This window comes from Rhizobium leguminosarum (assembly GCF_010668065.1).
Taxonomy (GTDB): Bacteria; Pseudomonadota; Alphaproteobacteria; order Rhizobiales; family Rhizobiaceae; genus Rhizobium; species Rhizobium leguminosarum_S.
The window spans coordinates 1-57,002 of record NZ_WUEN01000022.1 but is presented as its reverse complement, the minus strand read 5'-3'; the positions used below and the strand labels follow the sequence as shown (position 1 = coordinate 57,002).

Genomic DNA, 57,002 nt, shown 5'->3' with positions numbered 1-57,002 from the left:
TGCGCTTGCGCATCAGCGCAACACCATCAAGGTGCCCAGCGACATTCCGCTGGAGATTCTGGGGCCGCTCGGCTGCGGCTTCCAGACCGGCGCCGGTGCAATCCTGAAGGCGATGAAAGTTCCGGTCGGCGCCACTGTCGCCGTCTTCGGCGTCGGCGCGGTCGGTCTGGCCGCGATCATGGCCGCCAAGGTTGCCGACGCGGCGACGGTCATTGCCATCGACGTGAATGCGGAACGCCTGCAGCTCGCCAGGGAGCTTGGCGCGACCCACGCCGTCAACGCGGTCGCCCAGGCGGATGTATCCGCGGCGATCCGGAAGATCGAGCCGAGGGGCGTCGAGTTCGTCCTGGACACCAGCGGGCGCGCCGCCAATCTCGATGCTGGGGTTGGTGCCCTCGCGCCGATGGGACATTTCGGCTTCGTCGCCTTCAACGCCCATTCGGGCGCGATGGTGGACGCATCGCGTCTGACAGTCGGGCAGACGCTCCAGGGTATCATTCAAGGCGATGCCGTGTCGGCGCTGATGATCCCCGAACTGATCGGGCTTTACCGCACGGGCCGGTTCCCGTTCGACCGCCTGATCACCTTCTACGACTTCGCGGACATCAACCAGGCGTTCGAAGACGTCGCCGCCGGTCGCGTCATCAAGGCGGTCCTCCGGTTCGGCGCCACGGACGCCTGAGCGTTCCGCGCGACTCCCAATTCATCAGCAAAGGAAGCGGATCATGTGCAACAACCATCAGAAAGCCATCAATGCCAGCGATACGCCAGCATTCTTCGCGATCGACAATTACGGCTTTCCCGAGGCCGGTGAGCATCCAGCCGATCCCGCGAACTACTATCCAGCCTATTTCACCAGCGAGCGCTTCCAGAAGCTGGGCTACCATGTCGAGGAGCTGCGCGGCGGCTTCTACTGGGTCACCAGCGGCGGCTATGATGCGGCGTTCGTGGTGACGGACGACGGCGTGATCGCGATTGATGCCCCGCCCACGATCGGTGAGAACATGCTCGCAGCGATCGAGGGTGTCGCCGACAAACCGGTGACGCATGTCATCTACAGCCACTGGCACACCGATCACATCGGCGCCGCCTCCGTGTTCGGGCCAAACGTCGAGATCGTCGCTCACGAGATCACCAAGGAACTGCTCGAGCGCTTTCCCGATCCGAACCGTCCGATCCCGACGCTGACCTTCGACAAGGAACACACGCTGACGGTCGGCGGCGTGACCCTGGAGCTGTCGTACAAGGGCGAGAACCACTGCCCCGGCAACATCTTCATCTACGCGCCGGCGCAGAAGGTGCTGACCGTCATCGACATCATCAGCCCCGGCAGCGCCACCTTCATGCACTGCGATGCTTCGCAGAATATAACCGGCTGGTATCAGGCCCAGGAACAGCTCCTCGAGTTCGACTTCGACTTCCTCGTGGCCGGTCACCACATGAAGTACGGCACGCCTGAGACGGTCAAGGCATCGATTGAGTATTTCGCCGACGTTCTTGACGGCGCGCAAGCGGCCGTCGACCGGTTCTCGCGGTCGGATGCCCTGATCAGCATCTTGGACGGCGCCGGCTGGGACAAAGTGTTCGTCGGCACCGAGAACTGGATCAACTCGATGGCGAACTACGCCACCAAATATGTACTCGAGAAGCGCAGCAGCAACGGCCAGCTTTGGTCGGAGCGGCTCGCCGGCGTGACCACACAGACCAAGTATCACGCCTACACGGTGCTCGAATCGATCCGTCTTGAACGCCCGCGTCCCAACTATCGCCTGCGCGGCGAAAATGCTCCGCCATTCCTGACCTGATCCCCGGCGCGGTCTGTGCCCGCTGAAGCGAGGTCGCAGCGGACGCAAGCACGAGCAGCAGCTCTCTCTAGCAACACCAGTCCATTCACGGCGGTGGAGGGACTGTCATGTCATGCAGCTATCTAAGGACTTTAGATGACGACTTATTCTGCCAAGAATTGGATCAATGGCGCGTTCGTTTCGTCGGCGAGTGCGGCGCTCAGCGACGGCGACCCGCAGCGCTTCAGCTTGGTCGGCCGCCATGATGCCAGCCGCGACATAGTCGTCGAGCGTAAAGACGGCGACGGCGGGCTTTCGGATCGCGAAGGCTGGAACGGCGACCAACGGCGGCAGCTGCCCCTCGAACCGCTCTCCTGTTTCCGGCAACTCCGCTGAGACGCGCGGGCTGCCGGGATGAACCTCCGCGCCGACGTGGTGCGCGACGAGGCTAACGATGCGTTCGCCATCGGCCGGTGACAGCCGTTCACCCGTGTCGGAGAGTCCCTCGGAGAGGCGGTCGATCCAGAGCCGCCCATCGGGGTTGAGCATCACCTCGACGATCGTGGGATCTTCCAGAAATTGGGCGATCCCCGGCCCGAGGGCCGTGCGCAGCATGCGCGCGCCGTGAAGGATTGCCTCCGATTCTGGTAAGTGGCCGCCACGTCGGGATCGGGGATGAGTGGAAGAAATCAGTGCATTACAACAACCGAAATGTGGTCGTCGTACTGCGTACAAAGACAGGGAAACGGCGTGACCAGATTATTCTCAACTGAACTCGAGTTGCACCGCTTGTGCCGGTTCCGACTTCCACGGAAACCGGAAATCGACTTTTGCGTCCGTTCTGTCGGAATGCTGTAAGTCATCCGGCGGTTTGCTCGGAGAATGCGTTCAAGCCCGCAATGCCAAACCGCGGCGACTTTGGTCTTAGGTCTTCGTGGGTGACCTGCATCGGTCAGTCTGCCGCTCCTACCTCCAGACCAGTCCAGTATGCCGCAAACGTCCAAAGATCGGCCATCTCGTCGAGCACCTTCCCGATCGGCTTGCCCGCGCCGTGTCCGGCGCGGATCGAAAAGCCGAGCAGACCAGCACAGTCTTCGCGCTTCAGGTCGAAACCCAGCAATACGACAAAGGTGCCAGCAACGGCGACCACTTTCAGACCATCTCTCGATTGTGTTTTGCGCATAGCCGCTCCCCGAGCCTTGCGACCATCAATGCAAGCGATGGTAGAGTGTATTTGTGGAAAGGAGAAGACAGAACTCACTCTGCGAAAAATCGACAAGACTGCTACGTCTGGAATCGGGTGGCAGCGCGGCGGCCCCGGTCTGCAAAGGAAACTATTCTTGCGGCCGCTGAAAGTGCCATTACGGTAAGGGCAGTCTGATCGGCAGTCAGTCGTTGCCCCAATTTTCGCGGCCAAGTAACACCCGACTTCGGCTTATTTGTTCGTAGAGTTCACATTGAACAAATATCGAGTGGAGCTTCAGAAGCATGTGTCACATCAAGCCTCTTGCTGGGCCTGATAGACGGTCCGAACACTGGCGCGAAAGCCCAGGCTGCGGGCGAGAGAACTGTCGACGAGCAGGTACCAAGGGTTCGAAAGAGGCTCAGCGCTCGAGTCCATCCGTGCACCGAGCATGTCTGAAAGCTCATAGATGGACGCTGGCGCCTCGTCCGCAACGTTTACGACGCGCCGATCGAATGAGCCGTTCAGCGCCAGCTTCATCGCTGTGGCGATGTCACGATGGGGGATCGTGCTCATGCGTTGCGCCGGATGCCAGGAGCCGACATACTTGGGAAGAGATTCAAGATGTCCGTCGCCGTCGCCATACACGAATGGGAACCGGACCGAGAAATTCCGGTTCACCACGTCGTACTCGTCGATGCCCCAATGCGTTTCGCCGTGGTCGAACGCCAGGATCGTCTCGCCGACCGGCAGCCGCTGAAGCGGCGGCACGCCGACCTCAATCAGGAAGTGTCCACCAGGTTCGAGATGCGCGGCTGCGTTCCGGAAGCAGGCGAGCTGAGCGTCCTGCGATGTCAGGTTGTTTATCGTATTGAAAACCAGGTAGACGAGTGAGAACCGTCTCGCGACATCCGTCGTTACCATATCGCCGATCGCTACCGAGATCTCCGCGCCTCCTTCTTTAGCGCGAAGGCGAGACACCATCGGCCTCGAAAGCTCGATGCCCTCCACCTGCACCCCTTTCCGCGCGAGAGGAAGTGCGATACGTCCGGTTCCGATCGCGAATTCCAAGGCGCGCCCGCCTCCTGCGAGCTCGGCCAGGAGATCAACGGCCGGCTCGATCACCTCTGGCGCAGAGATGCCTTTATCATCATCGTAGGTCGCAGCGATCTTCTCGTCGAAAAGCCGGTCATCATGCATTCTGTCTGCCTCTTTGGTAACACTTGTTTCAAGACCGACGGCGCTATCGCGTTGACCGCGGCTTCGTGGACATCGCATTAATTCGTGAGCCGTCGCGAAAGGGATCAGCGAGGGCTTCCACCCATCCGCTCGGGGCATGGGATTCCCCGCAGGCAAGCGCATCCATGGCAGCGGCCGGTGATCTGTTTCGTCGCTCGCTGGCTGCGACGGTGCCAGTCCAAGCGAACTCGCGAATATCGCGACGCGCAATACCTATGTCCGCCAGATCACGATCCGATAGTCGGTGCAGTGCGTGTTCGGTCTCGCTCCGTTGCCACCAGCCCACAGCGACGGAGGTTCCGAACCTCAAAGCTGGTAGCTTCGTCAGACGGCCGCGGGCAAGGCGCTCCGGGATTTCGGCTATTTGGAATTCCAGTGTCATGACCTTCGTCCAAGTTGTGCTGAGTTAATGCCAACCTAGTGAATTGCCGTCAGACGTGTTATCGGCAGTCTGACAAATTATGTCTCTGAGCCGCCATGATTGCCCGCGACAACCTGATCAACGTTCATTTGCCAGAAGACGGGTTCGGAGATTATCCGCATACCGCTGTCGCTCAGGGCGGAGCAGAGCCCGCCGGGCGGTGCGTTAGAGCCTTTTTAAGAGGAATACTCTTCTCCATCAACGAGATGACGGCAGGCGCAAAGGGTCAGGGCCATGACGGTGAGGGTGGTGCCGGCAACTCCACTGCCGGGGAAGGCGCTGGCGTCGGTGACGATGAGGTTAGGCGCGTCCCAAACTTGTTGTAGCGATTGAGCACTGATGGATATCTCCGGAGTCTCTCCCATCCGCGCGCCGCCCGTCTCGTGGATGGCAGCGCCCATGCACATGGTCTTGCGGAACCATGTCCGAAACATGAAGCGGGTGGAGCCTGGGTCAGCTCTCAGTGCAATTCACCAATGAGGTCGCCTCCCTCAATGGAAATAGCCTCTACGGCAATGAGCACATTGCCCGGCCCGCAGGCAGGATCCGGTTCCGTAACTGCACGGGCTAACTGTCATTCACCAATGAACCCAACTTGCAGCGCTCAGCCCAATCTGCTGAATTCCACTGATAAGGGATTGCCCAGCGATTGCGGGGCCGGATCGCGGTCGTCCCGCCCGTGCTACCGGGCGCCATTTGCATTGCTAGAAGGCAAGACGCCTGTAAACGCTACAGTCCTTCGATAGTTGCTATAGCGGCTGAGCTTCCCGCTTGAAGAAATAATGAAAGACGAAATGCGCTGGTGAAACGACCGCAACTAATTCCCACCCGGCGTCACCAAGTTCGTTCATCTGCTGGTTATCGAGTGTCTTGTCGACTGTCAGGTATTCCCATTTCATGATGGACCTCGTTTATTGCTGTGACCGATTGCCTGGGACAGGAAAGTGCTTTTCAGGGCACCGCGGTCTGTGCTGTGTGGCTCTTCCAATAGGTGTCAATGATGTTGCGACAGTTCCGAATGACATGTTCGCCAACCTCCGGGTTTCCTCCCCGCAGCGTATCCGGATTGCCTCCGCAAAGGCGCACGAATGTTGCCTGCTGAACCGCGAACATGAAGTAGCCTTCACTGGTCGGTTCAAATTCCAAACCAGCGTCTTGAACGTTCCTCGTGACTTCGGCTGTCGCATCGGAGATGGCGCGCGACACCTTCTCAAGCATCGTCTGTTCGGCCGCTTGCTGGCTGGCTAGGAAGGAGCGCTCCTGCGGTGTGGGAATGGGGCAACTGTCGGTGTTCATTACATTCTCCTTGGGAGGCTGAGATTCTGATCGCATTAAGGCGGTCACAGGCTTTGGCCATGGGTCGGTCGTTGCTAAACGCGACTAGCCTTTGCATCGTAATGCAGCCGTGGTAGGCGCCAGGGTCATTCCAGGATGGCAGTGACACGGATCTCAATTCGCATCGCGGGGAGCCCAAGGGCTTCCACACCGGTCTGCGTCCAGATCGGAGCTCGATCGGGCATGTACTCACGGAAAAGACCGGCAATCGTTTCGTTCACGATCGGTGGAAAGCCTCCGACGTGATAAGAGTTGACATGGACGACATCCTTCCAGTCCGCGCCAGCCGTGGCCAAGGTTCGCCGGACATTCTCAAATGCTCTCTCGATCTCGGTCACGATTGACTCCGGAATTTCGAGTTCATCGTTCCATCCGCCCTGGCCGGAGATCTCGATGCGATCACCAATCTTGAGCGCTTGTGAAAAGTGCAAAAGCTCATGGAATTTCTGCCCGAACCCGGGCGTGACGAAAAGTTCAGGCTTTGCCATTGTGGTCTCCTATTGTGAGGAAGGTATAAGCATGGAGATGGCGCCCACCGAAATGGTGTGTTGCCGGTTAGTCCGGGCGATCGAAAAGGTGGGCACCATCGCTCCATCAGAATCTTGCACGAGCAAGTCAGGCGATTGCACCGCCGTCTGCGGTGAGAATAGCGCCCGTGATGACACTCGCGGCCGGGCTTGCGAGAAATACCACAGCGTTGGCAATCTCCCGCGGTTCGCCGTAGCGTCCCAAGGAGGTCAAGCTTTTCTGCAAGTCTGCAGCCGGGCCGTCCGCCGGGTTGCTTTCAGTATCGGTTGCTCCGGGTTGCACGAGATTGACGGTGATACCACTTGGACCAAGTTCACGCGAAAGACCGCGTGTGAAGGATGTGAGTGCTGCCTTGGACATTGCATAGGGTGTTATGCCGGGAAACGGTACCCGCTCGCCCAGAGCCGAGCCGATTGTGACGATGCGGCCGCCTTTGCCGAGATGCGGGATGACGGCTTTCGCGAACAGGACCGGAGCTCGTACATTGACATCCATCAAGGTCTGATACGCTGAGACATCCAAGTCGACGATCATGCCGTTGTGGCCAATCGCGGCGCTGTTCACAAGGATGTCCAGCCCGCCAAAAGCGGAGACGGCCTCGCTTACTGAGCTAGCAATTGCCTCGGGGTCGGCGCTGTCTGCTTGGATTGCAGCCACGCGACGCCCCATCTTTTCGATCGCTTCCGTTACCTTCGAGGCCTTTTCGGCGGAGCGTTGGTAGGTGAACGCGACATCCGCGCCGTTTTCTGCCAGCGCCAATGCGATCGCAGCACCAATGCCTCGCGACCCGCCAGTTACCAGTGCGCGTTTGCCTTCAAGATTGATCATGTATCTGTTCCTTTCCACTAGGATAGGTTGATGTGTTTCAAGTTATTTGCGAAGGACACCGTCGGATCCAACCGTACAAGCGAACACTATTTCGCGGGGATTGCTGGCATCCTGTAGGTGCCAGACGTGCAAAACTCCGTTGCTTGAACAGGAACACTTGGAATAGGTCGTAAAACCCGTACCTGTCTTCCCCGTGAAGCTTCGCGCTTGTCCGCTTTTCAGTGGCCACTTGAGCCAAGCCCGACGACGACAGTCGTATCGAGCTTAGACATGTCTGATCAGGAAGCTCCGAATGAACTGAGCGATCTCGTCTGCATGTGTTTCCAAGGCAAAATGGCCGGTATCGAGCAGATGGACCTCCGCGGGGGGGAGGTCACGCTTATAGGCCTCGGCACCCGCGGGTACGAATGCTGGATCATGTCTGCCCCAGACCGCCAGGAACGGTGGTTGGTGATCCCGAAAATACGCCTGAAACTCCGGATACCGGTCGATGTTTGTTCTGTAGTCGAGGATTAGATCCAGTTGAATGTCTTCAGCACCCGGCCGCGACATGAACGCGATATCAAGTTGATAACCATCGGGTGAAAGACGCTCCTTTGATGTCCCGGTGCGGTATTGCCAGTTCTCGATCACCTCAGGAGACAGAGATGCCCGACATGCCTCTCTGTTTTGAGCGGAGGGGTCACGCCAATATGCCTCCCACGCCGTCCATGCATCACTGAACCCTTCGATATAGGCGTTGCCATTCTGGCTGATGATGGCGGAGATTCGGTCCGGATTGGCCGTCGCCATCCTGAACCCGATCGGTGCACCATAGTCGAAAACGTAAAGTGCATAGCGGCTGAGGCCGAGTGCCTCTGTGAAGCCCGTCATGACAGCGGCGAGTTTATCGAATGTGTAAGGGAATTCTCCACGTGCAGGTGAACTCGTTCGACCGAACCCGGGAAGGTCTGGTGCGATGACGCGGTATCGATCTGCCAACAGCGGGATCAGATCACGGAACATGTGGCTGGATGACGGAAAACCGTGGAGCAGAAGAAGGACTGGTGCTTCCTTTGAACCGGCCTCTCTGTAGAAAACCTCGACGTCTTGTACCTTTTGCGTTTTGTAGCTTACGGCCATTTTAGAACTCCTTCTCAAAGGATTCGACAAACCAACAGTCACGAATGAAGGTAAAATACGACCGAACGGTCGGTTGTCAACCCCTTAGATTTCCTGTATCAAATGCGGAGAACCCTGGCTCGGAGAAGACGTATGAAAGTCATGAGAGAAACGATCGTATCGACTGCGAGGGAGTTGTTTCGATCAAAAGGTTATGCAGGCGCGTCGATGAATGACCTCGCGGATGCCGTGGGCCTGAAGAAATCATCGCTGTACGTCCGCTTCCCCAATAAGGAAGCGCTCGTTCCGGCGGTACTTGATCTCACTTTGCAAGAGACATTCGGTCAAAGAGACTCAGCCTCCGGGCAATGGGATGATGAATTCGTCGAGGTCATCGAATTTATCGCGACCACTCTCACTGATCGCGGCAGATGCGTAGGTCTGCATCTAGCCTACGGCACAAGTGACGAGACCCCGATTGCGAAGCATGCCGTTCGAGCATTTTTTCAAGCGCATCGCGATCATCTGTCCAGCATCTTGTCCCGCGCGATGCCTGTCGATGTAGCTCGAGACATTGCGACAGACACGTTAGCCCGTTTGGAAGGTGCCACGGCTTTTGTTGCGATATTCGGGGAGAAGGATGCCATGAAAAGGGCCGTTCGCCTTTCCATTGCTGAAGCCCAAAAGGCAGCCGCCGCGAATTAACTTTCTAGCCCATCCTAAGCAATGCCAGTCACGGTGATCCGCTACCTCATTGAGAATACCGGGCCGTCCAGCGAGAAGCTCATGGCAGCCCAGGAACTCTGACCTGCTACGCCAAGCACTAATCTCAATCTCTTGAGTTGGAGGAAATAATGCCTGTTTGTGCTTACGTCGAGATGACGGATGGCTTGCAGCCGCATGGAGCGGCGTGGGACCAATTTGCCCAGGCTCTTGCCAAGCGCCGGCCCGATATACTGGTGATGAATGAGATGCCCTTCGGCCAGTGGCTGGCTCGAAAGGAGGATTTCGCCATGGAGGACGCACGGCAAAGTGTTGAGATCCACGAAGCTGGAACTGCTGCTCTCGCCGCACTGAACATTCCGGCTGTTATAACAAGTCGCCCAATGCTGCTCGCCGACCGTCTTGTCAATGAGGCGATCGTCATCGAGAACGGCCAGGTCCGCCCCCTGCATACGAAGACATACCTTCCGCAGGAGCCCGGTTGGTCCGAGGTGTCCTGGTTCAGTCGAGGCGATGGGCGCTTCAACATCCAGAATATTTGCGGGCTAGGCGTAGGCGTCCTCTTGTGTACCGAACTCATGTTCAACGAACATGCCAGACAATATGGCCGATGCGGAGCCGATTTGATTGCCGTTCCTCGGGCGACCGGTTCTGCCCACGAAAGCTGGATAACTGCCGGCAAGATGGCCTCAATCGTCTCTGGGAGTTACGTCGTCAGTTCGAACAGGGTCGGGCATTCTACGGATGGCCCACGCTTCGGCGGAGGCGGCTTCGCCATCACCCCCGGGGGCGATCTGGCTGGGCGGACAGAAACCAGTTCTTCCATCATGCTAGTCGACATTGATGCGCAGGTTTCTGCCCGACAGCGGCAGGAATATCCCTGTTACGTGGACGACCTGCATGACCCTGGCGGCATCGGGGTCCCTGATATCGATATTTAATTGTCAAAAAACCCAGTCACTGTAGTTCTCTGCAGGACTGCTACTACGCTGCACTGCCGTACGGTCCTCCCGCTCTTGGGAGGACCTTGATCCTGCCTGTTCCTGCCAAAGACGTCTTCGTGTCAGGCTTTTCCCGGCCGGTTGATCGCCAGGAAATGGCGAATAACAGGCCTGTCGGGACCCGAGTGGTAGGCAAGTACCTTGGCCTGGAGGTCGGCATCGGCCTGCGAAACCCGTTTGTGCTGGCGCAGGTGCTTCGCCCAGGACTCGACCATGAACCATTCGACCATCTTTTGCGGATCGGCAGAATCCTCGGTCACGCCCCAGCCATAGGCGCCATCGCTCCTGCGAGAGGTGAGCAATCGCATGCAGGATCAGGATTGTTTTTTCGGCGTTGTTTTGCCGAAAACTGACCGAAGTTTCGTTCAGTTCGCCTAGCGATTACTTGCTGCCCGAAACCTATTACATCAAGTTAGTGATCGTTGCCGCGAGGCAGACCTACATTCAGACAGTGATTTCGGACCCGTCTGGGTTCGCTTTGATGGAATACTCGCCACCGTTTCTGAAACTGCGGACCGTTGCGAAAGTATCTTCCATAAACTGCACATAAGACAGCTTGCCGTTCTCACCGCGCGCCAGAACCGAAAAGGGCGACGTCACCGTTTTGCCCAAAACGTTTGATGTGTAGGTGAACGTGCCGAAGATCGCTGCTCCGTTCTTATTTTCGAAGCTGTCCTGAATTTCGAAGTTGTCTGTCGTCCAGTAACGGCCGACATCGATAAAAGTCTGAACCAGCCCTTCGGTGCCTTCGTTGGTACCGGCCCAAGGCATGATCCGCTTCAGCTCCGCGTGCTCATAGTTCAGCGAAACATAAATGAAATCGTCCGTCGTGAATTGTTTTACGAAATCCAGGTCAGTCGGGTTCGACAGGATCGACTGCAATACCCCCAACGGTGACTTGGGGGATGCAGGCTCGGCTTTAGACAACTTCTTAGCGTGCGCATTGATAGACATCGTATATTCCTCCTTCTAAGTGACTTTGGGAATTGAGGTGTCAGCGTTGCGCCAACCCCGGCTTGAGCGCGATGTGCTTGTGTTCGATGAAATCGTCCAGCGCGGCCAGACCGTTCAAGCGGCCAACGCCAGACTGCTTGAATCCGCCCTCCTCGGTACCGTCGTAGACCTTCGCCCAGTCATTGATCCACACCGAGCCCGCTTCGAGCGCCTGCGCGACGCGCAAGGATCGATCTACATCGCGTGTCCAGATGCTGGCTGACAGTCCGTACTCATTGTCGTTGGCAAGACGGATCGCTTCCGCCTCGTCAGAGAACCGCTGAATCGTCAGCACTGGGCCAAAAGTCTCCTCCTGTACGATAGCAAGACTGTTGTCGGAGACTTCCAGAAGGGCCGGGCGGAAGAAAGCGCCGTTTGCAAGGGGACCCACATTGATGGGTCCGCCCCGCTCGACGACCTTCGCGCCGGCTGCGATAGCGGCCTCGACCACACCATCGACCCGCGCAACGTTAGCGCGGTCGATCAGCGGGCCCATATCGCTGGAGGGGTCGGCGGCGGGGCCAACCTTGACGTTGCGCAATCTCTCCGCCAAGCCGTTGCGCACGGCCTCATATTTTCCATCCTGCACGAGCAAGCGGGACCCCGTCATGCAGAACTGACCGCTGAAGACAGTCAGCGCCTTTTCCAGTGCCGGCAAGGCGGCATCAAGGTCTGCATCGTCAAAGACGATCATCGGCGTCTTGCCGCCGAGCTCCATTCCGAAACGTTTGAGGTATCTCGCGCCGGCGCTGCTAATGGCTCGGCCGGTACGGGTAGATCCGGTGAAACTGACGACTGGAACCTCCGGTGAGTCCACGAGATAAGCGGAGCCCTCAGGACCGCTTTCGAAAAACAGATTGATCACGCCATTCGGAAGATCCTCTGCTTCCGCCATAATCTCGGCCATGACGCTTGCCGTCTGTGCGACTTGTGCCGGGAGTTTGATGACGGTGGTGCAACCAGCAGCGAGCGCTGGGGCGAGTGATCGGATCGTCAGAATAACCGGAGAGTTCCAAGGTGCAATGACCGCCGCGACTCCCATCGGTTGCCGAAGGATCACGGAGATGCTCCCGGGCTTTGGTGTCAATGCCCGTCCACCTTCGACCAGGGCAGTGGCTGCCGAGTAGCGGAGTTTGCTCGCAATCATGTCCAGCTCGAATGCAGCTTCAGCCTTTACCTTGCCGTTCTCCAACGACAGAATTTCGAGTAGTCTGTCGCGATTGCGTTCGAAGGCGCACGCTAGTTGGTCGAGCACACGAGCCCGTAATTCATGATCATGCGCCCACATTGTTTCGCGAAAGGCTTTAGAGGCTGCTGCCACCGCAAATTTCGCTGCCTCAAGGCCGTAGTCGGGGTAGTGGCCGATTACGTTATAAGTCGCTGGGTCTATTGACTGTTTCAACTGACCTTCTTGGCATTGAGATCCGCTGATCCAATTGAAGGCTTTGCGGCTCGGTATGTTGTCGAGGGGCATCGTCATATCTGTGGATCCTTCCACTTTCGAGTATCCGTCCGGAAAGGACGAGGCTAGAGCCGGTTACGTGATTGCCACTGCACCATTACCTGTTCGATTTTGCCGACAATTGTCCTGACTGCGGGTTGGCTAACGTTGGTGGCAATTGGCACAACCATGAGCGTTGCGCCCAGTACTCGCAGCGGCATTGGCCAATCCTGCATGCAGTCGCCTACAATCCAAACAATCAGAAGGACGCTTGGGTAGACGGCGAGCCACACCATCGCAGTCGTTTTCAGGCGTTCGAATATTACCTGCCGCAATCCTGTCATTGCTTGCTTGATCCTTTACCCGGCGCGTTGAATGATCAACGACGGGGGACGCGTGCATGAGTGTGAGACATGATTACTTCCTCCCAATGCTTAGCTCGACGTTCTAGTAGCGGTCTGCGCGAACAGTTGCTGTGTAGATATTGGAGAATCGCGGCTGTTGACGGAATGGGGGTCTTCGTCGCATCATACCGGACATAATGTCTTCAATCGTCTCAATAGAATCCCTTAGCGGCCTCGTCGCGTTTTCAGTCGCCGTCGAAACCGGAAGTTTTGCGGCTGCGGGAAGGAAGCTTGGTCTGTCTGCATCGGCCGTGGGAAAGGCGGTGGAGCGACTTGAGGCGCGTCTAGGCCTGCGATTGCTGAACCGTACGACCAGATCGCTAGCCGTGACCGGGGAAGGCGACATTCTATATCGATACGTCGCCCGCATATTGAAAGAACTGCATGACGCTGAGCAAGAGCTTCACTTGGTTCAAAAGGCACCCCGAGGCCGCATTAAGGTGAGTGTGCCCACAGTCTTAGGTCGCAAGATCATCATGCCGGCGCTCCTCGATTTTCGCATCCGCTTTCCAGATGTGACGACCGAGATCAGCCTCGATGACGTCAAGGTTGATATTATCAATGGTGGGTATGACGTGGTGCTGCGGCTAGGTGAGCTGGACGATTCGACGTTACGCGCACGGAGGATCGGACCACACACATTCATAACGTGCGCCTCGCCGGAATATCTCGCACACCGCGGCACCCCGCAAACTCCGTCAGATCTCAATAATCACTGCTGTGTTTTTTATCGTTTTCCAACCACCGGTCGGCCGGAAGTTTGGGCGTTCAAAAATTCACTCCAACCAACGCCAATCAAGCCTTCTGTCGTTTTAAATGACGGCGAGGCACTTGCATCCGCCGCACTGGGTGGCTTGGGGATTATTCAGGCGCCGAGCTATCTCGTAAGCGAAGACATTGCGGCGGGACGGCTTCAAGCTGTCCTCGCAGATTACACGGACGAACGTGGCAGCGTTTCGCTCGTCTGGCCCCCTATGTCGGCACGAGCGCCCAAAGTTCGCGCCTTCATTGATTTCATGGCCGAGCGCGTTTCCCAAAAGCTTTATTGAACCGGCACCCAAGATTTCTGTCCACTGCTATGGGACAGATTGCTGTTTGGGATCGGTCTCATGGGAAATGCTTTTTAATTCAAGCCACTTAACATCAGAAGCGCAGGAGCCGAAGGTCGTATCCGTTCAAGACCAGCGATGCGCATCGCGGCGCCAACGGGCAGAATGAGCGATTTCTGATAGAAGGCCGATTAACGTCGAGCCGGTTCCGTCCGCTGCGCGGCGCTCAAAGCGGGAAGCGGGCTTGGTCGCAATGGCCTTAGACTAGCCGAAGGTTTCCTGGACATGCATAAGGTCGGTGTATTCCCTTACGCTCGCAATCTTTCCATCGCGGATCTTGAACAGAATAAAGTATTCGTTCTCGTAGATCTTGCCGGACTTCGTGGTTGCCTGCGATCGCGCCTCAGCAGCGATGCTATCTCCTTCGCCGATCAGGTTGATGACTTTCATATCAAGACCGTTCGAATAGGCCGTAAACATGTTGCGGAACATGTTCGCAGCTTCCGTTTTCGTCTTTGTCCCGGCCGACGGAAACAGGTGCGGCTTTCCATTGACCCACCAAGTTGCGTCCTCTGTCATGCCGTCAATTAGACCATCAGCATTTGATGTCTTAAAGTGATTGCAAAACTCGCGCACGATGCGCTTGTTGTCTTCAACGCTCATATCGTTTTCACCATTGTTGTTGCGGCTGAATGCGCTTCGCGTGACGCGATAAGCCAGCCTGTGCCATTTCGACGTCGACAACTGCGTGACCGTATTCCGGCGGTTGTCGGCCCCGGCGGACTGGTTCAAAGGCCGAACTGCTTCCTGTCGCCGCGCCAGTCGGACGACTTCAGAAACTGCTCCCAGGAAAGCGTCTCCGGATTCAAGCGGCGGCTCCATTCCAGATCGTGTTCCTTGTCGAAGTAGCCGTACTCGACCGCAAATTCGACCATGCCGATCAGTTCATCGACAAGAAGCTCATTGGCGCCGAATGCCGGAAAGTATTTCAGCAGTTCTTCGCGCTCGAAAGCGCTACGGTATTCTGCCTTGATGCCGGTCACGTGCTGGAAAGTTTCGACCATCTCACGCGGCGAAATGATGTCGCCGACGATTGGAAGGGTCTTTCCTTTGAATGTCTCCAAGTCGGACAGCACAGAAAGGACGGCCGGTCCCGTTGCCGTCATAGGATCGACGAACGGCGCGCGGAAGTCCCCAGGGAGGTAGATCGGCATGAGGAGCGTGTCGCCTTCCATCTGCGGTACGTAATATTCCAGCAGGTTCGTATAGAAAAAGGCGAGAGAGACGAACGAGTGTGCAATTGGCAGGGTGCGAATGTAATCGGCAACGAGCGCCTTGTCGGTGAAGTGAGGCGTGAACTTCTTCCCACCCGAGATCTTTTCGACATTTTCTAATGTCGAGAAGACGATGTGACCGACGCCGGCTTCAACGGCTGCATCGGCCAGTTGTTTGCCCAGGGCAAATTCGGCGTTGTCTTGTGGCAGAAGCTGCGGCGTCATCAGGTACGCGCCATCCGCGCCCGCAAAGGCTGCGACCAGTTCCTTCTGATGGCCGGGCCCCAGCGGTGCGACCACAACTTCCGCACCAAGAGCTGCGAGGCTGCGAGCTTCTTCTGAATCGCGGTTCCGGGTCAATGCGCGAACCCTGTATTGATTGCTCTTGAGAAGTGTCGTGGCCACGCTGCGGCCTTGCTTGCTCGTTGCGCCAACGACCGAGATAAGTGGCTTTTGTTCCGTAGACATTGTGAGGCACAGCTCCTTCTTGAGGTGAAACGGCTGGAACAGGCCCTCCGGTGCCAGCGCGTCCTTCTTTTCACTGCCGTGAAGTAGGAGTATGACGCTCTGAATGAAGTACGTACAAAGAGAGCATGTAGTATCATGGATGATAGTGCCAAGCCGAAGCGCAAGCGCAGTACGGCCAACCGGACTGGATGCGCCGTGGAAGCGACAATCTCGGTCATCGGGGGTCTGTGGAAGCCGGTGATCCTGTTTCATCTGCTAGATGGCAAACTGCGGTTCAACGCGATCTGCCGCCTCACTCCCGCTGCGACGCCGCGAATGATCACGCTTCAACTCAGGGAGCTGGAAGCCGACGGCGTTATCAACCGCATCATTTATCCCGAGATTCCGCCTAAGGTGGAGTACGAGCTCACGGAGCTGGGAAAATCCTTGGAACCTGTGCTTGTTAGTATGTGCAACTGGGGTACGCGGCTGCAGGAGCTAAGCGGTCTGCCGATTGATACCGGTAGCTGCAGAAGCACTTTACGGCAGCAAGAGCTGATCGATGGGCTTACGGCCTTCTCAATCGGAGGCGATGTCAACTGATCCACCGTATTGCGATGGCTTTTCACGAAAATTGGCAGTGACAGCTTTGCGGCCATCCTCCCGATCCGGCGACAGGGAAGCTCCCGTCTTACACCGAGCGCACGGAACGACGTCAAAAGTGACAAGAGGCTGGCGTGGTCAAGGTCATGTCCGCCGGCGGGAACTGGCTCTAGGCTAATCAGCGAGCGGCCCGGCGACGGAATTCTCCAAAGCTAGCTTTGCGTAACATCTGCAAGCGAGGCGGCTTGGGTCTCGAGCGCCAGGCACGCGCCGGTCCATGCATCGACATCCGCCCCCAGTGCTGTCTGCAGCCACGCAGCTGTCAGCCGCTTCGTGGCTTCCAACACGTCCGGCGCCTCGATCTCGGTTTCCTTGGCATCGAGACCAGCGATACCGCCAAGTCCGTGGCCAACGCCGTGCAGCGTCAGAAGGGCGTCAGCGCCCGGCGCATCATAAAAGGCATCCGCATGCCACTCCGGCCCGCGCGTGGTGAAATGCGGATCGTCGGCTTCACCGCAGACAACAAGACTGCGTGTCGCCATCGTCGAGAAATTGACGTCGAAGAACGGGAAGCGAGCGGCGCTTTCCTGGGTCATGTCTTTTCCACCGCGCCCGGGAGCCGCCAACAAAATGCCGGCTGAGATGCGCAGATCGGAAAAGCTTTCTTCATTGAGGCGGGCGCCCAACAGCAGGCCGACGGTGTGACCGCCGAAGGAATGACCGGCCGCCGCGATCCGAGAATGATCCATCCGTCCTGCAACGGCAGGCGCTTGGCGTTCCACCTCAGGCAAGTGATCGAGGATTACTTTTAACTCCTCGACGCGCTCGCGCCAAAAGAAAGGCGCACCGGGTGCGTCGGCGGGCAGGCCGCCGACACGCGAACTGGCGTGCGTGGGCTGGATCACCGCAAAACCGCGCTCGGCCCAGAACTGTGCGAGCGACGCATAGCCGTCTTTCGAGGGGAGATAGTTGGACGGCCCAAATCCGTGCGACAGCAGCACGATCGGCAGATCGCTTCCGACCGCCGGCGCGGTCAGCCGCAGTTCAAGCGGTTGACGGCCATCCATCGGCAGACGGATCGGCGTGTAAGCGACGGTGAGTGAGGCCTCGGGCGTGGGGATATGTCGCGAAAGATCGATCAGGTTGTTCATGACCGGCTGTCCTTCTGCATCACGGATGGACCCGCTTCGCGAAACAATGTTTGCGCATCCGCGCCGGCCGGAGTTTTCATCGGCGCGTCCGGTTCCGTGACGGCGCGCCAGACGGCTTGAGCCACCTCGTCCGGCGTCGTGAATTCAGTGCCGGATCGCAGCGTCGTCAGATAATCCTGAACGAATGCGGCATAGGGTTCGGGGATATTCATGCCCATGCGGGCGACGGCATTCTTCCCGAAGCCGGTTTTCGGCGCAGAGCCTGGCAGGACCAGTTTGGCCCGCACTTCAAACAGGCCCGCCTCGAGCGCGAGGCTTTCGGTAAACGCATTCAAGGCCGCCTTGCTGGCACTATAGACGGACAGCGCGGGCAGCGGCTTGATGGTAACGCTGGAACTGACATTGACGATGACGCCGGATCGGCGGTTTCGCATCTGCGGGAGAACCGCTTTGGTCACGGCCATCGCGCCAAAAACGTTTGTCTCGAACAACTCGCGGATCTTCGAGATCGCAGCGCCTTCGAGGACGTTGAGCATGCCGACGCCAGCATTGTTGACCAGAGCATCGATCGGCCCTGCGGCTTCGACCGCATTCGCGATGCTCTCCGCGTCGGTCACATCCAGCGCCAGGATTTTAAGGCTGTCATGAGGAGGCAGCAAATCGTTGCGCGGTGTGCGCATGGAGGCAGCCACGTCCCACCCTTCAGAAAGAAACGTCTTGGCGATGGCAAGACCGAAGCCGGAAGAGCAGCCGGTGATGAGGATCTTTGGCATGTGATTGTCTCCACAAGGAATATTCTCGCCTATAGATGGACTGCTTGTGTCGGACATGCTATCTTCATTTGTCCAATTCTTATTAGTGTAAGTCCGAATGTGACTGATCCAGTAGCCGAAATTGTCTCTTTGCTCAAGCCAAGCCCGTCGATCTCCAAGCTGGTGACCGGCGGGGGGCAGTGGCTCGTGGAGCGAAAGGAGCTTGGAAGTCCCTTTTATTGCGCCGTGGTCGAAGGACAGTGTCTGATGACGATCACCGGTCGCGAGCCGATAGTGCTGACCGCGGGCGACTTCGTGCTCGTTCCGGAGATTTTCTCGTTCACGATGAGCAGCCTGGAGCCGCCGCCGCGCGGAGCGCTTGCCCAGCGTCTAGAGACAAGTCCAGGTGTGTTCCTGCTCGGCGACTCAAGCGCTCCGGCTGAGGTCGTGGCGATGGTCGGCCATTGTGCATTCGGCTCGGACGACAAGACACTCCTCCTCTCGCTGTTGCCCGAGGTCATCCATATCAGTGGCGAGGAGCGCCTGATGCTTCTCGTTCGGATGATCAACGATGAGACCAGAGCCGATCGAACGGCACGCGACATGGTACTGCGCCGCTTGTTGGAGGTGCTGCTCATTGAGGCGCTTCGTTCGACGGGTAGTGCCGCAGCCCCGCCCGGCCTTTTGCGCGGCATGGCTGATCCGCTGCTGGCACCGACCTTGCGCCGAATTCACGCCGATCCGGGACGCAGTATGACGGTCGAAGCCTTGGCGCAGGACGCGGCAATGTCGCGATCGACGTTCTTCGATCGTTTCCGCCGTGAGGTTGGCGTTGCTCCGATGGAGTACGCAACCGGTTGGCGCATGGCACTTGCGAAGGAACTTCTCCGCAAGGACGTGGCGACGGCCGAGATTGCACAGCGCGTCGGCTACGGCTCGGCGAGCGCATTCAGCGTCGCGTTTACTCGCCATGTTGGCAAGCCTCCCGGGGCATATTCCCGGCAAGCTGTTACTGGGTGAGTTCATGAGCGGGGAGGAGGTGTACCTCTGGTGGCTCTGCGATCCTTCTTCACGCGCATGCTGATTACCAGGGAACGGTCTCCTCGTCGAAAAAGAAATCGCCGGTCGGGCCTATCTTTGTCGATGGGTTGAGAGAAAGATGACACTCTTCGCGGCCTGTTCGACGGCGCGATAACCGGAATGGCCGCGGAAGTCGGTGGCGGTGAAGCCTGGATCGGGCCGTTGACATTCGTCTCGTAGACGGTGCGAATGTCAACGATCGATCGATCGATAGCTGGGATTGGTCGTTTCCTGGCCAGCAATACCGGCATTGTTGATCGGGACGTTAAGCTTTTCCGTCCTCGCCCTCCACCCGACCAGCGGCTGCGCTAAACCAGCGCTTCATCCGTCACATCCACCGAGACCTTCGGCAGTGAGCAACGCGCTACGGCTTCCCCCCTCGCGTCAGATCACGGATTCCAAACCAGATGCAATATCCTGCCGCCGAGCTGGCGAGCAGCTAGGCGCGATAAAGCCATCACTTTGTCGGTGTTCGATGCGTTTAGCTGTCTCATAGTTCAGCAACACCTCTTCGATGTCAGATTGAGCCGAAGCGGCATCTAAGGTTTTGCCTGCTGAATTTCAAAACTTGGCAGACCTGTCGGGTCCAAGTGGGTGTTGTTGGGCTTCGGGTCGCGCTCGGTGTTTGCTTTAGAAGGGATCGAAAAAGCTACCGCCGGCGGCGAATCGTCTTACGACGTGAGGACCGCCGCTGGCGAGAAAGGAGCAGTCTGTCCGCCGGTTTTACTTCTCCCCGTAGTAGCCGCCAAAATATTTGACCGGCGACCAATCCGGAAGGATTGCGGGAAGTTGTGGCGACAGGCCGCTATAGTCCTGCGCTCCGAACACGACCCTGCCGTCCATGACGGTCAGAACGGAGGAAATGGATTTGATCTGATCCTCCGGCACGGAAAAGTAATCCCTGTCGAGAACAGAGAAATCCGCGAGATTGCCGGGGGCGATCAGGCCCATCTCGGATTCCGTGTTCATGAACCACGCTGCGCCAGTGGTGAACAGTTTCAGAGCCTCGGCGCGGGAAAGGCGATTGTCGCTTGCGAGGACCTCGGAGCCGGACACGGACTTTCCGGATACCATCCAGCTTAAAGCGACCCACGGATTGTATGTCGCTGCCCGGAAGGCATCGGTTGTCATGGCCAGCGGAATGCCACTGTCCACGAGCTTGCGCAGGCGCGGGGTCTGCAACGCCTTCTCGCGACCATATGTCTTGATAAAACCATCCGCGTGCAGCGCCATCTTGGCGTCCAGGGCAATTCCGCCGCCCAGCTTTTTCACCCGAGCGATGTTCTCCGGAGTGATGGTCTCGGCATGTTCGAGGCTCCATTTCAGACCGTCGAGCGGAGCCGTTTCGTTCACCTTCTCCAGAGCGACGAGAAAGGGGGTGATGTTCTCATTGTAGCTGATGTGCATGCGGAACGGGATGCGTCGCTCGACCAGCTTCCTGACATCCTGCTCGACGAAGTGCTTCATCTTCTCCGGCTCGATGATGACCGCAGGACGATCGAAGTTCTCGTGATCGTGGACTTCCCCGCTCAGGACCTCGCCCGCTCCCCGATATTCATGCCCATGTTCCAGGGTGGGGTGAAGGTTTTGCCCGACACCTATCGGCGCCGTTTTGGTAACGGCCTCGATATGCAGATCCACCATGTTGACCGGCCCGCCGTTGCCGAGCTGCAAGTCCACGAAGGGCATCCGTATATTGAGGCGATTGTCGCGTGCCAGCACGCTAACCCGCTCCTGGGCCTCCGGGTATGGCCACCTGCCGCCGTTGTCGATGACCGAAGTCACGCCGAACCGGTTCAGACCGTGAATGCTGTTAATCAACGAACTCACCTGTTCGTCCAACGTTGGCTGCGGCACCCCCATCTCTAACGCAAGAAACAGCCACGTATAGCCGAAGATCACACCGGTGGGTTTGCCGTTGCTGTCCATTTCGAATTCGGTGTCTGGCACCTTCGGGAAACGGTCCGTGCCCACGCCGAGTGCGTCCATCGCCCGCTTGTTCAAGAACGCCTGATTATAGGCATACTGGACGATCAACGGGCGATCGGGCACCGCATTTTGCAGTTCGTCCAATGTGGGAAAGCGGTTCTCCTCGAACTGGTAGGGCGACCAACCGCCGATTACCTTGACCCATTGCCCTTCCGGCGTGCGTGCGGCCTGCTCGCTCAGCATCGTCAAGGCCTCGCGTAAGGTCGGCACGCCCTCCCATCGTATATTGTAGTTATAGGCCAGGTCGTTGAGCACGTGTATGTGAGCATCGATGATGCCGGGGATGAGCCTTCGGCTGTGGGCATCGATCACCTTGGTCCCGGAGTTCTTCAGACCGAGAATGTATTCATCGGAGCCGACGGAATAGATGCGGCCATTCTTGACTGCCAGAGCAGACGCTTCGGTCTGCCCGCGCATGCCGGTGAATATCTTCGCATTGACAACGATCAGATCGGCGCCGACCTGTTCCTGCGCCGTTTGCGCTTGAACCGCAGAGAAAGTAGAGATTGTCGTTAACGCGATGAGTATTTTTCTGATCATTTTTACCCCCAAACGGCTATTTCAGCGATTGTGGCGAGCCAAAGCAGCGCCTTCTGGATTCGTGTGCGGACGGAGTGGCTCGACCCCGTTCAGAGAAGTCAGAGGAAATCTCTGGCATGGCCGATTTTGGGGCGCGTTGCGATGACGCCCTCATTCAAAAGTCCGCACGGCGAACCTGTCACTCTCTTTGGCAACCTGGTAGTCACCAGTCTTGCGACGCAACGTTGCAAGGAGAGGAACGCTATTTGGATATTTTAGCTTAAGTATTTCTCGAACGTGGTGATAGGCGGGGATCTCATCCGCGCCAGTGCCCCTGAACAAATCGGTGAGTATCTGCTTTAAGCTCAGCATCCTCTAGTGTGCCGGCGCCGATCCCTCCAGGTGGCATATGGGCAGCCGGCGAAATCGCGGTCTATCAGTACGGCGATTGGCATTGGCGGCGTGGGCCGTCAGAAGGCTGGAGGGTGTTGTCGTAAGCGCGGTAAGACCGATAACGACGATAGCACCAACTGACGTGGCCGCTGCCAACTGCGTAATTGCGTGGTTCATCATTCCGAGGCTGCTGCGACCCGGTTAAAGCGCCGCCGATAATGGCACCAGCCGCAAGGCCGCCAATCACAGCCGCTGCGCCTGAATGACGATGGCGTCGGTGGTGATAACGCCACACCCCACGATCATGGTCGCGATACTGGTGATGACGCCGAAAATAGCCGCGCCATCGTTAGCCCTCTGGGCGCCAACGACGATCGCTGTCCCACTGCACGTTTTCGGTGAGCGGAGACTTCTGAGGTTGAGATATACCCGAAGTCGGGAACGCCTGGGCTGGGTGCGGGCCATGGAATAAAGTCGTCATTAAGAGCAGCACGACTGCCAGTTTCTTCATATCCATCTCCACGTGATGAACTTTGTCTTTCGCCGTCCCTGCTCAAATGAGCTAAGACTACCGGTTAGGGTGGTCCTCCCATCCCGTATTGATGCGATAGGCCAGGAGTCAGATTTCGATGGAGGTCCTTGCGGACCGAGGTCAGGATTGTTGAGATAAGCGATACAGGTAATACCGGCGGATCTGTCCGCCGATATTGCCGATACTGACTTTATCGGCGGCACTCACGCCGGCCAGGATCTCGCCTGCAGCGCTCCCAACGCGCGCGGTCGGCCATATCCTGCGCGTTGCGTGCGATCTCCTGCGTCAGTCGGGTCTGCTCGAGCGACTCCCGCTGCGCGTTGTCGCGCCGCGCCTGTTGTTCCAGCATGCAGTTCGTATAAGCGCGAGACCCGTAGGGTGCCCCAAAGCTCTGGCAGGTATTCGCGTCCCTGTACTGCCGTTCTTCCGCCGACACACATCCCGACAAGGCGATGCCAAGGAGGGCCATGGAGAGGGCGGTTACGCAGGAGCGACGGTGTTTGACGGAATGGTGCTGCAGCATGCTGGTGATATCCTTAAGAAATGAGCGTTGGACGTTTCTTCGGCGACACGCGGAAGGTGGAGCGGTACCCCGAAGCGCGCCCATGGCCCCAAAAAGCAGGCAAACATTGCGGCAACATTGTTTGAGGCCGAAAAGTGCTCACTGAGAAGCCCGGTTGCGGTTCGCAGACGTCGCGGCGCGCGCAATTACTGCATCGGTGCGAAGCCGACTGCCGACGCGATGCTGTTCATCGCGTTATAGACGCAGTGTAGGATGACGCAGGGCCAGACCGATCTTGTTGCACGGAAGAGTATCCCGCAAAGAACACCGACCATGATCGCGACGGGCAGGATGACGCTCACGCTGTGTACGAGGCCGAATATGATTGAGCTGAGAACGACGCCAGCGAACACGCCATAACGGTTGAGCGCGTTTGCAACGACGCCTCTGAACAGAATTTCCTCGCCGAAAGGTGTAAAAATGGCGCCGCCCAGAAAGGACAACAGAAACGGCATCAGCCCGCCGCGTGCGGCGGCATGGAGGATCCCTTGAGGATCATTGGCGCCGAACCAGGCCAGATATGTGCCGTCGAGCCGACAACTCCCAAGACCACAGCATCATTGCTTGGCAGAAGTCCCATCAGCAGGGCGAATAGAAAAATAAGCATTCTATATGCAATAAGTCCGGTCAGGGTTTCTAACCAGCCGGGTCGTCGCCATCTGTCATTTGTGATCATGCTGAACCTCAGGTGAGCAAAGGGCCCTCCGTGGTCGCAACTCACCGAGCGGTAGGACCGCTTACATGAGGAAGGCATGTCCTGCCCTCTCCATCCAAAAATGCATTTTCACAGGGAAATATTGCGCCAACATTGGCTCTCTCGGCTACGACACCGCAGGAAACTCTAGTCGTACAATCGCGCCGCCGCTGGGGCCATCCGCAATCGTGATGCGGCCGCCATGATGATCCACGACCTGTTTGACGAGGTTGAGACCCAGGCCAGCACCGGAAGAGCGCGGCCGCAGCCGATGAAAGGGTTCAAGCACCCGCTCGTGGTGGTCTCCCGGTATGCCCAGCCCGTTATCCTCCACTGCCACGGAGGGGCCGTTGACCCGCACGATCACCTCGTCTCCGCCATGCTCGACAGCGTTCTGGATGAGATTTATGAGCGCGCGTTCTATCGAGCCGCTATTGCCCATGATCATTCGGGGTTTCTCAACGATCACCTCAACCGCCTTGCCTGATGCGATCAGCACCGGCGCCAGGTCCGCAGCGACAAGCCGGGCGATCGCAACGAGGTCGATCCGGTCACTCGGCGCGCCATTGTCCAAGCGGTGAAGATCGAGCAGTTGCTCGGACAGGGTGGCAAGCCGTGATACGTCTGGCAAGAGCGATCGCAGGCCCTTGTCGGTCGCAGCGTCAATCTTCATTCTCAATATAGCGATCGGCGTTCGCAGCTCGTGGGCAGCCGAAGCAATGAAGCGGTGCTGACGATTATAACTTTCATCGAGGCGGTCGAGGGCTTCATTGACGCCGCGGACGAGCGGGCCGATCTCACGTGGAACCTTGTCTTCCGAAAGGCGGATGCCGCGACTCCCGGCGTCGATCCGCTTCGCTTCCTCCGCAGTCTTTATGACACCGGCTAAAGCGCGCTTGACGATCATGGGCGTCGCGACGATGGAGACGAGAGCCAGGGCGAGGAAAATGGTAGTGGCTACGATATTGGATGCAATGGTGATGAGCACCGTGAAAGGTTGGACCCGACCATGCGCAATAATCTTCATTTCGCCTGCGGGGCCGGATTCCTGTCGAACCAAGGCGGAAAGGGTAAATGGCGCGCGCTGCCCGCGCATGTCTGCCGAAGACAGTTTGTCGAGGTGGGGAACGAGCGGAGCGTACTCCGCCGGCACCTGGCCGAAGGCAACCACGTTGCCGTCGCCAAGCCGGGCCGCGAACCAGAGATCCGGCGATTCCTCGCGAAGTTTCGCCAGCTCGGGCGTCACTTCCACTCTTGGGGCACCGGCAGCATCTCGGACGATCGAGTTTGCGGCGACTTTTACGACGGCCTCCTCGACATACATCCCGTCAACAGCCGAATTGACGAAAAAGATGATGAATCCGATGGCGGCGGCCGCGACCGTCAGAAACTGGAGGATCAGCTGCCTGGTGACAAGGCGCGTCTTCAATGATGGCTGACGGCGCTTCAATCCTTAGCCCTGAGCAAATAACCCACCCCTCTGACCGTATGAATCTCGACGCCGGCGCCAGCATCGCTGAATTTTCGACGCAGGCGTGAGATATGGGAATCGAGTGTGTTCGACTGGATAGCGTCGTCGAAGCCGTACACTGCTTCCTCAAGCGTCTCGCGCGGGACAACGCGCCCGCGCCGCCGCATCAGTGCGGTGAGCACTGCTACTTCACGCCTTTGCAGGATCAGCTGAGTTCCATGAACCCGTGCTTCGCCAAAAGCCACGTCGAACACGAGGTCACCGACGACGATCTCGTCCGGTGCAAGTTCGTTCGGGCGGCGCTGCACGGCCCGGATGCGAGCAAGCATTTCCTCCAGGTCGAAAGGCTTCACTAGGTAATCGTCGGCGCCATTGTCGAGCCCGGCTACTCGGTCGGCGAGCTCCCCCCGGGCGCTCAAGACGATGATCGGCACGCCCGGATTGTCTGCCCGCAGCTGGGGTATGAGGCTGAGGCCGTCGCCGTCCGGCAGTGTGCGATCGAGCAGGACGAGTTCGTGCACCCCGGAGCGCGACGCTTCACTGGCGAGCTCGAGATTATCCGCCCAATCGACGACGAAACGATCGCGCTCCAGCGCGCCGCGCATTGCCTTGGCGAATTCCGTCTCATCCTCAACCAGAAGAATCCTCATATTGCATGTTCCCGGTTCACAGGGTGGAGTAGCGCCCGAAGCACGCTTCGAGACAACACACACACGAGCGACGGTTCTGTCGGGCTCTTCGTACTCGGCATGACCGGCCTCAGGCGTTTCTGGATGAGAGGATTGGTGCTGCCAACCGACGAGGCAGCTGACGACGAGAATTCCGCTCCGACGCAAGCAGTGGAAGCGATCCGATCGATTTCAAAAGGTGAACGCTACCCTTGCGCCAATCATTCTTCTTCTTTGTCCAACCTTGCCGCGCCGTCACCAATGGGCGGGTTTCCAAAACATTCGATGAGCATATCAGTGAGGACCCTCACTTTTCGAGAGGGATACTGGCCAGGTGGCCTTACAACAAAGATGCCGGCCGGCGGGATCGGATAACCCGACATGACGGGCACCAGTGCGCCCGAGGAAATATGACCCGCGACGAGCGGTTCCGGCAGACGGGCCACCCCGAGCCCCTCCAGAGCAGCCGCCATAAGCGATACCGCGTTGTCGGCTACAAAGCGTCCCTGGGGACGCACCGTGACAACTTTTTCGCCATCCATCAATTGCCACGTTTCGGCTTCCCGCATTACGATCTGGTGGGTCACAATATCTTCCGGTCGTTCGGGAGCGCCGTGAGCCTCGATGTAGGCAGGACTCGCAACGAATCTGCCATAGAGCGGTCCGACACGTCTTGCGACGAGGTTCGAATCTTGCAGATAGCCTACCCGAATTCCGCAATCGAAACCTTCTCCGACGAGATCTACGAAGCGATCAGTATAGGACGAAGTGATATGTAGTTGTGGGTATCGGCGCGCCATCTGGGCGAGGACAGGAGCAAAATGCGTCGGGCCAAATGATAGTGGTGCGGCTACGCGCATGCGGCCTCGAAGCTCACCGGCTGGCAGGATCGTTTCCCGCGCCGCATCCAGTTCGGCAGAAATCCGGGCCGCATACTCCCTGAATGTGGCCCCCGCTTCTGTCAACGCTACACCACGGGTCGTCCTCGCAAGTAACTGTGCACCAAGTCCCGCTTCGAGCTGCGTGATCCTCCGGCTGACCATGGATTTGGAAATACCCAGTCGCAGCGCTGCTGAAGAGACTCCGCCCGCATCGGCGACCTCAACGAATATCCTCAGATCCTCTATTTCCACTTCGCGTTCCTCCTCTTGCAACACAGCTTCACACGGCCAGGGACTACCGGGCTGGAGAAGAGAATGACAGGTTCCTCGCAGATGACTCTCCGACGAGGGCATCCTTGCAACATCCCTCAACGAACCACCAATATAGGATGTATTCCATGACCTTTCGTAACGGCCTAGATTCTCTCCTTCGTCCCGAAGATTCTGTTCTCGTCCTCATCGATCATCAGCCCTATCAGCTGACCAACGTTAATAGTCACGACCCTCAGGCTGTCGTCAACAACACGACTGCGCTGGCCAAGGTGGCAAAAGCTTTCAATGTTCCGACCATCCTCACCAGTGTAATCGCTGATCGCGGCGGTAAGCTTTTCAAGCAGATCACTGATGTCTTCCCGGGGCAGGAAGTGATCGACCGGACCTGGATCAACACATGGGAAGACAAGACGGTGGTGGACCTCGTCAAGGCGACCGGGCGTAAGCAACTGATCATCGCAGGCCTCTGGACGGAAGTCTGTGTTGCGATGCCCGCAATTCAGGCCGCTGGCGAAGGCTGGGACGTGACCGTCATCACCGACGCATCGGGCGGAAGCTCCGTTGAGTCTCACCAGGTCGCCATACAGCGCATGATCGCAGCCGGCGTCAATATGATGACGTGGATGGCCTTGGCAAGCGAATGGCAGCGGGACTGGGCTCGTACCGAGCATGTCGAGGAACTGACCGAGGTACTGATATCGCACATGGCTGGCAGCGGCATCGCCTACATGTGGGAACAGCAGTTGCTTAATACACCGGTGACGAACGCCCCAGCGGGTCTTTAGTGATGGCCGCGACGACGAGGAAGCCGATGGAGGCACCGGAACAACGCGGACGATCCGTCTTTCCTCGTCGTCTCTTCAAAACATGCCGCATCGAACAACCGAAATGAACCTCGCAGGATCGATCGACTCAAATCTAGGCACTCAATGGCAGGCCGCCGGCGACCGATGCAGGAGGCCACAGTTGAACCTCACTGGCTTCACGCACTGGGCAAGGAGACTTGTTTTATCGTTGGCTCTCATCATCCTCTCTCATATGGAGCACGGGCTTGCCCTCGCCAACGACGATGCAAATGCGGCGGAGCGGCCCGTGATGAAACCCGACCGCTCGAAGGAGGACTGGTCGCCTTTCGCGGATGCAGAACTACGGACGCAACCGCTGGATCGCCTCAAATACATCCCGTTATTTTCCTCCAATCCCGACAGCTATATTTCGTTAGGGTTCAACCTGCGAGAAATCTTTGAAACCAGCTATGCGCCGGCGTTCGGAACGGTGGCGACAAACCCAAGCGATGCTTACGGATTGCAGCGCGCGCAGTTTCATATCGACGTTCACCTGAATGAAAACTGGCAATTGTTTACGCAGTTTGAAGATGTGCGCGCCATCGACAAGACGGCAGTCGGCCCCAACGATGCAAACAGATTTGACCTTCGGCTCGCATTCATGGGGTATACGCAGGAGACTGACGCGGGAACGTTCAGTGCGAGGATCGGCCGGCAAGACTTCGCGTTCGACCTAGAGCGTTTCGTGTCGACGCGTGACGGGCCGAATGTCCGCCAGTCGTTCGATGCGGTGTGGGCCGGGTGGGAAACGGAGACATGGCGCTTCTATGGTCTTGTCAGTCAGCCTGTCCAGTATCGGGATGACGATCCTTTCGATGATCAGTCAAGCAGCGATCTGCGGTTCAGTGGCGGCAGGATCGAGCGACAACTGTCCCCGTCGACAGAGGCTTCCGCCTATTACGCGCTCTACCAACGCAAGGACGCCAGTTTCTTAACCGCATCGGGAGACGAGGAAAGGCATGTGCTCGATTTCCGGTTGGCCGGGACGTATGCCGGCTTCGACTGGGACGCGGAAGCGATGGGCCAGGTCGGACAGGTGGGTTCGGCCGATATTCAGGCTTGGGCGTTCGGGGCGAGGACGGGGTATACCTTTGAGGGAGTCACTTGGTCGCCCAGGATCGGTCTGCAGTTCGACATGGCTTCAGGTGACCGGAATGCGGATGATAGCACGCTTGGCACCTTCAATCCGCTGTTTCCAAACGGATTCTATTTCTCGCTTGGCGGGCATACCGGATACGCCAACCTCATCCACCTCAAGCCATCGATCACCGTTCAGCCGATCGAGGACCTGACCTTACTGGCCGGGGTCGGTCTGCTGTGGCGCCAGACGACGGACGACGCCGTTTATACCTTGCCGAGCATCCCGGTTGCCGGGACCGCAGGCGGAGGAGATCCGTGGACGGGCGCCTACGCTCAGTTGAGGGCCGACTATAGGTTCAATCAAAATCTTACCGGCTCGGTAGAAGCGGTTCATTACCAGGTCGGTTCGACGCTTCGCAACGCCGGAGGCCGTGACAGCAACTACTTCCGAGCGGAACTGAAAGTCGCCTGGTAGCAGATGGAAACCGTTGCTTCGGTCGCCACGATGAACGCGGTTATTCGGTGCCAAAAGCCGGGCGTGGTCAAGGTCATGTCCGCTGGCGGAAACCGACTATGAGTTCAGGTGCTCTCATTCCGTTCAACGAGCAACGATGCGATATCGTTATATCCGTACTGGAGCGCCAGTGCTCTGGGCGTGAGGCCTGCGTGACCCAGAAGATCGAGTCGCGCGCCAGCCTTGATCAACGATCTCACAGCGTCAAGGTGACCGTGCCACGCAGCGTCATGGAGTGCGGTTAGACCATTATACGGTCCCTGTGCATCCACGTCCGGCTGCTCTGCCGTTTCGCTTCCGGTTTGGGAAAGTACATTGATCACATCTGCATGCCCGAAATAAGCCGCTTCATGGAAAGGTGTACCTTTCATCAGGCCGACGACCTGCCGAACGTCTGCACCTGCATCCCTGAGAAGGGCCACAATTTCGGCATGCCCTTCTCGCGCGGCGATCCCCACTGGAGTATAGTCGTCGTCGTGCGTCCCGGTGATTGGCATCCGTTGATTGACGTCGACGCCGGCCGCAATTAACCGTTTCACTTCTCCGACGTCACCCGTTTTTGCGGCAAGTACCAGATCAGATCGCAGGACTTTTGCTTCATTGGCGCTGACTTTATCACGGATCAGCCGCGCGATTGAATCGAGGCCATCATTCTCGGCGAGGTCAAGAGCCGTTTGGTCCCAGTGGTTTCGGATTGAAGTCTTGGCGCCATAGGAGAGCAACGTCCTTACACCATCTTCCTGCTTGTGTAAGACGGCATCCATCAATGCTGTATTCCCCAATACGGGTGACTGCTGATCAACAAAAGCGCCGTTGTCCAGAAGTCGCTTTATTATCTCACGATTGCCGGATTGAGCGGCTTTGTGAAGCGCTGTCGCGCCCATGCGCGGCTCAAGGATCAAAACATCCGCTGCTGCATTCAGCAGCAATTCCACCATCTGCGGCTGTCCCGACCCGGCAACGATCATCAGCGACGTAAATCCGTCTGCGTCGCGTGCATTCACATCTGCCCCTGACAGGATGAGATCTCTAGCTTTGGCGAGATCGCCGGCGCGTATTGCAGAAAGCAAGGTCAATTCAGATCTCCCGTGGAGCATGGGTGCGAAGGAACTCGAGCAGTTCGGCATTCAGGCGATCTGCTGCCTCGTGTTGTACCCAATGACCCGTGTCTTCGAGACGGACAACATCCACCAGTCCGGGCTGACTCGCGCGCATGTCATGCACTGTGGGGTTGCTTGAATGGAAGAATTGACACAGCCCGTCCGCTGCACCCCAGACGTAGAGACTGGGCTGTCGAATGACGGCGTTTTTTACGCCGACATGAGTTCGAATGTATGAGGAACGGCGCGGTAGTAGTTCAGACCTGTTTCGAAGCCTGAGTGCTCAAAAGCAGCAATTGTACGGCGGACATAGTTGGGGTCGGCCCAATCCGGAGCGGCTACGGGGGCAGGGCGGAGCATATGCTTTGCAGGGTCGATCGGGTCCCAGCGCTGCTCCGGCGGCGGGCTCGCCGAAAGCCAATACAGAACGCTCGCGATAGTCTTCCCCGCGGGCAGGAACTGCTTACTTGTATCTGGATTGTCAAACGCCAGTGCGTAATAGCGATCACCCAGTCCTCGATCACGCAAGCTGTCGTTGAGGCTTGTCTCTCCCCTAGGCGCGTAGGGAATGCTCACACTGACAAGGGCTTTAAACCGGTCCGGCCGCATCAGCATTGCCTTCTGGGCATGATCTGCACCCCAGTCATGTCCCACGAGAGTGCAACTTGGAATCTCCAGCGCATCCAGCACGCCGACCAGATCGCCGACAATGTAGGGGGATGTGTATTGTTCAACCTCCGAAGGTGAAAAGCTTGCCCCGAATCCGCGCATGTCCAGCGCTACAGCCCGGTAACCTTCCTCCGCAAGAGCGTGCATCTGGCTCCGCCATGTGTCGGCCGTGTCCGGGAAGCCGTGGGCGAAAAGAACTGCTGGCCCTTCTCCTTGCTCCAGTATGCGGAATTGGTTTTTCCCGATGTCAATCACTCGGTCTACGATTTGACGATTTTTGCCGGTGAGACCTGCGTCTGATACCATGGCTTATCTCCTAGAAGTGCCACGAAATCTCCAAATCTTGGAGATCACGCCGGCGCGCTGATCGATGCTCAACACCTCCCCGCCGGTGGTTTTCGCGCTACCGCCTCCTACTTGGGTGGGTAGGGCTCTATATCCGCCGACCAGTAGTGCCTGGCGATATTCTGACTGTTGCGGATGACGTGATAGGCGATGTCGGGATTGCCGCCTTCGAGTGTGTCCGGATCCGCACCGCACATCAGGCAGTACATTCTTTGATGAATGACGCTCTCAAAATATTGCATCGCCGGCGCGGATTCCTCCTGGCCGATTGCTCTCATATTTTCGGCAGCTTTTTTAACCGCTTCGTCCAGAGCCAAAGAAACCGCAGTCGCCAGTGCGTCGTCCGCATTCTTGATGACGTCGACGATCTCTCTTTGAGAAGGTGTAAGAACAGGGCAAGTTTCGTTCATGTTGAACTCCATAAACTTTTGAGGCTCCGATTGCGCAGGTGCGCCTAGTCCGGTCGACTGGTTAGGAGCGACAGGTAGGTTTTTGCTCTCTCGGTAAACTCGCGGTCGGTATCGGATACGGACACAAGTCTCGCGTGGCGTGCGTCGATGACTGCTTCAAGGCGATCTTTGATTGCTGGATCCGAAGTGCGCGCGTGATCGACCAAAGCTCGGACAACCGTTGTCAACGCGAAGTTCTGTGCCGAGAGTGCCAGTTGCTGTCGTTCGGTTCTGTCCTTGTCGATATCCTCCGGGCGGTCTTTCTTTATCCGCAACGTCGCCGGACTGCCGCGTTCCCTTTCCCAATGACGGGCGACGCTGCGCCCTCCATACAAAATCTTCCATGCCGTTTCGGGATCACCCCCCGTGTTTGTTGTCGGGTCGGCTCCGCACAAACGAAAGAACAGGTGGCGCAGGACGCCATCTGCGAAGTAATCACGGGGTGAGACGCGTGAACCAAATCGCTGAAGTTCAGGTCCAGCATTTCTAACAGCGCTGTCGATGGCTTCATCGACAGCGGCCATCAGGATCTTATCTGCCTCCAGGATCGGGTCGATTTCTTCCTGCATGCTATTCTCCAATGCGGATATTCTGCTCACTTTCGAAGAACATCCTGCCATTCAGGATGTCGCTCAATCTGGGCTTTCGCAAACGGGCAAAGGGGAATGATAAAAACACCCTCGCGTCGGGCATCTTCGACCGCCTGGCGCACAAGCCGCTCACCAACTTTTCTCCCCCGTAAGGCCGCGGGGACGTCGGTGTGATCGATGATGATGAGTTGTGTGCCAGCTCGGCTGTAGGTCATCTCCGCCTCGACGCCCTCTACCACGATCCGGTACCGCCCTTTCGACGCCCCGTCCTCCCGTTCCACTTCCTCGCTAACCGAAGAAGCGGCCGTCTCCGGAACCTTCGCATTCAGTTCCCGAACTTTGCCCCGCTGCCCGTGCGTGCACTCAAGCTGGTCGCGATCCCAATTTCCAAGTTCGGCGGCTGCTTCGTAAGTCGACACAAGAAACGCCAGTAGCGCTTCGTCAGGATCGGCTGCAGCTTGGACCGCCTCATAAGGAAGGATGAACTCCGACAGGCCCTCATGCCAGAATGCCGCATCAGGCCGAACAGACGCAGCCCTGAAACCGCTCGGTGCGGGATAGGCATAGGCATAGAATGCGGGATAATCGATGCCGCCACCTCCCGGCCAAAAGCCCGCCGAAGATACCTCGCGGTCATAGGCCTCCTGCGCCACGTTGTCCGGCAGTGCTGGTATGCCGCCTGGATGGATTGGCGCCTGCCGCCCCGAAAACCGTGTGACGGCTAAATCAAAGCTGCCCCAGAAAAGGTGTACAGGACTGGATTTCCCGATGAAGGATGTCCGGAACGCTTTGAATACACGGTCTATCGCCATCAAGACCTGATGAAAATTCTGGACGGCCTCGCGGTCATACGAACGTTCCCGATGGTCCTCATCGAACGGCACGGGGTCCGCCACTTCATTTGGCTGGCCATGGAAGTCGGGATTGCCGCCGAGTTCGGAGATCAGATGGGTGAAATTGGCATGGAACTCAGCGACGGTAGACGCCCCCAGCGCAAACGAAGCCCGGCGTCCGTCGCCGCTCGTGCCCACTACGGCATGGTCGTGAAAGTCGATCACAATCTCGATGCCGGGGCCATCAGGAATTGGAGAGGACGTCAGACCGGAAGGGGTCACGTAGAAAGTCGCGTTCCAGGAATGGTTGAGCCACGGTGTATGAGCCAGCCGGTATTTGCCGACGACCTGCAGATAAAGGTGCAGGGCGGAACACGTCTCGCGCCAGCTGAGGTAGTCGAGGCGGGGCCATTTATTGCTCATTTTACTTACTCCATTTCTGCCGAAACACGACGAGGTCGTGAATGCGGTTCGGTTTGATCGACCGCGCCAGGGCGATCGCGCTACTGTCGTCATTCCGGAAGCGGTATATGCTCGTCGCGATCGTCGATCGGCAGGTCGAACAGGCCTTCGCCCCATTTCTGCGACTGCCATTCAGCCTTGGCTTCCTCAATTCGCTCTTTCGACGAAGCGACGAAGTTCCACCAGATGTGGCGCGGTCCAGACAGTGTAGCCCCGCCTAAGATCATCAGGCGAGCGCCTTTCTGTCCTGCTGCAACCGTGATCCTGTCACCGGGGCGGAAGACCATCATCTGCTGTGCCTCAAACTCCTGACCAGCGATCGAGATCGAGCCTTCGACGATATAGATGCCTCTGTCTTCGTGATTGTCTGGCATCGGCAGGCGAGCTCCTGCCTCCAGCGTGACATCGGCATAGAATGTCTCAGAAAACATGATTGCGGGAGCGGTCTTGCCGTAGGCGTTGCCGAGAATGAGCCGAACCGACACCCCGTGATCCTCGATCACCGGTAGTAAATCCTCACCGTAGTGGTTGAACGTTGGCGCCATGTCCTCGTTCTCTTCCGGCAAGGCGAGCCAGGTCTGGATCCCGAAGAGGCTGTTCGGCCCGGTTCGGGCGGTGGCGGATGTTCGCTCCGAATGGGAAACACCGCGGCCCGCGACCATCCAGTTCAACGCACCAGGACGGATGATCTGGTCGGCTCCGGTGCTGTCGCGGTGGTGAAAGTCGCCGCGATAGAGGTATGTGACCGTGCCAAGCCCGATATGAGGGTGAGGACGGACGTCGATGCCCTGGCCTGTTAGGAGTTCGGCCGGTCCTGCCTGATCGAAAAAGATGAATGGTCCCACCATCTGTCGCTTCGGGGCTGGCAGGGCGCGCCGGACCTCAAAGCCGCCGAGGTCGCGAGCGCGGGGAATGATGAGGGTCTCGATCGCGTCGATGCCAACCTCGTCCGGGCAGCCTGGTTCGATTGCGGGGTTCCAGCTCATGTGCGGACACCTTTCTTATCTGGTTGGCGATTTACATCGCGGAGTGAATTGGTTGCTGCAGTTCTCTGACGGCATCATCTGAAACGGAGTTATTTATCGCCAGGCGGAGTTCCGCACCCGACGAACTGTTGAAAGATGTGGGCGAGTGATCAAGGTTGGGTGATCGGTTTTCCGCACCCGACGCCCCGCGAAGTTTTTCGAAAGATGCGATGAGAAATTCGGAAAGGATACGCACCTTGCGCGGTGGATGGGGGCTGGATGGCCTCACAACATGAACATCCCCGACGGGCAGCGGAAAGCGCGTCATGATCGGGACGAGCGCGCCTGAGGCAAGATATGTTTGGGTGACACAGTCCGGAAGCCAAGCAATGCCGAGCCCCTCCGCTGCGGCTTTGGCGATCGCCGCACCATTGTTGGAGCTGAAGCGTCCCTGTGGCTGCACAGTGATGATCTTGTCGCCTTCCAGGAACCGCCAGGCCTCGATACCCAATAGGGCTTGGTGGGTCGCGATTTCGCCTGGCGATTTAGGTGAGCCATGAACCCTGATATAGTCGGGGCTGGCGACGAGCTTAAAATAAATCTCGCCCACGCGCTTGGCGATCACGTTTGAATCACGCAACGCGCCGACGCGGATTGCGCAGTCGAACCCTTCTGCAACCAGATCGACGCAGTGGTCGCTATATTCGGAATGGATTTGAAGCTGCGGGTGACGGCGCGCCATTTCTGCAAGCACGGAGGCAAAGTGCATTGGGCCCGATGTCAGCGGAACGGAAACCCTCAAGCGCCCACGAAGGTCGCCTTCGGGCAAAATCGTTTCGCGAGCAATGTCTATTTCGGTGCAGGTCTTCGCCGCGAAATCGCGAAACGTAACGCCCGCCTCGGTCAGGCCCGCACCGCGCGTTGTGCGCGCAAGAAGTTGAACGCCGAGCTCCATCTCAAGCCGTGCAAGCCGCCGACTGACCATCGACTTGGATACCCCCAACCGGCGCGCCGCGGGCGATACACCACCGGAATCGGCGACTTCGACAAAGGTCCGCAGATCTTCGATGTCCATTTCGGGTTCCCCGTATTACGATCAAGCCAGGGTATTAAGCCGTTGTGCCGCTCTGACCGCCGGCGCCACTTCAGTGCCCAGCAGTTCTATCGATCGTTTCATCGCTGCAGTATCAAGAGCGGCTGTGCTCATCTGGAAGGTGATGCGAGATGTGCCACCCAGTGTTTCGCTCGCCTGCAGTATTTTGGCTGTCACCGTTGTCGGATCACCAACTAGGAATGCACCTTCAGGTCCCGCCATGACCTCAAACTGCTGACGCGTCGGCGGCGACCAGCCGCGCTCGCGTCCGATATTCGCTGTCAGATGCGCCCAGCCAGGGAAAAAAGCGTCCTTGGCTGCCGCATCGCTTTCGCCGACGAAGCCCATCGCGTGAATGCCGATCTTGAGCACTTCGGGGCTGTGCCCTGCTCGTTTACCAGCTTCTCGATAGAGATCGACGAGCGGCCGAAAGCGCTCAAAGCTTCCGCCTATGATGGCGATCATCAGTGGAAGCCCAAGCGCACCAGCGCGGGCGAAGGACTGCGGCGTGCCGCCCACACCGATCCATATCGGTAGTTGCTGTTGATGGGGACGCGGATAGACTCCTTGTCCACTGAGCGGTGCTCGGAAACGCCCATCCCAGGTGACATTCGTCGACTCCTGCAGCGCGAGTAGCAGATCCAGCTTTTCCGCGAAAAGGTCGTCGTAGTCACGCGTGTCCAGGCCGAAGAGCGGGTAAGCCTCGACGAAGGACCCGCGACCGACAACGATTTCCGCACGGCCCTTGGAAATTAGATCGAGGGTCGCAAATTCCTGAAAAACACGCACAGGGTCGGCGGCACTTATTATTGTCACCGCGCTCGTCAATTTGATTTGGCTGGTCCTTGCCGCTGCGGCAGCCAGTATGATCGTCGGCGCGGAGTCGAGGAACTCTGCGCGGTGATGTTCACCGATACCGAACACGTCCAATCCAACGCGGTCCGCCACTTCGACTTCCTCGATCAGTTCCGCCATACGGATGGTGGCCGAGGGAACCTGTCCTGTCGCCGGATCTGGTAGGATAGCTGCAAAACTGTCGATACCGATTTCCATTATGGGTCCTTTGATAGATGTTTGGCGCAGAGCTTCTTTCACCACGGGTAACTGCCACCGACAGGTTGAGAGTGTCATCACAGCCGGCCATGCGATAGTGCTCGATCCTGGGAAGCTCTGTCGCAAAATGGGGAACGCCATTTGCAAGAGGATCTGCATGCCAACCAGGCTTTATTCCGGGCGCGGAGGTATGGCATCTTCCGGGTGGACAAAAGAGTATCAGTTCAAATCCGCGAGATCGCCTCACAGCCGGCACGCAATGGCGATCGCGAGCGACGAGGTGGCGGGGAGTTGAAGAAGCCGATCTCCCTGTCATTTACCTCCTCACAGATTGCATCGGACGCGCTTTTGGCACTTATGATCTTACAGCCACGACCGCCGGGAGGCATTCAGGTTTGAACGCCCTCAGCATTGCAGGCAGCTGGAGCAGAAGCTGCCGAGATCTTCGAACGCGACATGGCGAATGGCCTGCAAGCTGAGCTTTGTCATGGTGAAGCCCTTTACTCAGATAGGTGTGCTGCGGCCCGCGCCGTCAGAACGTGTTCGAGATCCTTCAGCGCAGCAGCGGCTGTGGCCAGAGGCTCCTTGCCGGATCCGATCGCGATCGTTTCCCCCATCGCGTCGGTGACGATGCGGATTGCCTTGTCCTTTCCGCGAATGTTCGCGAATGGATCGGAGAGAGGATAGGCCTTGATGCCAACGGCGGCGCTAAATGTGCCGTCAGCCCGCGTGAGACTGCCGACAAGTTTTGGAACGAGCCCCTCCCTGCGCCATGCCTCGATACGCTCGCCGGACACCGACTGAATACCCTCGACGGTCAGGTCATTCATCGTCAGGTCGGCGTCGAGGCCGAAATTGGCGAGGATCAGCAGCTTGCAGGCGGTATCCCACCCTTCCGTGTCGTTTCGCGGATCGGTTTCGGCAAAGCCGCCGAGCTGCGCCTCGCGCAAGGCAGCGTCAAAGCCGATCCCACGTGTCATCATGGCGTCGAGCAGGTAGTTGGTCGTGGCATTTAGAATGCCTTCGACTTTGAGCACCGTGCAGCCCTTGAGGCTGTGATCAACGAGATCGATCGTCGGCAGGGCCGCCGCCGCCGCGCCGCTGAGCTTCAGGAGGGCGCCCGATCTTCTCGCAAGTTGGCGAAGTTCTATTCCGCTGTGGACGAGCGCACCCTTGGATACGACGATCGTGTCACGCCCGGCAGACAGGGCAGAACGAATGTAGCCAAGCCCCGGGCCGCCGGTACGAAAATCGCTCGGGCCGGCTTCGATGAGAAGATCGGCTCCGCTCGCCTCTATGAAAGCCGGACCGGAGAGACCATCCTCAAGCGCGCCGAGCTGGTCTTCTCCAAGACCGCGATCGTCGCTTAAGCCGGCCCGGGATCCGCAGGCCGCAACCAGGCGGATGTCGACCCCATAGACTTGGCGATAACGCGCGCGCCGCGACAGGAGAAGGCTCGCCGTGGCCCGACCCACGCCCCCGAACCCTGCAATCGCAACCCTCACCGTTCGCATTTGCATACACTTTCACCGCTATTTTTGCATGGACGCTTTGCCGAACGGTTCCGGAACGGGCTGGACATGCAACCGGCCGCGGCCGGACATGTCATTGCCCTGTACCTGCTCGGACAGCCGTTCATTGTCGCGCTGACGCACATCATCTGCGGCCTCCTCCACATCGAACTCAGCATACCCCAGCGCCCGCAGCCCTTCCGCTCCCATCATGTAGGCGGATTCTACCGTTTCGCGGATCTGGTAGTCGACCCCAGCCCGGATCAGTTCCACCGCATGGGCGCGATCAAAGCTGCGCACCAGGATCCTTGCCTGCGGGAACTCGTGCTGCGCCAATGTCACGATCTGCATGGCAGCTTTGGGGTCATCGATGCAGATCAGCAATGCCTCGGCCGATCCGGCTGCCGAATGTCGCAGCGTGTCGAGGCGGGTGCCATCACCGAAAAAGACCTTGAAGCCAAACCGTCCTGCTTCGCGGATACGATCGGGATTCATATCGATCACCGACAGACTGACGCCCTTGGACAGCAGCAATTGCGATGCGATCTGCCCGAAGCGGCCGAACCCGATAATCAGCACCCGTCCATGCAGATCGTGCGCAGCCTCGACGCCTTCCATCGATGCCTTGCTTCTCAGCAAGCTTTCGGCTGCGATCATCAGTATGGGCGTCAGGGCCATTGAAAAGATCACAACGGTGGTGAACAAGGCATTTTCCCGCGCGTCGATCACGCCCCCGCTCGCCGCGGCTGCGTAGAGAACAAAAGCAAATTCGCCGCCCTGCAGGAACATCGAGGTGCGATGCAGCGCCTGATGACCGGAACTGCCAAACGCGCGCGCGACCCCATAGACCACGGCTCCTTTGGCAATGATGAAAGCGATCAGCATGGCGAGGAGAAGCGACCAGTCTGCGAGAACGACCGCAAGGTCGAGCGACATGCCGACGGCCATGAAGAACAGCCCCATCAGCAGGCCGCGAAAAGGCTCGATATCAGTCTCGATCTGATGCCTGTAGCTGGAGCTCGACAACATGACACCGGCAAGGAATGCGCCCATTGCCATGGAAAGGCCAACGACTGCCATCAGCAACGCGGCCCCGAGCACGACCAGCAGTGCACCTGCCGTCATCACTTCACGCGTCCGCGTTTTTGCAAGCAAGGCAAAAAAGGGGTTCAGGCCCCACTTCGAAACGGCCAGAAGAACCAATAGCGCGCCAAGCGCCATGAGCACATCGGTCCAGCCCGATTGCCCCTGCGACAGGGGTGACATAAAGGCGACGACCGCCAGAAGCGGCACGATCATCAGATCCTCGAAAAGGAGAATGGAGACAGATTTCTGACCCTCGGCGCTTGAGATCTCCCCACGGTCCTGCAGGACCGACATGATGACGGCTGTCGATGAAAGAACGAAGCCCGCGCCGGCAATAAAAGCCACCGGGCCGGACAGGCCGAAAACCAGCATTCCCGTCAGCGCAAGGCTTGCGATCGCAAGCGCGACCTGCGCCAATCCCAGTCCGAAAATCTGCCCACGCATCGCCCATAGCTTGAGTGGGCGCAATTCAAGCCCGATCACGAACAGGAACATTACGACGCCAAGCTCGGAGAAATGCAGGATGGACAGCGTGTCGGTAAACAGGCCAAGCAATGAGGGGCCGACCAGCACACCGGCAGCAAAATAGCCCAGCACTGACCCCAGACCGAGCCGCCGAAAAAGCGGCACTGCGACAACAGCGGCTCCCATCAGGACGATCGCAGGTCCGATTGTCTGCCCCAAACCCACTTCAGCCAATCATTCACCTCCCGATTTGTCAGCTTGACCAACGGGACCAGCCGATTGCGCAATTTTGCCCCTCTTGTCGCACTGGAATTCGCCACGCAGCCAAGAGCAGTTGGGGGACCGCCTTCAAGCCAAGCGTTTGCTTAACTTGCAGGTCGTTCGCTGCCGGTCAATTGAGCGCAATTCGTAACGCTGCGGAGATTGCCTGAATAGACCCGTGGATTGCAAAAGTCTGTCGCGAATAGAGGAACGCCGAACCTCTCGCTGCTCCGACGAAATTCTGCGAACTAAAGAAACCCAATTCCAATCTGTTGGCCGCATTCGTGCCTCAGCACATACAGCGCCCTTCTGTCCGGAACTGCTATTGCGCAACAGGCAAAGCCTACCATCGTTCTCGTTCACGGCGCATTCGCCGACCCGTCGAGCTGGAACGGCGTGATTACCCGACTTCAGCAAGACGGATACAAAGCCGTTGCGGTTGCCAATCCGCTGCGCAGCGCCTCGAGCGATGCGCGTCTCGTTTCTGATGTTGTCGACGGGATCGACAGACCAGTGGTTCTCGTCGGACATTCCTATGGCGGCCAGGTTATTTCAAATGCCGCGAAAGGACACGATAATGTCAAATCGCTCGTCTACGTGGCGGCCTTCGCACCGGACGCTGGAGAAGCGGCGGCTGACATGGCGGACAAGTTTCCAGCTGGTACGCTCGGGGAAGCGCTGGCCTCCGGTGAAGCTGTCTGGAGGCGGAGTCGATCTCTACATTGATCAGGAAAAATTTCACGAGCAGTTTGCTCACGACGTACGAGCCGAAGCTGCTACGCTGATGGCAGTTGGCCAGCGGCCGATCACCGAAGCCGCACTAACAGAAAAATCTGGTGAACCTACCTGGAAATCTCTGCCCTCTTATTTTGTCTATGGCGATGGCGACAAGAATATACCTGCCAAGGCGCTTGGGTTCATGGCCGACCGTGCGGGCTCGAGGCGCACGGTCGTCGTTGAAGGGGCGTCGCATGTGGTCATGGTTTCAAAACCGGAGGTTGCGGCGGATTTGATCGAGGAAGCCGCGAAATAAATGGCACTGATCAGAACGCAGCTCCCGGTACATGCTAGGATGTGTGCAAAACAGAGGAGGACGACTTTGTGGCTGTCAGGCCAGAGGAAAAATCCAGTCGTTGACGATCATTTACTGCCGACACATGAAACTCTACCGTTGCAAGTCAGCTACGGGCGGGTTGCCAAACATGCTTTTGTACTCCCGGCTGAACTGCGATGGGCTGACGTAGCCTACCTCATAAGCGATATTCGATACGTTGGCCGAGCCACTGGCCAGAAGCTTGCGAGCTTCCAGAAGACGGATATGGCGTTGAAAAGCGAGTGGGCTGAACCCGGTCACGCCCTTGAAGTGACGATGAAACGACGTCACGCTCATTCCCGCGGATGCTGCGAGATCAGGAATATTGACGGCTTCGTTATGGTTGGAAGCGAGCCAGTCGGCGGCCATCTTGATCTGCTGAAATCTCTCGTTTCGCTGACCGATCTGACGCAGCGTATCGCCCATCGGACTCTGGAGCAGGCGGTAGTAAAGTTCACTCTCGTAATGCAGCCCGAGTATTCCGATGTCTTCCGGAGTGTGCAATAGGCCTACAAGCCGAGCCAAAGGCTCGCCCACCGGACCGCTCAGATCCCCTGCTGCCACGGCGCAGGTCCAACGATCTTCCTGTTTGGGCATATTGAGCATGACGCGGGTAAGCAAAGCGGTATCGAGGTGAAGGCTGATCGCGACGTAAGGCTGATCCGGCGTGGCGGCGGTGAACTGATGGAGGAAGGGCAGACCAAAAGATGACGCAGCGCAAGCACCTGCCTCCAACTCAAAGCGATTGGCGCCCATGATAAGCAGCTTAGTCCCACGCAGGACCGCATAGAGCATGGGTTCAAAGACGGCTGGCGTGGGTAAAGTCGTTACCGTGCTCGTCCAGACCGTCAGACGCGGGACAGGCGTCTCAATCCCGGCCACTCCTGTGCGTCCGGCAACAATAGAAGCAACATCGTTTAACAAGCGATCTGTTATGTTTCCAAAGGGGCTCATTCCCGAAGACATTAGAGATTTGGTAGGATCAGGCAAGCCTCTGGTGCGATCGTGGATGTCGATTTTGACCCGACTCCTTATCTAGAGGCCGGAAGGAAAAGAATATTAACCTTCCGGCCCAGATCCGGGCACTTCAACCGTACAGCATGAGGATGTAAGATGATTGATCTCAAGGGAAAGCGCGCACTCGTCACGGGAGGCTCGCGCGGTATTGGCGCCGCAATCGCGCAGGTGTTGGCCGAGAACGGCGCCGACGTGGCAATCACCTACAACAGATCGCCTGAGCGCGCGGACTCCGTCGTCGCTACCATTGAAAACCTGGGTCGTCGGGCGCTGGCCGTACACGCCGATGGTGCCGACACAAACGCTGCAAAACGGCCCGTGAGTGAGACTGTTGGAAAGCTGGGTGGCTTGGACATTTTGGTGAACAGCGCGGCCATCGGACTGGCCGGACCGACAGCTGAGCTCGACCTAGAGCAATTTCAGTCTCTCATGGACGTCAACGTGCGCGCTCCTGTCGCTTTTTCGAAAGCTGCTATCCCGCACTTCGCCAAGGGTGGCCGCATCATTTCGATCGGTTCGGCCCTCGGAGATCGCGTCCCCTTTCCAGGTGTGACTGTCTACGCAATGTCCAAGTCAGCGTTGCACTCGTTCACGCGCGGTTTGTCGCGGGAACTTGGGCCGCAAGGTATAACTATCAATTTGGTCTCGCCGGGATCAACCGACACCGAGGCAAACCCGGCTGACGGTCCAGGTGCTGATTTCCAACGAAGCCTCTCGTCGATAGGGCGCTTTGCAGATCCCCGCGAAATTGCGAGTGTAGTAGCATTTCTCGCGAGCCCGGGCGCAGATATGATCAATGGCGCAACCTTGACCGTGGATGGCGGCGCGAACGCTTGATCAAGCCTGGTGAACCGTTCAGCGCTTGTCGTTTCCGGGGAAGACGTCAGTTGACTAACGCCTGAAACGCGAAGGTTTGCCATTATCCATAGGGGTGGAATGAAACCGAACAGACGCGCGGACGAACCGGCCCCGCGCGTCGAATGTTGCTTGCATCACCTCAACCATGAACTACGGGATGCCGGTTAGCCACGGTCATCCCACGTTGCTCGAACTCCTCATATTCTCCGACCTTATTACTGTTCGCCGCACTACATCTCAGCCGGGAGCAAATTTGGCGTGGTAAACGTTAATCTCCGGGCGATGATGACTGGTGGGCAGTCCTTGTCACCGATTGCTATCCAGAATATTCTCCAAGCCCTGGTCCCAGTACGGTTGATGCCCAAATCGATCGAGAAGCCAGTCGATGAACACCCTCACCTTCGGCGCCAGCTCACGGGAACTCGGATATAGCGCCCACAGCGTCTGGGTTGAAACGAGCGGGTATTCGGGAAGGGCCGGCACGAGGGCACCAGATCGGATCTCGTCCGATGCGCACCAGGTGGCCATCAAAGCGATGCCAAGCCCGGCAGACGCTGCATCGCGCACGGCGCTGCCGTCATTGATGCGGAGGCTCGGGGAAACATGCCGTTCGATCACCTCTCCATCTTTCCCCCGGAAAGTCCACAGATCGAGCGTGCCGACGACTAGGCACGAATGTTTCGCTAAGTCATCTGGCGTGTTCGGCCGCCCGCGTTGCTCGATATAATCCGGCGACGCAACCAGCACCCGATTGTCCGGAGCAAGCCGCCGGGCGACGAAGGAAGAGTCGCTAAGCTCCGTATACCGGACCGCCACATCGAAGGCACCCTCGACGAGATCGACAATGCTATCCGAGATGCGCATATCGAGCGCCAGTTCGGAATATCGCCTGCAGAACTGCGGCAAGCCGGGCACAATATGCATCCGCGCGAACGAGGCCGGAGCCGCCACCCGCAGGGTGCCGCGCGGCGAAGCCTGCTCTCGTCCAAGCGCTGCTAGGGCGGATTCTGCCGCATGCACAACTTGTTCTGCATGGGGCAGGAAGGCGAGGCCGTCCTCGGTCAAGGTCGCTTGGCGCGTTGTGCGATGGAGAAGCCTGGCGCTGAGCTTTCGCTCGAGTGCCGCCAGTCTGGCGCTGGCTCCCGCCGGCGTGAGACCCAAGTCGCGAGCGGCGGCACTGATGCTGCGCAGTTGGGCAATACGTACGAGCAGGCGCAAATCGTCGACGTCCATAAGAGTGCTTTCAAAGGTTTGTTGAAACTGATCCTAAAACGTGGCCGCTACCAAAAGCAATCTCGCCAAATCAAATAGCAACATCGAGTCGGCGCCATAACCTGTGGGACCGTCAATGCTCCACCTGATGAAAGGATATTGTCATGACCAACACAATGAAGGCAGCCGTCCTCACCCATTTCGGCGGCCCGAACGCGTTCGAACTGCGCGACGTACAAGTTCCCGCGGTGGGTCCGCGCCAAGTGCGAGTGCGGGTGCATGCCACCGCCATCAATCCGCTTGATTACCAGATCCGCCGCGGCGATTACGCGGACTACGTGCCCTTGCCCGCCATCATCGGCCATGACATCTCGGGCGTGATCGAGGAACTGGGCGCGGAGGTTCACGAGTTCACAGTCGGTGATGAGGTCTATTACACGCCGAAGATCTTCGGCGGTGCCGGCTCATATGCCGAGCAGCACGTCGCCGACGTCGAGCTCGTCGGGCGAAAGCCCCGTAATCTAACGCACCTTGAGGCGGCGAGCCTCACGCTCGTTGGCGGAACGGTTTGGGAGGCGTTCAACCAGCGCGCACAGCTGAAGGCCGGTGAAACGATCCTCATCCACGGCGGAGCTGGCGGCGTTGGCACGATTGCGGTGCAGGTAGCCAAGGCAATTGGCGCACGGGTGATTACGACGGCGCTCGCCAGAGACCACGACTTCGTGCGCTCGCTCGGTGCCGACGAGGCGATCGACTTCACCGCGGAAGACTACGTGGAGGCGGTCGGCCTGCTGACCGGAGGGGAAGGCGTGAACGTCATTTTCGACACGATCGGCGGTGATACGCTCACACGAAGCCCGCTCGCGCTAGCGGATACCGGACGCGTGGTCAGCCTGGTGGATATCGCGCAGCCGCAGAACCTCATCGAGGCCTGGGGCAAGAACGCAGCCTATCATTTCGTTTTCACCCGCCAGAACCGAGGCAAGCTCATTGCGCTCACGGATTTGGTTGAGCGCGGCTTGGTCAAGCCCGTGATTGGCGCCACGCTGCCGCTCGCCCGCATAGGTGAGGCCCACGAGCTGTTGGAAAACGGCTCCGCGCGGGGCTTGCGCGGCAAGGTCGTGATGGACGTGTCGGGCGAGGCGAGTGCCTAACTCGACACCTGGAGCATGGCGCGGACGGTCGAGGATCAACCCGGCCGTCCGTCTAAGGAAGGAAAGAACGATGAATATCGCCCCATCGCCGGCCGAGAACGCCGTCCCGCGCCCTTTCGGCCGCGGCTACGCGTCAATGTTCGCGCCCGAGAAGTTGACAGTCGGGGTCTATTTCCCGATTGAGGCTTTCGACGGTCCCGCGCCGGCTATGCACAACCAGATCGAACTCGCCCAGCAAGCCGAGCGTCTCGGCTTTGCTGCGCTGTGGGCGAGGGACGTGCCGCTGGACGACCCGAGCTTCGGCGATCTTGGTCAGATCTACGACCCTTTCGTTTGGCTCGCAACGATCGCGGCGCGCACGTCCACCATCGCGCTCGCCACGGGCGCCGTCATTCTGCCGCTCCATCACCCGATCGATGTCGCCAAGGCGGTGGCGTCGCTCGATCGACTATCCGGCGGGCGTTTCGTGTTCGGCGTCGCGTCGGGCGACCGCCCGGTCGAGTACCCGGCATATGGCCGTGACGCGGACCTGCGTGGCGAACTCTTCCGCGAAGCGTTCGATTACGTGGAGGCGTTGCTCACAAGGCGTTTTCCGGTCCACGCGTCTGCGCACTATGGGCGGCTCGCGGGCGGCGGCGATCTCGTGCCCAAACCTATCTCGCCCCGGCTGCCCACCCTTGTTACCGGGCAAAGCCAACAATCGCTGGACTGGATCGCGCAGCGTAGCGATGGCTGGCTCACTTACCCGCGCGACGTAATTCAGCAGGAGCAGGTCGCCTCGCGTTGGTGCGAAGCACTCAACCGTCTCGGACAAGGATTCAAGCCAATTGCTCAATCGCTCTACGTCGACCTGGCCGCAGATCCGGATACGCCGCCCGGCCCCATCCATCTCGGAGTTCGGGTGGGCCGACGGGGGCTAGCCGACCTATTGGACGACCTGCGCTCAAGTGGGATCAACCACGTCGCACTGAACCTCAAGTTCAGTCGAAGACCGGTAGCCGATGTTCTCGATGAGATCGGAACTGAAGTCATTCCGCATTTCAGCATCGGTGCGCAATGAGCAAGGCGGGAGTAGTCAATGAACTTGGCACCTTCTCCAATCGGATGCCTATGGAACCTCTTGAGAGAGTTCGCCTGTTGAGCATCAACAGATTGACAGCCCGGTGATTGTTCAGGCGCAAACAGCTGAACCGCACCGGGTTGCCGGAGGCCATTTCGTTTAGGTTATGCGGCCATGGCTGGCGCATCCAGCCGTACGTGCGGCTTCGGCTGGGGGGATGTTGCCGATGGGCTCCAGAAGCCGTCGATGGTTGAACCAGTCGACCCACTCCAGGGCGGCGAATTCAACCGCTTCGAAGCTGCGCCACGGTCCGCGCCGATGGATGACCTCGGCCTTGTAGAGGCCGTTGATCGTTTCGGCGAGGGCGTTGATGCTCCTATATCTGTCAAGGTCCAGAAAGCTGGGAAGTGAACGGCGCGCAGAGATATCGGTAGTCCCCTCGCAGCAGGGAACACGGCAGTTTGAAACTCCTCTTTCATTCCAGACATACGCTACCCCATTGTGGGAGGAGGCGCGCCATAGGTGAAATCCGAAATCCAGAGCCTGTGCGGCGCAGGAGCCCTGAACTGGCGGTTCACCCGATCAAGGGGCTGGGAGCCGTCTTGTCCGGATCGGCTTGCCCCGGATGATACCCTGAAGACCCAGTCTATCGGATGAGCCGGGCGACGGTGCAGCGGGCTATATCCCGCTTGAATTGCCGCCAGCCCCTGCGCACGCCGTAGACGCGGAAGTTCGCCTCGAAGACGCGGCGTATCTCGATCTTCAACGCAATGTCGCTGCGGGCGGACTGACAACCGGTCCAGGGCCAGGCGCTTGTCAATGTTTTCGTAGTAGGTGGATGGGGTAATCTGCAGCAGTCTACAGATCGGCTCGACCACGAATACCGAGGGGTGTCCGTCGATGGAGGAGATCACGGCTTCAATGGGCGGTCGAACTCCGCCATCGCGAAATAAGCGGACACTTGCACGGTATCTCATTGGCCTGCCGAAGCTCGCGGGTCTCCCGCTCAAGAGCCTTCATCTTCTCGGCGACTTCGTTGGGAGCCCAGGCCGAGGAACCATCGTCCACTTCCGCCTTCTTCACCCATTCATTCATCGTCTCCGCCCAGCGGCCGATCTTGGCGGCGATCGAGGAAGCCGCTGCCCATCGCGAGGAATATTCGCCTTGGGGATCCAGAACCATCCGCACTGCTTGGGCGCGGACTTCCGATGAAGTTTGTTGGTTGTCTTGCTCATGTTGGCTCCACTTTCTCAGAAGTTGGAGCCTCCGGCAAATCGGTTCGATTCAACTTTCAGACGTCAGCTCGCGTTAAGCGGACGGCTGTTTGATCGCGTCATCCTCACCACCTCAAGCTGAAGCTGCTTGAGCGATGCGTACGAACACATTCAGTCGTCCACGTCCAAGCCGATGGCTTTCAAAGCTTTGTTGAAACTGATCCTAAAGCAGAGCTGCTACCGAAAGGAAACGCTAGAAGTTAAGTAGGAGCCATCAAGACGGCACCATAGCATATGACCTCCGTCATAGCTCTACTAGTGCTCAAAACAGACCGGGCGACGATCGCATCGGTACAGATCAAAAGAGGAAAGCATAATGACCGTAAGAACTCGAACAATTGTTGCCACTACTGTATTACTGGGCAGCTTGGCAGTCCAGACGACACTTGCCACAAGAGCTCGCGCCCTCGAACCAATTCCGGGCAGCATCACGTATCAGGGCCAGCCGAAAACAAAACTGCAAAAGTCTCCTGTTGGAAGCATCTTCTCCCACAGCTTCTCCGCAGGCGGCGCACGCTATGAGGAAACCTACAAGGTTAAGGAAGATCGATCGTTGGATCTAGTGAACCGTAGGCGGTTGAGCAATCGATAGTGCCGATCACCGTGCATGCTGCAGAGCCCTCGGCAAACCCGGCTCGTTAAGACGAGCGGCTTGCCGAGGGCAGGTTCTGCAACAAAGCGTGTCTGAGGCGGATGGGGACAACCCTAGGCCTCGCGAAACGCTTGCACGCGCTGCGGCAGCCGGGATCCGTGTTTGCCTGTCTGCTGTGACAAATTCGGCGTTCAGCGCGCGCTAACCCGAAAAATGCTGCTGCACTCCCTTCAAGAAACGAGGATTAAAATGAAAGCGATGATACTCAAATCTTTCGGCGGCCCGGAATCGTTCGAGCTTTCCGAAGTGCCCAAGCCCGTTCCGCAGGCAGGACAAGTCCTGGTTCGCGTCCATGCCACGTCGATCAACCCCCTGGACTACCAGGTTCGGCGCGGCGACTATCGCGACTATGTGCCGTTGCCGGCCATTACCGGTCATGATGTTTCCGGCGTTGTCGAAGCCGTCGGTCCAGGCGTGACGGCGTTCGCTCCGGGACACGCAGTCTGGTACACGCCCCAGATCTTCGACGGTCCGGGAAGCTATGCCGAGTACCACGTCGCGAACGAAAACATCATCGCGAAGAAACCCGCCTCGCTTAACCATCTCGAAGCGGCAAGCCTGAGCCTGGTCGGCGGGACGGTGTGGGAGGCCCTCGTCGGCCGCGCCGCTCTGCGCGTGGGCGAAAGCATCCTGATCCATGGCGGTGCCGGCGGCGTCGGTCATGTGGCGATCCAGGTTGCGAAAGCCATCGGCGCCAAAGTCTTCACGACCGTACGCGAAGACAACTTCGAATTTGCGCGTAGTGTCGGCGCTGACGTCGTCATCGACTATAAGCAAGAAGACTATATCAGCACTATCATGCGGGAAACGGATGGTCGCGGAGTCGATGTCGTGTTCGACACGATCGGCGGCGACACATTGGCCCGCAGCCCGGACGTGCTCGCACAGCTTGGTCGCATTGTCTCGATCGTGGATATCGCACAGCCGCAGAACCTGATCGAAGCCTGGGGCAAGAACGCAAGTTATCACTTCGTCTTCACCAGACAGCACCGCGGTAAACTCGATGAGTTGAGCACCCTGGTCGAGCGTGGCCAGCTGCGGCCGCACGTTGGCGCTGTCTATGCACTCGCCGATCTCTCTCTTGCCCATGCGCTGCTCGAGACCCCGAACAACGGTGTCCGGGGCAAGATCGCGATTGCAGTCGATCCGTTGGCTGGCACGACGCGCGCAGGTTCGTAAACCCCCTCAAACCCAAAACTAAAGGTGCAAACATGATTTATGAGATCGCCGTGCTGCCCGTTCACAAGGAGCAAATCGAAGTGTTCAGACAAGCATTCGCCGAAGTGCTTCCGTTGCTCGGCCGCGCGCAGGGGTACCGAGGCCACGTTCTGGCCCAAGGGATCGAAATGCCGGAAATATTCAACCTGATCGTGCGTTGGCGCTCGCTTGAGGATCACACGCCGGGCTTCGACGCGAGCGAAGACCACGAGGTGTTCATGAAAGGCATACAGGACTATTTTTCCGACGAACCGACGGTCTATCATGTCGAAGGAACAGCTTTTGCCGCAACCGGACATGATGATGGGGATGCCGCAGCAACATAGGCAACGCCGCTCAACAGAGGAACGTGCGGATCTCAACGACGCAAACCGCCCAGCATATCGATGATATAGCTGAACTGATCGCGCCGCAGGGGCGCTTCTGCCTGATTGATGATCCGCCGGGCTTCGACATTATGAAGTTCAAGCGCAAGGCATCCAAACAAAATTTCGCGCGCAGTCGACGATGGAAGGATTCGAACAACCGCTACTCAAAACCTTGGGGTGATCAATGCGGCAAACCTGAAGAAGGCTCACGAGCAGCTCGAAAGCGGTTCGACGATCGGCAAGGTCGTGCTCGAAGGGTTTGCGTGATCAAAATCTGGCGGCGCGCCGCTCGCGCAGCCAGTTGGCACCAATGAATGGAAGTACCACCTGGACAAAACTTTCTGATCATTCAGAGAGTCCGGTCGTGCACAGTTAACGACAGGTCTGAACGTTTCAGTTCCAACATCTCGTTCAATCGATAAAAAGGACCAGTTCAGTTCCATAAATATGCTTGCGCCTCAAAAGCTAGTTTGCCCGGCGGCTTAAGACGGTGGTCGCACAGGGACCGCGAGGGTCGCCGGTTCATTTCCTCTCAAGGCGAACGGCGCCGCCTCTCAGGTGCGCGCGAATTCTAGCAGCGGCGCGATATCATGGTTGTCTGCTGCGCGAAGGGCTGCGACGTAGCGAGTGCGCAGTTCACCGACATCGGCCAGAGTTCCGCCACCCCAACTGAAACGCTCGCCGCCAAGGCGTTCGATCAGAAGATCGGCCGCCAATCGAGCGTGACGGCCGTTTCCATTCGGAAACGGGTGTATTGCGACCAGGCGATGGTGGAACCTGACCGCTATCTCGTCCGACGGAAATGCCTCATGCTCACCCCAATAGCTGACGTCGCCTAACAGGCTCGCGAGCTCCACTCCGATACGGTAGGCTTGGACGCCGATGTTGCGCTCCGTCGTTCGGAAGGTGCCGGCCCATTCCCAGACGTCGCCGAACATCCGCTTGTGCAGTGTCCGCATGAAGTCCTCGCTGAGCATTCGCTCAAGCGATATGCGCCGGCGACCGCGCGCCCAGGCCGCACCCTCGACGATGTTTTCCTGCTCCGCCTCGTTGAGATCACGGCGGTGCGTGATCCATGTCTGAAGCAGTCCCTCGCGCTCATGCGGTTCAAGGGGTGTTGCGTCCTCAGGCTCCTGAAACAGGTCCGTCATGTCTCGTTCCAGAGGTCGCGCTCGGAGAGCCTGTCGCGAATGTATGCCTGGACGCGGGATTCGAAGTCCGCCTCGTCCGTGCCTTGAGCTTCGAGCCGCATCGTATGCGCGACGCGCTGAAGCTCGCGCGTTGCGATTTTCCTCGCGCGCGCTTCGATGACAGTCTCAAGTGAACTGTTTGGAACGAGGGCGTAGACGAGGGTACAATCCAGCGCCTCAGCTGCGCGACGTAAGGTATTGAGTTGGATGGTGCCTGCGGCTTCCGACTTCTCGATGGCTTCAACACTTTGAGGTCGCACGCCAATGCGCGTGCCGAGCTGCGCACCCGTCATCCCGAGTGCGTCGCGTAGCGCACGCACCCATCCTTTCGGCGGCGCCTTGAAGCGATCAATCGGTTGAAGTGCTCGAAGTCGTTCATCGAGGCGCAGGCGCCCCCTCTTTCGACTGTCGCTCTTCATCCATTACCCTCAGACTGTAAGCTGATCATGAGACAATAAATATCAGAATACAGACTGATTATCAATCAGATTACTCAGTCTGAAATATGATTATGAGATTGAAAATATCAGGCTTTAATATGTTAATCGATCATCTAAAATCAGGCTGTAGTCTGTCTTATATCGTTTCACTCGAATGACTCCAAACAGCGTGATCCTATTTTGTTCTGTGCTATAACAGTCTCGTTCGAGTTTTCAGTGAGGCGAAACCATGTCCAGGCTTTTCGCAGTCATTCGGAACGATCGACGAGATCGTCGCGTATTTTGGCGTTGACGATCCGTCGGCGATCAGCTTACCGACAGAGACAGTCGTGGGGAGCCCGGGCCTGATCGTTATGAGAAAGACGGTCGACGCCTATTCAAATCTATGCCCTGGGGATTCCCACTCCGGCTTCAGGGCATGAAACCTGACTGCAAACCCAAGCCTGTCAACAGGTGATGTCACGTTGTTTCATCAATGCCCGGACAAGGCTTTTTGTCTGACCTCAGAATGTTGCGCCGGCCGCGGCATTCCACTGCGCCATCGCGCGGATCCGATGAATGTGGACGGCGAGGGCGGAGCGTTTCTGGTGCGGCGGGATGAAGAGATTTCGGACTGCCGAAAAGACCGAGATGAAACCGTTTTCGAAGTGGCACGTGAGAATTCTCCGCGCGATTGTTCAGCCCCTTGTGCGAGCAATGTTCGACAGCCGACATCACGTCGCGTCTTGCCGCTCCATATGAGCGCAGCTTGTCGGTGACGATCCGCTTCGGCGCCAAGCCTTGCTTCTTCAGCAGCCTGACCAGCAATCGCTTGGCAGCGTGGGTATCACGCCGCGCCTGGACGATCTCGTCGAGAACGTAACCGTCCTGGTCAACGGCGCGCCAAAGCCAATGTTTGCGGCCCCCGATGGAAATCACGACCTCGTCCAGATGCCAGATATCCTTTCGCGACGGCTTCTTTCTGCGCATCTGCTTGGCGTAAGTCGCGCCGAATTTGCGGCCCCATCGCCGTATCGTTTCGTAGGACACGACAATGCCACGCTCCAACAGCATTTCCTCGACCAGCCGCAGGCTCAAAGGGAACCGGAAGTACAGCCAGACCGCACGGGCGATAATCTGCGGTGGAAAGCGGTGGTTCTTGTAGCTGATGGTCGGTTCGCTCATCCCCGCCAAATTATCCGCCGACCTTTAAGCCACTGACAACGTGACGTCACCCCTCTGGCGCCTTGCAGCAGTTCAGGGCATCCTATGATGACTGAAAATTGTGTTTATGGCAGTTGGAGGAAGGCCGATGCGCTGCTTCACCGTGCTTGGACCCTCGCAGACCGGAAAATCGACAGTCGTGGAAAAGCTCGGCTCCCTGGAGGGGACGCCGAGAAAATCCAGCTCCCCTTATGGATTGAACCTCACAGAATTCACCTTCGGAAACGAGGCGTGGTGTGCATTGGATGCGCCAGGACCGAACGAAGCGTTGGCGCATGCACAGCACGCGCTTCTTGCCAGCGACGCCTGCATCCTGTGCGTTTCATCGGCACCCGAGGAGGCTGTGCTCGCCGCGCCCTATCTGCGGATAGTCGAAGCCTCGGGGACGCCTTGCATCCTCTTCGTCAACCGGATGGACGAACCGCGAGGGCGGTTGAGGGACGTGATCGCCGCGCTTCAAGACTACGCCAATCACGCCCTTGTGCTTCGCCAGATCCCGATCCGCGAGGGGGACAGGGTCATTGGCAGTTGCGATCTGATTTCGGAACGGGCGTGGCGCTACCGGGAAGGCCACACTTCGGCACTGATCGCAATCCCCGAAAGCGCCGCCGAGCGCGAGCACGAAGCGCGCAGCGAGCTCCTGGAACACCTGTCCGAATTCGATGACTGGCTTCTCGAGGAACTGATCGAAGATCGCGAGCCACCCAGCGACGCACTCTATGCCATTTCATCGCGGGTTCTCAGGGAAAACAGGATTATTCCAGTCCTGATCGGTGCCGCAAGTCACGGAAACGGCATGATGAGACTGATGAAGGCGCTGCGCCACGAGGCGCCGCCGGTGGGGGTTGTTCGGCAGCGTCTCGCTCATACGGGAACTGTCGATGAAGGCAAGCTGGTGGCCGTGAGTTTCCATGCCTATCATCGCCAGAATGTCGGTAAGACAGTCTTCGTGCGCGCACTTGGCGAGGGACTACGGCAAGGCGCATCACTGGGCGGCTCCAGCCTCGGCGCCGTACAAAATCTCGCAAACGGGCGGTCAAATTCGGCGGTTCTGCCTGCGCCGGGGGATGTCTTCGCAACGGTCAAGTCCGACCACCTGCCCGTCCCTTCGCTGTTGACCTCCGGCGCGGTGGTCGCCCCGCTTGAGTGGACGGATCCACCCACGCCGATGCTTGAAAGGATCCTAGTTCCGGGTAGCGAGCGCGATGAAAACAAACTTTCCGAAACGCTGGCGAAACTTTCCGAGTCGGATCGCGGTCTGGAAGTCTTGCAGGAGGAAGGCACGGGCGCTCAACTCGTCCGCGCCCAGGGGCCGGTACATCTGCGTGATCTCTGCCGAACGCTGTCCGATGTCTTTCATATCTCCGTGACCGACCGAACGCCCAGCCCAATCTACCGCGAGACGATCGCGAAACCATCGGAGGTTCATTACCGCCATCGCAAACAGACCGGCGGTGCCGGGCAATTCGCGGATGTGAAGTTGAGCATTCACCCCAACGAGCGCGGCCAGGGCTTCACCTTTGGCGAAACCATCAAGGGCGGCGCCGTTCCGCGCAATTACATCCCTGCTGTCGAAGCGGGCGCGCGCGAAGCGATGGAGAAAGGACCGCTAGGCTTCGAAGTCATAGATGTCGGCGTAACGCTGTTAGATGGTCAGCACCACACCGTCGACAGTTCGGAACACGCCTTCCGGACTGCGTCGAAAATGGGGGTGCGACAGGCGCTTTCCGAAGGATCGACCGTGTTGATGCAGCCGGTCTTCCGCTGCGAGTTCCACATCCCGTCGGTCTTTTCAGGCAGCCTTGTCCAGATCGTCTCCGCTCTCAACGGTCAGGTTCTCGGCTTCGACCGTGATGAAACCGCCAAGGGATGGGACATCTTCCGGGCGCTCGTTCCGGGTGGCGCACTTAACGATCTGGCGCGGGCGCTGCGCTCGGCGACGCAGGGCATTGGTTATTTTTCCAAGACCTTCGATCACTTCGAGGAACTATACGGCAAGGAAGCGGACACCATTGTGAGGGCAAAAGAGAAACCAGGCACCGCACACTGAAACGTTCGCGCCACTTCATGCTCGTTCCCAGAGCCGGGCTCACGCCCGCCCTTACCTGCCTGGAACGTTTGCAGTTGTAGTAGCACAGGCCCGCGGTTGGGGCTTGCTTCGGGGATGGTGTGCTGGGTACTTGATCAGTTCGCCGATGGCGATCATGTGCCGCTCTTGAACCTTGCCCTCCCGTTCAACGCAATCTATATTCTGTTCAACACAGGAGAATCTTATGGGTACCCAACCACGAACTGCTGCGGAAAGCGAAGCGAAAATCGCGTTGGCCCGCAATAAGCTCGTACTCGAGCAAGCGAAGGCCGTCGGTCTCCTTGGCACGGCGAAGAATACCCGCTTGTCAGGGCGAGTGCCGTCGGAGTTGATCGAGGCAGCCAAGAAGCGGGCCCATGTTACCTCCGACACCGAACTGCTGGAATTGGCCCTTTCACGGCTGGCTCTCGAAGACGACTTTGGCGCGCGTCTGGTGGGCCGCAAGGGCCGCATCCCGACGGATATCGATCTTGGGATTTGATCTCTCTGAAGCCCTCCGATCACTAAAGCCCCAGAAGCACGCCGGGTCGCTCGAGCGCAGGCCCGACGAAGATCTTCCTTGGGTTGCCGACGAGCCGGCAATCGGAGGGCCTCTGTTCCTGGATACCAGCGTCTATCTGGATGTGCTTCAAGGGCGCTCGCCGGTGGAGGTCGATAGGCTGATTACGTATCGCCTATGCCACCATTCGGCGGTCTGCCTGTCTGAGCTGACCCATGCCTTCGGCCGACTGGACCCCAAGCACGCCTCTACAAAGGCGGTGCTCGAAACGATCGCGGCGACGGTCGAAGACATTCCGGAACACCGACTTCACGCTCCAGATGCGGCCATCTGGGGACATGCCGGCGTGTTGGCGGGTCTGCTCTTTCGCTTGAGCAACTTGCCAAAGGGGGAGGGACATGAACGCCGCTTCGTCAATGACGCCATGGTTTTCTTGCAGGCACGGCAGCTGGGTGCGAGCGTGCTGACTGGCAATGTTCGCGACTTTGATTTTCTCGCACAGATCATACCGACCGGTCGGGTCATCCTCTATCGAGCCCCAGTGGAGGCGCCATCATCATGAAACGCCGAATTCTCACCGTCGGTCGCTATTCTGCACGAACAGGAACAGTTGGGGCAGGCGCCGGCAATAGATGTCATGCCCGCAGCATACGCAGGCATATCTTGCGTTTTGTGGAGGCCGGCTTGATGCGGTAGAGAGTAGGATCCGTCTGGATTACCGCCGGCGCGATCACGCTAGCCGGAGAGGATATAGAGGCCTACTCAGCAAAGGCTGGCTTTTTCAGCAGCTGGAGAAAGTGAGCGGTAGGCCGACGGTTCGAATTGGCACAAGACCACGGATTTGTAGTGACACCCATATGGCGCTGTTTGGCGGCAGAAGAGCAGAAGAGACGAGACCTTGCATTTGTTCCGCGGGCGGGGCTTAAGGGCTGCGGGACTGCACGTAGACAGGGCCGGAAAGCTGACGTATGGCGGACGCAGGAGTCTTGTGAGGCGCGAGGGAACGACATGACAGACCTGAACCAAGCGTTGCCC

At 58.3% G+C, this 57,002-nt stretch carries 52 protein-coding genes, 8 pseudogenes and 1 other annotated feature (1 of these 61 running past the window's edge); of the genes and pseudogenes, 20 read left to right on the top strand and 40 right to left on the bottom strand.

What is annotated here, in order from left to right; translation table 11 throughout:
* Together GR198_RS33480 and GR198_RS33475 are read left to right on the top strand one after the other, a co-directional pair.
* Positions 1-682, top strand: partial view of an NAD(P)-dependent alcohol dehydrogenase gene (locus GR198_RS33480; protein ID WP_204337308.1) — the 3' portion only. The gene continues 497 nt to the left of window position 1, outside the view; only the last 682 of its 1,179 coding nucleotides appear in the window; its start codon lies beyond the left edge, outside the window; it ends in the stop codon at positions 680-682.
* Between the two features lie 43 nt (positions 683-725).
* Positions 726-1,805, top strand: coding sequence for an MBL fold metallo-hydrolase (locus tag GR198_RS33475; protein ID WP_113544314.1), 1,080 nt, complete (start codon positions 726-728; stop codon positions 1,803-1,805).
* Between the two features lie 195 nt (positions 1,806-2,000).
* Here GR198_RS33475 and GR198_RS33470 read toward each other — a convergent pair.
* The 4 genes and pseudogenes from GR198_RS33470 to GR198_RS33455 form a co-directional block, all read right to left on the bottom strand.
* Positions 2,001-2,399, bottom strand: a pseudogene (locus GR198_RS33470) (conjugal transfer protein TrbB); the annotation flags it as partial.
* Between the two features lie 337 nt (positions 2,400-2,736).
* Positions 2,737-2,967, bottom strand: coding sequence for a hypothetical protein (locus tag GR198_RS33465; RefSeq protein WP_017957036.1), 231 nt, complete (start codon positions 2,965-2,967; stop codon positions 2,737-2,739).
* Positions 2,968-3,282: 315 nt separating this feature from the next.
* On the bottom strand, positions 3,283-4,167 hold the full coding sequence (locus GR198_RS35610) for a class I SAM-dependent methyltransferase (protein WP_168265341.1): 885 nt from the start codon (positions 4,165-4,167) through the stop codon (positions 3,283-3,285).
* Positions 4,168-4,210: 43 nt separating this feature from the next.
* On the bottom strand, positions 4,211-4,588 hold the full coding sequence (locus GR198_RS33455; protein ID WP_113544316.1) for a DUF1127 domain-containing protein: 378 nt from the start codon (positions 4,586-4,588) through the stop codon (positions 4,211-4,213).
* 95 nt (positions 4,589-4,683) lie between these two features.
* Here GR198_RS33455 and GR198_RS36295 point away from each other — a divergent pair.
* Positions 4,684-4,788: pseudogene (locus tag GR198_RS36295) on the top strand (AraC family transcriptional regulator); the annotation flags it as partial.
* Between the two features lie 15 nt (positions 4,789-4,803).
* Here the strand turns inward: GR198_RS36295 and GR198_RS33445 are convergent.
* The 6 genes and pseudogenes from GR198_RS33445 to GR198_RS33425 all read right to left on the bottom strand — a co-directional run.
* Positions 4,804-5,070, bottom strand: a pseudogene (locus tag GR198_RS33445) (GMC oxidoreductase); the annotation flags it as partial.
* Positions 5,071-5,376: 306 nt separating this feature from the next.
* A complete protein-coding gene (locus GR198_RS35605; protein WP_017957033.1) occupies positions 5,377-5,526 on the bottom strand; it encodes a hypothetical protein in 150 nt (49 codons plus the stop codon).
* A gap of 52 nt (positions 5,527-5,578) precedes the next feature.
* Complete coding sequence (locus tag GR198_RS33440; RefSeq protein WP_164070365.1) at positions 5,579-5,923, bottom strand: hypothetical protein; 345 nt, start codon at positions 5,921-5,923, stop codon at positions 5,579-5,581.
* Positions 5,924-6,048: 125 nt separating this feature from the next.
* Positions 6,049-6,450 (bottom strand): RidA family protein, encoded by a 402-nt coding sequence (locus GR198_RS33435; protein ID WP_017957031.1) that lies wholly within the window; start codon positions 6,448-6,450, stop codon positions 6,049-6,051.
* Positions 6,451-6,577: 127 nt separating this feature from the next.
* Positions 6,578-7,318 carry an SDR family NAD(P)-dependent oxidoreductase gene (locus GR198_RS33430; protein ID WP_113544318.1) on the bottom strand — a complete coding sequence of 247 codons (741 nt, stop codon included), beginning with the start codon at positions 7,316-7,318 and terminating at the stop codon, positions 6,578-6,580.
* Positions 7,319-7,582: 264 nt separating this feature from the next.
* Positions 7,583-8,440, bottom strand: coding sequence for an alpha/beta fold hydrolase (locus tag GR198_RS33425; protein ID WP_017957029.1), 858 nt, complete (start codon positions 8,438-8,440; stop codon positions 7,583-7,585).
* Between the two features lie 132 nt (positions 8,441-8,572).
* Here GR198_RS33425 and GR198_RS33420 point away from each other — a divergent pair, with 132 nt between their 5' ends.
* Both GR198_RS33420 and GR198_RS33415 read left to right on the top strand, forming a co-directional pair.
* A complete protein-coding gene (locus GR198_RS33420) occupies positions 8,573-9,124 on the top strand; it encodes a TetR/AcrR family transcriptional regulator (RefSeq protein ID WP_113544319.1) in 552 nt (183 codons plus the stop codon).
* Between the two features lie 149 nt (positions 9,125-9,273).
* Complete coding sequence (locus tag GR198_RS33415; RefSeq protein WP_164070364.1) at positions 9,274-10,083, top strand: carbon-nitrogen hydrolase family protein; 810 nt, start codon at positions 9,274-9,276, stop codon at positions 10,081-10,083.
* Positions 10,084-10,205: 122 nt separating this feature from the next.
* Here GR198_RS33415 and GR198_RS33410 read toward each other — a convergent pair.
* The 3 genes and pseudogenes from GR198_RS33410 to GR198_RS33400 form a co-directional block, all read right to left on the bottom strand.
* A pseudogene (locus GR198_RS33410) lies at positions 10,206-10,445 on the bottom strand (MFS transporter); the annotation flags it as partial.
* 142 nt (positions 10,446-10,587) lie between these two features.
* On the bottom strand, positions 10,588-11,097 hold the full coding sequence (locus GR198_RS33405; RefSeq protein ID WP_025395822.1) for a nuclear transport factor 2 family protein: 510 nt from the start codon (positions 11,095-11,097) through the stop codon (positions 10,588-10,590).
* A gap of 40 nt (positions 11,098-11,137) precedes the next feature.
* Entirely contained in the window at positions 11,138-12,616 is a 1,479-nt protein-coding gene (locus GR198_RS33400; RefSeq protein WP_246711151.1) for an aldehyde dehydrogenase family protein, read from the bottom strand.
* A gap of 502 nt (positions 12,617-13,118) precedes the next feature.
* Here GR198_RS33400 and GR198_RS33395 point away from each other — a divergent pair.
* Entirely contained in the window at positions 13,119-14,030 is a 912-nt protein-coding gene (locus tag GR198_RS33395) for a LysR family transcriptional regulator (RefSeq protein ID WP_113544320.1), read from the top strand.
* Positions 14,031-14,294: 264 nt separating this feature from the next.
* Here the strand turns inward: GR198_RS33395 and GR198_RS33390 are convergent, their stop codons facing one another.
* Together GR198_RS33390 and GR198_RS33385 are read right to left on the bottom strand one after the other, a co-directional pair.
* Complete coding sequence (locus GR198_RS33390) at positions 14,295-14,822, bottom strand: nuclear transport factor 2 family protein (protein WP_113544321.1); 528 nt, start codon at positions 14,820-14,822, stop codon at positions 14,295-14,297.
* Positions 14,819-15,772 carry an NmrA/HSCARG family protein gene (locus tag GR198_RS33385; RefSeq protein ID WP_113544322.1) on the bottom strand — a complete coding sequence of 318 codons (954 nt, stop codon included), beginning with the start codon at positions 15,770-15,772 and terminating at the stop codon, positions 14,819-14,821. Before GR198_RS33385 ends, GR198_RS33390 begins: the two co-directional genes overlap by 4 nt.
* Before the next feature lie 135 nt (positions 15,773-15,907).
* Between GR198_RS33385 and GR198_RS33380 the strand changes: the two genes are divergently transcribed.
* Entirely contained in the window at positions 15,908-16,354 is a 447-nt protein-coding gene (locus GR198_RS33380; RefSeq protein ID WP_113544323.1) for a winged helix-turn-helix transcriptional regulator, read from the top strand.
* A gap of 212 nt (positions 16,355-16,566) precedes the next feature.
* Here GR198_RS33380 and GR198_RS33375 read toward each other — a convergent pair whose 3' ends face one another.
* On the bottom strand, positions 16,567-17,505 hold the full coding sequence (locus GR198_RS33375; protein WP_113544324.1) for an alpha/beta hydrolase family protein: 939 nt from the start codon (positions 17,503-17,505) through the stop codon (positions 16,567-16,569).
* Complete coding sequence (locus GR198_RS33370; protein WP_113544325.1) at positions 17,502-18,278, bottom strand: SDR family oxidoreductase; 777 nt, start codon at positions 18,276-18,278, stop codon at positions 17,502-17,504. Before GR198_RS33370 ends, GR198_RS33375 begins: the two co-directional genes overlap by 4 nt.
* A gap of 99 nt (positions 18,279-18,377) precedes the next feature.
* Here GR198_RS33370 and GR198_RS33365 point away from each other — a divergent pair, with 99 nt between their 5' ends.
* Positions 18,378-19,277 (top strand): AraC family transcriptional regulator, encoded by a 900-nt coding sequence (locus tag GR198_RS33365; RefSeq protein WP_113544326.1) that lies wholly within the window; start codon positions 18,378-18,380, stop codon positions 19,275-19,277.
* Positions 19,278-20,060: 783 nt separating this feature from the next.
* Here GR198_RS33365 and GR198_RS33360 read toward each other — a convergent pair.
* From GR198_RS33360 to GR198_RS33330, 7 genes are all read right to left on the bottom strand, one after another.
* On the bottom strand, positions 20,061-21,866 hold the full coding sequence (locus GR198_RS33360) for an amidohydrolase (protein WP_113544327.1): 1,806 nt from the start codon (positions 21,864-21,866) through the stop codon (positions 20,061-20,063).
* A 415-nt stretch (positions 21,867-22,281) separates the two neighbouring features.
* Positions 22,282-22,485 carry a BA14K family protein gene (locus GR198_RS36290; RefSeq protein WP_312861170.1) on the bottom strand — a complete coding sequence of 68 codons (204 nt, stop codon included), beginning with the start codon at positions 22,483-22,485 and terminating at the stop codon, positions 22,282-22,284.
* A gap of 475 nt (positions 22,486-22,960) precedes the next feature.
* Positions 22,961-23,293 (bottom strand): hypothetical protein, encoded by a 333-nt coding sequence (locus GR198_RS33350; protein ID WP_113544330.1) that lies wholly within the window; start codon positions 23,291-23,293, stop codon positions 22,961-22,963.
* A gap of 185 nt (positions 23,294-23,478) precedes the next feature.
* Positions 23,479-23,787 (bottom strand): CPBP family intramembrane glutamic endopeptidase, encoded by a 309-nt coding sequence (locus GR198_RS36035; RefSeq protein ID WP_246711150.1) that lies wholly within the window; start codon positions 23,785-23,787, stop codon positions 23,479-23,481.
* A gap of 366 nt (positions 23,788-24,153) precedes the next feature.
* The gene (locus GR198_RS33340) at positions 24,154-25,476 is read right to left on the bottom strand and encodes a sensor histidine kinase (RefSeq protein WP_164070363.1); all 1,323 of its coding nucleotides are present in this window, start codon (positions 25,474-25,476) and stop codon (positions 24,154-24,156) included.
* Positions 25,473-26,147, bottom strand: coding sequence for a response regulator (locus GR198_RS33335; protein WP_164070362.1), 675 nt, complete (start codon positions 26,145-26,147; stop codon positions 25,473-25,475). The genes GR198_RS33340 and GR198_RS33335 overlap by 4 nt, the downstream gene beginning before the upstream one ends.
* A gap of 239 nt (positions 26,148-26,386) precedes the next feature.
* Positions 26,387-27,298: a LysR family transcriptional regulator gene (locus GR198_RS33330; RefSeq protein WP_113543167.1), complete on the bottom strand. Its 912-nt coding sequence runs from the start codon at positions 27,296-27,298 to the stop codon at positions 26,387-26,389.
* A 146-nt stretch (positions 27,299-27,444) separates the two neighbouring features.
* On the opposite strand from GR198_RS33330, the gene GR198_RS33325 reads away from it, so the two are divergent.
* Together GR198_RS33325 and GR198_RS33320 are read left to right on the top strand one after the other, a co-directional pair.
* The gene (locus GR198_RS33325) at positions 27,445-28,104 is read left to right on the top strand and encodes a hydrolase (protein WP_113543159.1); all 660 of its coding nucleotides are present in this window, start codon (positions 27,445-27,447) and stop codon (positions 28,102-28,104) included.
* A gap of 253 nt (positions 28,105-28,357) precedes the next feature.
* The gene (locus GR198_RS33320) at positions 28,358-29,719 is read left to right on the top strand and encodes an alginate export family protein (RefSeq protein ID WP_245494713.1); all 1,362 of its coding nucleotides are present in this window, start codon (positions 28,358-28,360) and stop codon (positions 29,717-29,719) included.
* A gap of 104 nt (positions 29,720-29,823) precedes the next feature.
* On the opposite strand, the gene GR198_RS33315 is transcribed toward GR198_RS33320, so the two are convergent.
* The 10 genes from GR198_RS33315 to GR198_RS33270 all read right to left on the bottom strand — a co-directional run bounded on the left by GR198_RS33315 (position 29,824) and on the right by GR198_RS33270 (position 40,565).
* Positions 29,824-30,834 carry an ankyrin repeat domain-containing protein gene (locus GR198_RS33315; RefSeq protein ID WP_113543158.1) on the bottom strand — a complete coding sequence of 337 codons (1,011 nt, stop codon included), beginning with the start codon at positions 30,832-30,834 and terminating at the stop codon, positions 29,824-29,826.
* A 234-nt stretch (positions 30,835-31,068) separates the two neighbouring features.
* Positions 31,069-31,833, bottom strand: a complete 765-nt coding sequence (locus GR198_RS33310; RefSeq protein WP_113543157.1) for an alpha/beta fold hydrolase — start codon at positions 31,831-31,833, stop codon at positions 31,069-31,071.
* 107 nt (positions 31,834-31,940) lie between these two features.
* The gene (locus tag GR198_RS33305; protein WP_113543165.1) at positions 31,941-32,282 is read right to left on the bottom strand and encodes a hypothetical protein; all 342 of its coding nucleotides are present in this window, start codon (positions 32,280-32,282) and stop codon (positions 31,941-31,943) included.
* A 44-nt stretch (positions 32,283-32,326) separates the two neighbouring features.
* The gene (locus GR198_RS33300; RefSeq protein ID WP_113543156.1) at positions 32,327-32,890 is read right to left on the bottom strand and encodes a hypothetical protein; all 564 of its coding nucleotides are present in this window, start codon (positions 32,888-32,890) and stop codon (positions 32,327-32,329) included.
* A 26-nt stretch (positions 32,891-32,916) separates the two neighbouring features.
* On the bottom strand, positions 32,917-34,167 hold the full coding sequence (locus GR198_RS33295) for a DUF5996 family protein (RefSeq protein WP_113543155.1): 1,251 nt from the start codon (positions 34,165-34,167) through the stop codon (positions 32,917-32,919).
* 89 nt (positions 34,168-34,256) lie between these two features.
* Positions 34,257-35,192 (bottom strand): pirin family protein, encoded by a 936-nt coding sequence (locus tag GR198_RS33290; RefSeq protein ID WP_113543154.1) that lies wholly within the window; start codon positions 35,190-35,192, stop codon positions 34,257-34,259.
* A 31-nt stretch (positions 35,193-35,223) separates the two neighbouring features.
* Positions 35,224-36,246: a LysR family transcriptional regulator gene (locus tag GR198_RS33285; protein ID WP_164070361.1), complete on the bottom strand. Its 1,023-nt coding sequence runs from the start codon at positions 36,244-36,246 to the stop codon at positions 35,224-35,226.
* Positions 36,247-36,267: 21 nt separating this feature from the next.
* Complete coding sequence (locus tag GR198_RS33280) at positions 36,268-37,317, bottom strand: LLM class flavin-dependent oxidoreductase (protein ID WP_113543164.1); 1,050 nt, start codon at positions 37,315-37,317, stop codon at positions 36,268-36,270.
* 500 nt (positions 37,318-37,817) lie between these two features.
* Positions 37,818-38,792, bottom strand: coding sequence for a homoserine dehydrogenase (locus GR198_RS33275; RefSeq protein WP_312876860.1), 975 nt, complete (start codon positions 38,790-38,792; stop codon positions 37,818-37,820).
* A 57-nt stretch (positions 38,793-38,849) separates the two neighbouring features.
* On the bottom strand, positions 38,850-40,565 hold the full coding sequence (locus tag GR198_RS33270) for a monovalent cation:proton antiporter-2 (CPA2) family protein (RefSeq protein WP_113543163.1): 1,716 nt from the start codon (positions 40,563-40,565) through the stop codon (positions 38,850-38,852).
* A 342-nt stretch (positions 40,566-40,907) separates the two neighbouring features.
* Here GR198_RS33270 and GR198_RS33265 point away from each other — a divergent pair.
* Positions 40,908-41,673 (top strand): annotated as a pseudogene (locus GR198_RS33265) (alpha/beta fold hydrolase).
* 132 nt (positions 41,674-41,805) lie between these two features.
* Here the strand turns inward: GR198_RS33265 and GR198_RS33260 are convergent.
* On the bottom strand, positions 41,806-42,657 hold the full coding sequence (locus tag GR198_RS33260) for an AraC family transcriptional regulator (RefSeq protein ID WP_246711149.1): 852 nt from the start codon (positions 42,655-42,657) through the stop codon (positions 41,806-41,808).
* Between the two features lie 189 nt (positions 42,658-42,846).
* Between GR198_RS33260 and GR198_RS33255 the strand changes: the two genes are divergently transcribed.
* Positions 42,847-43,587 carry an SDR family NAD(P)-dependent oxidoreductase gene (locus GR198_RS33255; protein ID WP_113543151.1) on the top strand — a complete coding sequence of 247 codons (741 nt, stop codon included), beginning with the start codon at positions 42,847-42,849 and terminating at the stop codon, positions 43,585-43,587.
* A gap of 327 nt (positions 43,588-43,914) precedes the next feature.
* Here GR198_RS33255 and GR198_RS33250 read toward each other — a convergent pair whose 3' ends face one another.
* Positions 43,915-44,841 (bottom strand): LysR family transcriptional regulator, encoded by a 927-nt coding sequence (locus GR198_RS33250; protein ID WP_017956998.1) that lies wholly within the window; start codon positions 44,839-44,841, stop codon positions 43,915-43,917.
* A gap of 143 nt (positions 44,842-44,984) precedes the next feature.
* On the opposite strand from GR198_RS33250, the gene GR198_RS33245 reads away from it, so the two are divergent.
* The gene (locus GR198_RS33245) at positions 44,985-45,974 is read left to right on the top strand and encodes a zinc-dependent alcohol dehydrogenase family protein (protein WP_113543150.1); all 990 of its coding nucleotides are present in this window, start codon (positions 44,985-44,987) and stop codon (positions 45,972-45,974) included.
* Positions 45,975-46,044: 70 nt separating this feature from the next.
* On the top strand, positions 46,045-47,034 hold the full coding sequence (locus tag GR198_RS33240; protein WP_113543149.1) for an LLM class oxidoreductase: 990 nt from the start codon (positions 46,045-46,047) through the stop codon (positions 47,032-47,034).
* A gap of 164 nt (positions 47,035-47,198) precedes the next feature.
* On the opposite strand, the pseudogene GR198_RS36415 reads toward GR198_RS33240, so the two are convergent.
* Positions 47,199-48,269: pseudogene (locus GR198_RS36415) on the bottom strand (IS3 family transposase).
* Positions 47,874-47,990, bottom strand: a sequence feature (AL1L pseudoknot). Its footprint overlaps the pseudogene before it by 117 nt.
* A gap of 880 nt (positions 48,270-49,149) precedes the next feature.
* Here GR198_RS36415 and GR198_RS33230 point away from each other — a divergent pair.
* The 3 genes and pseudogenes from GR198_RS33230 to GR198_RS33220 all read left to right on the top strand — a co-directional run.
* On the top strand, positions 49,150-50,139 hold the full coding sequence (locus GR198_RS33230) for a zinc-dependent alcohol dehydrogenase family protein (protein WP_113543147.1): 990 nt from the start codon (positions 49,150-49,152) through the stop codon (positions 50,137-50,139).
* Between the two features lie 32 nt (positions 50,140-50,171).
* Positions 50,172-50,504, top strand: coding sequence for an antibiotic biosynthesis monooxygenase family protein (locus tag GR198_RS33225; RefSeq protein WP_113543146.1), 333 nt, complete (start codon positions 50,172-50,174; stop codon positions 50,502-50,504).
* A 32-nt stretch (positions 50,505-50,536) separates the two neighbouring features.
* Positions 50,537-50,813: pseudogene (locus tag GR198_RS33220) on the top strand (zinc-binding dehydrogenase); the annotation flags it as partial.
* 287 nt (positions 50,814-51,100) lie between these two features.
* Here the strand turns inward: GR198_RS33220 and GR198_RS33215 are convergent.
* From GR198_RS33215 to GR198_RS33205, 3 genes and pseudogenes are all read right to left on the bottom strand, one after another.
* Positions 51,101-51,697 carry a mobile mystery protein B gene (locus GR198_RS33215; RefSeq protein WP_164070360.1) on the bottom strand — a complete coding sequence of 199 codons (597 nt, stop codon included), beginning with the start codon at positions 51,695-51,697 and terminating at the stop codon, positions 51,101-51,103.
* Entirely contained in the window at positions 51,694-52,155 is a 462-nt protein-coding gene (locus GR198_RS33210) for a mobile mystery protein A (protein WP_164070359.1), read from the bottom strand. Before GR198_RS33210 ends, GR198_RS33215 begins: the two co-directional genes overlap by 4 nt.
* A 524-nt stretch (positions 52,156-52,679) precedes the next feature.
* A pseudogene (locus tag GR198_RS33205) lies at positions 52,680-53,340 on the bottom strand (IS6 family transposase).
* 127 nt (positions 53,341-53,467) lie between these two features.
* Here GR198_RS33205 and GR198_RS33200 point away from each other — a divergent pair.
* From GR198_RS33200 to GR198_RS33190, 3 genes are all read left to right on the top strand, one after another.
* Positions 53,468-55,429 (top strand): elongation factor G, encoded by a 1,962-nt coding sequence (locus GR198_RS33200; RefSeq protein ID WP_164070358.1) that lies wholly within the window; start codon positions 53,468-53,470, stop codon positions 55,427-55,429.
* A gap of 223 nt (positions 55,430-55,652) precedes the next feature.
* A complete protein-coding gene (locus GR198_RS33195) occupies positions 55,653-55,949 on the top strand; it encodes a hypothetical protein (RefSeq protein WP_062942065.1) in 297 nt (98 codons plus the stop codon).
* Complete coding sequence (locus GR198_RS33190; RefSeq protein WP_164070357.1) at positions 55,939-56,529, top strand: type II toxin-antitoxin system VapC family toxin; 591 nt, start codon at positions 55,939-55,941, stop codon at positions 56,527-56,529. The genes GR198_RS33195 and GR198_RS33190 overlap by 11 nt, the downstream gene beginning before the upstream one ends.
* Positions 56,530-57,002: the final 473 nt, after the last annotated feature.

Coding starts and splice junctions, on each gene's coding strand:
- GR198_RS33475 (WP_113544314.1), top strand. CDS start 726: ATGTGCAACAACCATCAGAAAGCCATCAATGCCAGCGATACGCCAGCA.
- GR198_RS33465 (WP_017957036.1), bottom strand. CDS start 2,967: ATGCGCAAAACACAATCGAGAGATGGTCTGAAAGTGGTCGCCGTTGCT.
- GR198_RS35610 (WP_168265341.1), bottom strand. CDS start 4,167: ATGCATGATGACCGGCTTTTCGACGAGAAGATCGCTGCGACCTACGAT.
- GR198_RS33455 (WP_113544316.1), bottom strand. CDS start 4,588: ATGACACTGGAATTCCAAATAGCCGAAATCCCGGAGCGCCTTGCCCGC.
- GR198_RS35605 (WP_017957033.1), bottom strand. CDS start 5,526: ATGAAATGGGAATACCTGACAGTCGACAAGACACTCGATAACCAGCAG.
- GR198_RS33440 (WP_164070365.1), bottom strand. CDS start 5,923: ATGAACACCGACAGTTGCCCCATTCCCACACCGCAGGAGCGCTCCTTC.
- GR198_RS33435 (WP_017957031.1), bottom strand. CDS start 6,450: ATGGCAAAGCCTGAACTTTTCGTCACGCCCGGGTTCGGGCAGAAATTC.
- GR198_RS33430 (WP_113544318.1), bottom strand. CDS start 7,318: ATGATCAATCTTGAAGGCAAACGCGCACTGGTAACTGGCGGGTCGCGA.
- GR198_RS33425 (WP_017957029.1), bottom strand. CDS start 8,440: ATGGCCGTAAGCTACAAAACGCAAAAGGTACAAGACGTCGAGGTTTTC.
- GR198_RS33420 (WP_113544319.1), top strand. CDS start 8,573: ATGAAAGTCATGAGAGAAACGATCGTATCGACTGCGAGGGAGTTGTTT.
- GR198_RS33415 (WP_164070364.1), top strand. CDS start 9,274: ATGCCTGTTTGTGCTTACGTCGAGATGACGGATGGCTTGCAGCCGCAT.
- GR198_RS33405 (WP_025395822.1), bottom strand. CDS start 11,097: ATGTCTATCAATGCGCACGCTAAGAAGTTGTCTAAAGCCGAGCCTGCA.
- GR198_RS33400 (WP_246711151.1), bottom strand. CDS start 12,616: ATGACGATGCCCCTCGACAACATACCGAGCCGCAAAGCCTTCAATTGG.
- GR198_RS33395 (WP_113544320.1), top strand. CDS start 13,119: ATGTCTTCAATCGTCTCAATAGAATCCCTTAGCGGCCTCGTCGCGTTT.
- GR198_RS33385 (WP_113544322.1), bottom strand. CDS start 15,772: ATGTCTACGGAACAAAAGCCACTTATCTCGGTCGTTGGCGCAACGAGC.
- GR198_RS33380 (WP_113544323.1), top strand. CDS start 15,908: ATGGATGATAGTGCCAAGCCGAAGCGCAAGCGCAGTACGGCCAACCGG.
- GR198_RS33375 (WP_113544324.1), bottom strand. CDS start 17,505: ATGAACAACCTGATCGATCTTTCGCGACATATCCCCACGCCCGAGGCC.
- GR198_RS33370 (WP_113544325.1), bottom strand. CDS start 18,278: ATGCCAAAGATCCTCATCACCGGCTGCTCTTCCGGCTTCGGTCTTGCC.
- GR198_RS33360 (WP_113544327.1), bottom strand. CDS start 21,866: ATGATCAGAAAAATACTCATCGCGTTAACGACAATCTCTACTTTCTCT.
- GR198_RS33350 (WP_113544330.1), bottom strand. CDS start 23,293: ATGCTGCAGCACCATTCCGTCAAACACCGTCGCTCCTGCGTAACCGCC.
- GR198_RS36035 (WP_246711150.1), bottom strand. CDS start 23,787: ATGCCGTTTCTGTTGTCCTTTCTGGGCGGCGCCATTTTTACACCTTTC.
- GR198_RS33335 (WP_164070362.1), bottom strand. CDS start 26,147: ATGAGGATTCTTCTGGTTGAGGATGAGACGGAATTCGCCAAGGCAATG.
- GR198_RS33325 (WP_113543159.1), top strand. CDS start 27,445: ATGACCTTTCGTAACGGCCTAGATTCTCTCCTTCGTCCCGAAGATTCT.
- GR198_RS33320 (WP_245494713.1), top strand. CDS start 28,358: ATGGAGCACGGGCTTGCCCTCGCCAACGACGATGCAAATGCGGCGGAG.
- GR198_RS33310 (WP_113543157.1), bottom strand. CDS start 31,833: ATGGTATCAGACGCAGGTCTCACCGGCAAAAATCGTCAAATCGTAGAC.
- GR198_RS33305 (WP_113543165.1), bottom strand. CDS start 32,282: ATGAACGAAACTTGCCCTGTTCTTACACCTTCTCAAAGAGAGATCGTC.
- GR198_RS33300 (WP_113543156.1), bottom strand. CDS start 32,890: ATGCAGGAAGAAATCGACCCGATCCTGGAGGCAGATAAGATCCTGATG.
- GR198_RS33295 (WP_113543155.1), bottom strand. CDS start 34,167: ATGAGCAATAAATGGCCCCGCCTCGACTACCTCAGCTGGCGCGAGACG.
- GR198_RS33290 (WP_113543154.1), bottom strand. CDS start 35,192: ATGAGCTGGAACCCCGCAATCGAACCAGGCTGCCCGGACGAGGTTGGC.
- GR198_RS33285 (WP_164070361.1), bottom strand. CDS start 36,246: ATGGACATCGAAGATCTGCGGACCTTTGTCGAAGTCGCCGATTCCGGT.
- GR198_RS33280 (WP_113543164.1), bottom strand. CDS start 37,317: ATGGAAATCGGTATCGACAGTTTTGCAGCTATCCTACCAGATCCGGCG.
- GR198_RS33270 (WP_113543163.1), bottom strand. CDS start 40,565: ATGGGAGCCGCTGTTGTCGCAGTGCCGCTTTTTCGGCGGCTCGGTCTG.
- GR198_RS33255 (WP_113543151.1), top strand. CDS start 42,847: ATGATTGATCTCAAGGGAAAGCGCGCACTCGTCACGGGAGGCTCGCGC.
- GR198_RS33250 (WP_017956998.1), bottom strand. CDS start 44,841: ATGGACGTCGACGATTTGCGCCTGCTCGTACGTATTGCCCAACTGCGC.
- GR198_RS33245 (WP_113543150.1), top strand. CDS start 44,985: ATGACCAACACAATGAAGGCAGCCGTCCTCACCCATTTCGGCGGCCCG.
- GR198_RS33240 (WP_113543149.1), top strand. CDS start 46,045: ATGAATATCGCCCCATCGCCGGCCGAGAACGCCGTCCCGCGCCCTTTC.
- GR198_RS33230 (WP_113543147.1), top strand. CDS start 49,150: ATGAAAGCGATGATACTCAAATCTTTCGGCGGCCCGGAATCGTTCGAG.
- GR198_RS33225 (WP_113543146.1), top strand. CDS start 50,172: ATGATTTATGAGATCGCCGTGCTGCCCGTTCACAAGGAGCAAATCGAA.
- GR198_RS33215 (WP_164070360.1), bottom strand. CDS start 51,697: ATGACGGACCTGTTTCAGGAGCCTGAGGACGCAACACCCCTTGAACCG.
- GR198_RS33210 (WP_164070359.1), bottom strand. CDS start 52,155: ATGAAGAGCGACAGTCGAAAGAGGGGGCGCCTGCGCCTCGATGAACGA.
- GR198_RS33200 (WP_164070358.1), top strand. CDS start 53,468: ATGCGCTGCTTCACCGTGCTTGGACCCTCGCAGACCGGAAAATCGACA.
- GR198_RS33195 (WP_062942065.1), top strand. CDS start 55,653: ATGGGTACCCAACCACGAACTGCTGCGGAAAGCGAAGCGAAAATCGCG.